This is a genomic window from Bacillus sp. PK6-026 (genome assembly GCF_054161455.1).
The window spans coordinates 40001-97500 of the sequence record NZ_CP096418.1 but is presented as its reverse complement, the minus strand read 5'-3'; the positions used below and the strand labels follow the sequence as shown (position 1 = coordinate 97500).

55 protein-coding genes, 2 tRNA genes, 2 rRNA genes and 3 pseudogenes (1 of these 62 cut by a window edge) are annotated in these 57500 nt (G+C 45.2%); 1 reads left to right on the top strand and 61 read right to left on the bottom strand.

Going from position 1 to position 57500, the window contains the following annotated elements:
- The 49 genes and pseudogenes from M1D59_RS00515 to metG form a co-directional block, all read right to left on the bottom strand.
- Positions 1-540, bottom strand: a 23S ribosomal RNA gene (locus tag M1D59_RS00515) (it extends 2390 nt beyond the left edge of the window).
- 171 nt (positions 541-711) lie between these two features.
- Positions 712-2261 (bottom strand): 16S ribosomal RNA (locus tag M1D59_RS00510).
- Together the 16S and 23S rRNA genes form the textbook arrangement of a ribosomal RNA operon.
- A gap of 295 nt (positions 2262-2556) precedes the next feature.
- Positions 2557-4056, bottom strand: a complete 1500-nt coding sequence (gene lysS, locus M1D59_RS00505) for a lysine--tRNA ligase (protein ID WP_023855967.1) — start codon at positions 4054-4056, stop codon at positions 2557-2559.
- 84 nt (positions 4057-4140) lie between these two features.
- Positions 4141-5142: a tRNA dihydrouridine synthase DusB gene (gene dusB / locus M1D59_RS00500; protein ID WP_020449833.1), complete on the bottom strand. Its 1002-nt coding sequence runs from the start codon at positions 5140-5142 to the stop codon at positions 4141-4143.
- A gap of 16 nt (positions 5143-5158) precedes the next feature.
- A complete protein-coding gene (locus tag M1D59_RS00495) occupies positions 5159-5368 on the bottom strand; it encodes a helix-turn-helix domain-containing protein (RefSeq protein WP_031304995.1) in 210 nt (69 codons plus the stop codon).
- Positions 5320-5820 carry a 2-amino-4-hydroxy-6-hydroxymethyldihydropteridine diphosphokinase gene (gene folK / locus M1D59_RS00490; RefSeq protein ID WP_020449832.1) on the bottom strand — a complete coding sequence of 167 codons (501 nt, stop codon included), beginning with the start codon at positions 5818-5820 and terminating at the stop codon, positions 5320-5322. Before folK ends, M1D59_RS00495 begins: the two co-directional genes overlap by 49 nt.
- The gene (folB, locus tag M1D59_RS00485; RefSeq protein WP_023855968.1) at positions 5817-6179 is read right to left on the bottom strand and encodes a dihydroneopterin aldolase; all 363 of its coding nucleotides are present in this window, start codon (positions 6177-6179) and stop codon (positions 5817-5819) included. The genes folK and folB overlap by 4 nt, the downstream gene beginning before the upstream one ends.
- Complete coding sequence (gene folP / locus M1D59_RS00480) at positions 6172-7029, bottom strand: dihydropteroate synthase (protein ID WP_020449830.1); 858 nt, start codon at positions 7027-7029, stop codon at positions 6172-6174. Before folP ends, folB begins: the two co-directional genes overlap by 8 nt.
- Before the next feature lie 5 nt (positions 7030-7034).
- Complete coding sequence (pabC, locus tag M1D59_RS00475) at positions 7035-7904, bottom strand: aminodeoxychorismate lyase (RefSeq protein WP_020449829.1); 870 nt, start codon at positions 7902-7904, stop codon at positions 7035-7037.
- Positions 7901-8485 (bottom strand): aminodeoxychorismate/anthranilate synthase component II, encoded by a 585-nt coding sequence (gene pabA / locus M1D59_RS00470; protein WP_023855970.1) that lies wholly within the window; start codon positions 8483-8485, stop codon positions 7901-7903. Before pabA ends, pabC begins: the two co-directional genes overlap by 4 nt.
- Positions 8482-9912 carry an anthranilate synthase component I family protein gene (locus M1D59_RS00465; protein WP_041817136.1) on the bottom strand — a complete coding sequence of 477 codons (1431 nt, stop codon included), beginning with the start codon at positions 9910-9912 and terminating at the stop codon, positions 8482-8484. The genes pabA and M1D59_RS00465 overlap by 4 nt, the downstream gene beginning before the upstream one ends.
- A 197-nt stretch (positions 9913-10109) precedes the next feature.
- Positions 10110-11033 (bottom strand): cysteine synthase A, encoded by a 924-nt coding sequence (cysK, locus tag M1D59_RS00460; RefSeq protein WP_020449826.1) that lies wholly within the window; start codon positions 11031-11033, stop codon positions 10110-10112.
- A 75-nt stretch (positions 11034-11108) separates the two neighbouring features.
- Positions 11109-11999 (bottom strand): peptidyl-prolyl cis-trans isomerase, encoded by an 891-nt coding sequence (locus M1D59_RS00455; RefSeq protein WP_020449825.1) that lies wholly within the window; start codon positions 11997-11999, stop codon positions 11109-11111.
- Positions 12000-12051: 52 nt separating this feature from the next.
- Positions 12052-12921 (bottom strand): Hsp33 family molecular chaperone HslO, encoded by an 870-nt coding sequence (gene hslO, locus M1D59_RS00450; RefSeq protein ID WP_020449824.1) that lies wholly within the window; start codon positions 12919-12921, stop codon positions 12052-12054.
- 11 nt (positions 12922-12932) lie between these two features.
- Complete coding sequence (locus M1D59_RS00445; protein WP_003178242.1) at positions 12933-13709, bottom strand: type III pantothenate kinase; 777 nt, start codon at positions 13707-13709, stop codon at positions 12933-12935.
- A gap of 200 nt (positions 13710-13909) precedes the next feature.
- Entirely contained in the window at positions 13910-15829 is a 1920-nt protein-coding gene (gene ftsH / locus M1D59_RS00440; RefSeq protein WP_020449823.1) for an ATP-dependent zinc metalloprotease FtsH, read from the bottom strand.
- 96 nt (positions 15830-15925) lie between these two features.
- Positions 15926-16465, bottom strand: coding sequence for a hypoxanthine phosphoribosyltransferase (gene hpt / locus M1D59_RS00435; protein WP_003178236.1), 540 nt, complete (start codon positions 16463-16465; stop codon positions 15926-15928).
- Complete coding sequence (tilS, locus tag M1D59_RS00430) at positions 16449-17879, bottom strand: tRNA lysidine(34) synthetase TilS (RefSeq protein ID WP_080131197.1); 1431 nt, start codon at positions 17877-17879, stop codon at positions 16449-16451. Before tilS ends, hpt begins: the two co-directional genes overlap by 17 nt.
- Positions 17880-17981: 102 nt before the next feature.
- A complete protein-coding gene (locus M1D59_RS00425) occupies positions 17982-19016 on the bottom strand; it encodes a protein kinase domain-containing protein (RefSeq protein WP_080131196.1) in 1035 nt (344 codons plus the stop codon).
- Positions 18985-19722, bottom strand: coding sequence for a vWA domain-containing protein (locus M1D59_RS00420; RefSeq protein WP_020449820.1), 738 nt, complete (start codon positions 19720-19722; stop codon positions 18985-18987). Before M1D59_RS00420 ends, M1D59_RS00425 begins: the two co-directional genes overlap by 32 nt.
- 76 nt (positions 19723-19798) lie before the next feature.
- Complete coding sequence (gene spoIIE / locus M1D59_RS00415) at positions 19799-22288, bottom strand: stage II sporulation protein E (protein ID WP_020449819.1); 2490 nt, start codon at positions 22286-22288, stop codon at positions 19799-19801.
- A gap of 210 nt (positions 22289-22498) precedes the next feature.
- A tRNA-Glu gene (locus M1D59_RS00410) sits at positions 22499-22570 on the bottom strand.
- 10 nt (positions 22571-22580) lie between these two features.
- Positions 22581-22654: transfer RNA gene (locus tag M1D59_RS00405), tRNA-Met, on the bottom strand.
- A 150-nt stretch (positions 22655-22804) separates the two neighbouring features.
- A complete protein-coding gene (locus tag M1D59_RS00400; protein WP_003178226.1) occupies positions 22805-23203 on the bottom strand; it encodes a S1 domain-containing RNA-binding protein in 399 nt (132 codons plus the stop codon).
- Positions 23204-23282: 79 nt separating this feature from the next.
- Positions 23283-23660: an FtsB family cell division protein gene (locus tag M1D59_RS00395; RefSeq protein ID WP_020449818.1), complete on the bottom strand. Its 378-nt coding sequence runs from the start codon at positions 23658-23660 to the stop codon at positions 23283-23285.
- A 16-nt stretch (positions 23661-23676) separates the two neighbouring features.
- A pseudogene (yabQ, locus tag M1D59_RS00390) lies at positions 23677-24304 on the bottom strand (spore cortex biosynthesis protein YabQ).
- Positions 24301-24609: a sporulation protein YabP gene (gene yabP, locus M1D59_RS00385; RefSeq protein ID WP_011197470.1), complete on the bottom strand. Its 309-nt coding sequence runs from the start codon at positions 24607-24609 to the stop codon at positions 24301-24303. The pseudogene yabQ and the gene yabP overlap by 4 nt, the downstream one beginning before the upstream one ends.
- Positions 24610-24685: 76 nt before the next feature.
- Positions 24686-24949 (bottom strand): RNA-binding S4 domain-containing protein, encoded by a 264-nt coding sequence (locus M1D59_RS00380; RefSeq protein ID WP_003178218.1) that lies wholly within the window; start codon positions 24947-24949, stop codon positions 24686-24688.
- 6 nt (positions 24950-24955) lie between these two features.
- A complete protein-coding gene (yabN, locus tag M1D59_RS00375) occupies positions 24956-26425 on the bottom strand; it encodes a bifunctional methyltransferase/pyrophosphohydrolase YabN (protein WP_026578996.1) in 1470 nt (489 codons plus the stop codon).
- A complete protein-coding gene (locus tag M1D59_RS00370; protein ID WP_458117710.1) occupies positions 26415-28007 on the bottom strand; it encodes a putative polysaccharide biosynthesis protein in 1593 nt (530 codons plus the stop codon). Before M1D59_RS00370 ends, yabN begins: the two co-directional genes overlap by 11 nt.
- A 224-nt stretch (positions 28008-28231) precedes the next feature.
- Positions 28232-28768, bottom strand: a complete 537-nt coding sequence (gene spoVT, locus M1D59_RS00365) for a stage V sporulation protein T (protein WP_020449813.1) — start codon at positions 28766-28768, stop codon at positions 28232-28234.
- 137 nt (positions 28769-28905) lie between these two features.
- Positions 28906-32439, bottom strand: a complete 3534-nt coding sequence (gene mfd / locus M1D59_RS00360) for a transcription-repair coupling factor (RefSeq protein WP_458117709.1) — start codon at positions 32437-32439, stop codon at positions 28906-28908.
- Between the two features lie 64 nt (positions 32440-32503).
- Complete coding sequence (locus M1D59_RS00355; RefSeq protein ID WP_003178210.1) at positions 32504-32734, bottom strand: anti-sigma-F factor Fin family protein; 231 nt, start codon at positions 32732-32734, stop codon at positions 32504-32506.
- 56 nt (positions 32735-32790) lie between these two features.
- The gene (gene pth, locus M1D59_RS00350; protein WP_020449811.1) at positions 32791-33357 is read right to left on the bottom strand and encodes an aminoacyl-tRNA hydrolase; all 567 of its coding nucleotides are present in this window, start codon (positions 33355-33357) and stop codon (positions 32791-32793) included.
- Between the two features lie 116 nt (positions 33358-33473).
- Positions 33474-34100 carry a 50S ribosomal protein L25/general stress protein Ctc gene (locus M1D59_RS00345; RefSeq protein WP_020449810.1) on the bottom strand — a complete coding sequence of 209 codons (627 nt, stop codon included), beginning with the start codon at positions 34098-34100 and terminating at the stop codon, positions 33474-33476.
- Between the two features lie 80 nt (positions 34101-34180).
- The gene (locus M1D59_RS00340; protein ID WP_020449809.1) at positions 34181-35131 is read right to left on the bottom strand and encodes a ribose-phosphate diphosphokinase; all 951 of its coding nucleotides are present in this window, start codon (positions 35129-35131) and stop codon (positions 34181-34183) included.
- A 20-nt stretch (positions 35132-35151) separates the two neighbouring features.
- A complete protein-coding gene (gene glmU, locus M1D59_RS00335; protein ID WP_101561975.1) occupies positions 35152-36522 on the bottom strand; it encodes a bifunctional UDP-N-acetylglucosamine diphosphorylase/glucosamine-1-phosphate N-acetyltransferase GlmU in 1371 nt (456 codons plus the stop codon).
- Between the two features lie 301 nt (positions 36523-36823).
- Complete coding sequence (gene spoVG / locus M1D59_RS00330; RefSeq protein WP_003178198.1) at positions 36824-37117, bottom strand: septation regulator SpoVG; 294 nt, start codon at positions 37115-37117, stop codon at positions 36824-36826.
- Positions 37118-37298: 181 nt separating this feature from the next.
- On the bottom strand, positions 37299-37676 hold the full coding sequence (gene ridA / locus M1D59_RS00325; RefSeq protein ID WP_020449807.1) for a 2-iminobutanoate/2-iminopropanoate deaminase: 378 nt from the start codon (positions 37674-37676) through the stop codon (positions 37299-37301).
- Positions 37674-38527, bottom strand: a pseudogene (gene purR / locus M1D59_RS00320) (pur operon repressor); the annotation flags it as partial. The gene ridA and the pseudogene purR, both read right to left, overlap by 3 nt.
- 56 nt (positions 38528-38583) lie before the next feature.
- A complete protein-coding gene (gene ispE, locus M1D59_RS00315; protein WP_025809574.1) occupies positions 38584-39453 on the bottom strand; it encodes a 4-(cytidine 5'-diphospho)-2-C-methyl-D-erythritol kinase in 870 nt (289 codons plus the stop codon).
- A 236-nt stretch (positions 39454-39689) separates the two neighbouring features.
- Positions 39690-39875: a small, acid-soluble spore protein, alpha/beta type gene (locus M1D59_RS00310; protein WP_003178189.1), complete on the bottom strand. Its 186-nt coding sequence runs from the start codon at positions 39873-39875 to the stop codon at positions 39690-39692.
- Positions 39876-40031: 156 nt separating this feature from the next.
- The gene (veg, locus tag M1D59_RS00305; RefSeq protein ID WP_003178187.1) at positions 40032-40292 is read right to left on the bottom strand and encodes a biofilm formation stimulator Veg; all 261 of its coding nucleotides are present in this window, start codon (positions 40290-40292) and stop codon (positions 40032-40034) included.
- Between the two features lie 224 nt (positions 40293-40516).
- Positions 40517-41398 carry a sporulation peptidase YabG gene (gene yabG / locus M1D59_RS00300; RefSeq protein ID WP_023855980.1) on the bottom strand — a complete coding sequence of 294 codons (882 nt, stop codon included), beginning with the start codon at positions 41396-41398 and terminating at the stop codon, positions 40517-40519.
- A 159-nt stretch (positions 41399-41557) separates the two neighbouring features.
- The gene (gene rsmA / locus M1D59_RS00295; RefSeq protein WP_020449803.1) at positions 41558-42436 is read right to left on the bottom strand and encodes a 16S rRNA (adenine(1518)-N(6)/adenine(1519)-N(6))-dimethyltransferase RsmA; all 879 of its coding nucleotides are present in this window, start codon (positions 42434-42436) and stop codon (positions 41558-41560) included.
- A complete protein-coding gene (rnmV, locus tag M1D59_RS00290) occupies positions 42429-42989 on the bottom strand; it encodes a ribonuclease M5 (protein ID WP_020449802.1) in 561 nt (186 codons plus the stop codon). The genes rsmA and rnmV overlap by 8 nt, the downstream gene beginning before the upstream one ends.
- 167 nt (positions 42990-43156) lie before the next feature.
- Positions 43157-44353 (bottom strand): G5 and 3D domain-containing protein, encoded by a 1197-nt coding sequence (locus tag M1D59_RS00285; protein ID WP_020449801.1) that lies wholly within the window; start codon positions 44351-44353, stop codon positions 43157-43159.
- Between the two features lie 244 nt (positions 44354-44597).
- Positions 44598-45365 carry a TatD family hydrolase gene (locus M1D59_RS00280; RefSeq protein ID WP_020449800.1) on the bottom strand — a complete coding sequence of 256 codons (768 nt, stop codon included), beginning with the start codon at positions 45363-45365 and terminating at the stop codon, positions 44598-44600.
- Positions 45366-45448: 83 nt separating this feature from the next.
- Positions 45449-47437 (bottom strand): methionine--tRNA ligase, encoded by a 1989-nt coding sequence (gene metG / locus M1D59_RS00275; protein ID WP_020449799.1) that lies wholly within the window; start codon positions 47435-47437, stop codon positions 45449-45451.
- A 507-nt stretch (positions 47438-47944) separates the two neighbouring features.
- Here metG and M1D59_RS00270 point away from each other — a divergent pair.
- On the top strand, positions 47945-48235 hold the full coding sequence (locus M1D59_RS00270) for an AbrB/MazE/SpoVT family DNA-binding domain-containing protein (RefSeq protein WP_085959887.1): 291 nt from the start codon (positions 47945-47947) through the stop codon (positions 48233-48235).
- 49 nt (positions 48236-48284) lie between these two features.
- Here M1D59_RS00270 and rsmI read toward each other — a convergent pair whose 3' ends face one another.
- The 12 genes and pseudogenes from rsmI to M1D59_RS00210 form a co-directional block, all read right to left on the bottom strand.
- Entirely contained in the window at positions 48285-49160 is an 876-nt protein-coding gene (gene rsmI / locus M1D59_RS00265; protein ID WP_142238597.1) for a 16S rRNA (cytidine(1402)-2'-O)-methyltransferase, read from the bottom strand.
- A complete protein-coding gene (locus tag M1D59_RS00260; RefSeq protein WP_020449797.1) occupies positions 49135-49428 on the bottom strand; it encodes a GIY-YIG nuclease family protein in 294 nt (97 codons plus the stop codon). The genes rsmI and M1D59_RS00260 overlap by 26 nt, the downstream gene beginning before the upstream one ends.
- The gene (locus tag M1D59_RS00255) at positions 49415-50158 is read right to left on the bottom strand and encodes a tRNA1(Val) (adenine(37)-N6)-methyltransferase (protein ID WP_020449796.1); all 744 of its coding nucleotides are present in this window, start codon (positions 50156-50158) and stop codon (positions 49415-49417) included. Before M1D59_RS00255 ends, M1D59_RS00260 begins: the two co-directional genes overlap by 14 nt.
- A gap of 64 nt (positions 50159-50222) precedes the next feature.
- Positions 50223-50585, bottom strand: coding sequence for a DNA replication initiation control protein YabA (yabA, locus tag M1D59_RS00250; protein ID WP_020449795.1), 363 nt, complete (start codon positions 50583-50585; stop codon positions 50223-50225).
- 14 nt (positions 50586-50599) lie between these two features.
- Positions 50600-51427 (bottom strand): PSP1 domain-containing protein, encoded by an 828-nt coding sequence (locus M1D59_RS00245; RefSeq protein WP_020449794.1) that lies wholly within the window; start codon positions 51425-51427, stop codon positions 50600-50602.
- Between the two features lie 2 nt (positions 51428-51429).
- Positions 51430-52420 (bottom strand): annotated as a pseudogene (gene holB / locus M1D59_RS00240) (DNA polymerase III subunit delta').
- Between the two features lie 11 nt (positions 52421-52431).
- Positions 52432-52872, bottom strand: a complete 441-nt coding sequence (locus M1D59_RS00235; RefSeq protein WP_020449792.1) for a YaaR family protein — start codon at positions 52870-52872, stop codon at positions 52432-52434.
- A gap of 11 nt (positions 52873-52883) precedes the next feature.
- Complete coding sequence (locus M1D59_RS00230; RefSeq protein ID WP_003178156.1) at positions 52884-53213, bottom strand: cyclic-di-AMP receptor; 330 nt, start codon at positions 53211-53213, stop codon at positions 52884-52886.
- Positions 53214-53287: 74 nt separating this feature from the next.
- Positions 53288-53926: a dTMP kinase gene (gene tmk, locus M1D59_RS00225; RefSeq protein WP_096747833.1), complete on the bottom strand. Its 639-nt coding sequence runs from the start codon at positions 53924-53926 to the stop codon at positions 53288-53290.
- The gene (locus M1D59_RS00220) at positions 53923-55365 is read right to left on the bottom strand and encodes an aminotransferase class I/II-fold pyridoxal phosphate-dependent enzyme (RefSeq protein ID WP_458117708.1); all 1443 of its coding nucleotides are present in this window, start codon (positions 55363-55365) and stop codon (positions 53923-53925) included. The genes tmk and M1D59_RS00220 overlap by 4 nt, the downstream gene beginning before the upstream one ends.
- Positions 55366-55504: 139 nt before the next feature.
- Complete coding sequence (locus M1D59_RS00215) at positions 55505-56698, bottom strand: toxic anion resistance protein (RefSeq protein WP_328031813.1); 1194 nt, start codon at positions 56696-56698, stop codon at positions 55505-55507.
- A 16-nt stretch (positions 56699-56714) separates the two neighbouring features.
- On the bottom strand, positions 56715-57332 hold the full coding sequence (locus tag M1D59_RS00210) for a 5-bromo-4-chloroindolyl phosphate hydrolysis family protein (protein ID WP_101561970.1): 618 nt from the start codon (positions 57330-57332) through the stop codon (positions 56715-56717).
- Positions 57333-57500: the final 168 nt, after the last annotated feature.

The window sequence follows — 57500 nt, the reverse complement described above, 5'->3', positions numbered from 1 at the left end:
CCTTCCGGGGTACTTTTCACCTTTCCCTCACGGTACTGGTTCACTATCGGTCACTAGGGAGTATTTAGCCTTGGGAGATGGTCCTCCCGGATTCCGACGGAATTTCACGTGTTCCGCCGTACTCAGGATCCACTCAGGAGAGAACGAAGTTTTGACTACAGGGCTGTTACCTCCTATGGCGGGCCTTTCCAGGCCTCTTCATCTACCTCGTTCTTTTGTAACTCCGTACAGAGTGTCCTACAACCCCAAGAGGCAAGCCTCTTGGTTTGGGCTGTTCCCGTTTCGCTCGCCGCTACTCAGGGAATCGCATTTGCTTTCTCTTCCTCCGGGTACTTAGATGTTTCAGTTCCCCGGGTCTGCCTTCTCATATCCTATGAATTCAGATATGGATACTGCTCCATTACGAGCAGTGGGTTTCCCCATTCGGAAATCTCCGGATCAAAGCTTGCTTACAGCTCCCCGAAGCATATCGGTGTTCGTCCCGTCCTTCATCGGCTCCTAGTGCCAAGGCATCCACCGTGCGCCCTTTCTAACTTAACCGTTAAAAAGAATCACTACGTGATATCTTGCATTACTAATTGAATGTGATGTCTACTGTTATCTAGTTTTCAAAGAACACGCTTTGAAGGAATGATCCTTCAAAACTAAACAAGATCTAAACGCACCTGTCTATAAGACCGCAAGGTCTTATATTCCGTATAATATCCTTAGAAAGGAGGTGATCCAGCCGCACCTTCCGATACGGCTACCTTGTTACGACTTCACCCCAATCATCTGTCCCACCTTCGGCGGCTGGCTCCAAAAGGTTACCTCACCGACTTCGGGTGTTACAAACTCTCGTGGTGTGACGGGCGGTGTGTACAAGGCCCGGGAACGTATTCACCGCGGCATGCTGATCCGCGATTACTAGCGATTCCAGCTTCACGCAGTCGAGTTGCAGACTGCGATCCGAACTGAGAACAGATTTGTGGGATTGGCTTAGCCTCGCGGCTTCGCTGCCCTTTGTTCTGCCCATTGTAGCACGTGTGTAGCCCAGGTCATAAGGGGCATGATGATTTGACGTCATCCCCACCTTCCTCCGGTTTGTCACCGGCAGTCACCTTAGAGTGCCCAACTGAATGCTGGCAACTAAGATCAAGGGTTGCGCTCGTTGCGGGACTTAACCCAACATCTCACGACACGAGCTGACGACAACCATGCACCACCTGTCACTCTGCCCCCGAAGGGGAAGCCCTATCTCTAGGGTTGTCAGAGGATGTCAAGACCTGGTAAGGTTCTTCGCGTTGCTTCGAATTAAACCACATGCTCCACCGCTTGTGCGGGCCCCCGTCAATTCCTTTGAGTTTCAGTCTTGCGACCGTACTCCCCAGGCGGAGTGCTTAATGCGTTTGCTGCAGCACTAAAGGGCGGAAACCCTCTAACACTTAGCACTCATCGTTTACGGCGTGGACTACCAGGGTATCTAATCCTGTTCGCTCCCCACGCTTTCGCGCCTCAGCGTCAGTTACAGACCAGAGAGTCGCCTTCGCCACTGGTGTTCCTCCACATCTCTACGCATTTCACCGCTACACGTGGAATTCCACTCTCCTCTTCTGCACTCAAGTTCCCCAGTTTCCAATGACCCTCCCCGGTTGAGCCGGGGGCTTTCACATCAGACTTAAGAAACCGCCTGCGCGCGCTTTACGCCCAATAATTCCGGACAACGCTTGCCACCTACGTATTACCGCGGCTGCTGGCACGTAGTTAGCCGTGGCTTTCTGGTTAGGTACCGTCAAGGTACCGCCCTATTCGAACGGTACTTGTTCTTCCCTAACAACAGAGTTTTACGATCCGAAAACCTTCATCACTCACGCGGCGTTGCTCCGTCAGACTTTCGTCCATTGCGGAAGATTCCCTACTGCTGCCTCCCGTAGGAGTCTGGGCCGTGTCTCAGTCCCAGTGTGGCCGATCACCCTCTCAGGTCGGCTACGCATCGTTGCCTTGGTGAGCCGTTACCTCACCAACTAGCTAATGCGCCGCGGGTCCATCTGTAAGTGGTAGCTAAAAGCCACCTTTTATAATTGAACCATGCGGTTCAATCAAGCATCCGGTATTAGCCCCGGTTTCCCGGAGTTATCCCAGTCTTACAGGCAGGTTACCCACGTGTTACTCACCCGTCCGCCGCTAACATCAGGGAGCAAGCTCCCATCTGTCCGCTCGACTTGCATGTATTAGGCACGCCGCCAGCGTTCGTCCTGAGCCAGGATCAAACTCTCCATGAAGTTTGATAATGACTACGCACATTCGCATGTACGATTTATTTAATGAATTAACAGGTACGTTTGTCTTGTTTAGTTTTCAAAGATCATTATTAAAGCGACTTTTATATTATATCCAATCTCGGATATTAAGTCAAGAACTTTTTTTAAGTTCTTTTTTTCTTTCGCCGCCGTTTTGCGGCAACGAATAATAATATACCACCGTATTTATGATTGTGCAATACTTTTTTGAGAAAAAATTTAATTTGTTTTAAATGCGCAGCAGCCGCTTGTTACACGGCTGCTGCCCAAACGTCATTTAACGATGTCTCATTTGCGGGAATAGTAAAACGTCCCTGATTGAAGGAGAATTCGTCAAAAGCATAATCAGTCTGTCAATGCCGATTCCAAGACCGCCGGTAGGAGGCATTCCGTACTCCAGTGCTTCGACAAAGTCTTCATCCATCATATGCGCTTCATCGTTTCCTTCTTCACGTTCTTTTAATTGAGCTTCAAAGCGTTCTTTTTGGTCGATAGGATCATTTAATTCAGTAAATGCATTCGCGTGTTCACGGCCGACGATAAACAGCTCAAAACGGTCTGTAAATCGAGGGTCTTCAGGGTTTTTCTTAGCAAGCGGAGAAATCTCCACAGGGTGTCCGTATATAAAAGTAGGCTGAATCAACGTTTCTTCAACTTTTTGCTCGAAGAACTCATTAATGATATGTCCTACTGACATGCTTTCAGAAATTTCAATTCCGTGTTCTTTCGCGAATGTTCTTGCTTCTTCTACCGATACTTCTTTCCAGAAGTCTACACCGGTGGCTTCTTTAACAGCATCGACCATATGAAGTCTCTTCCATTCAGGCTTGAGGTCAACTTCATAATCTCCGTATTGAACGGTTGTAGTGCCAAGCACTTCTTGTGCAATATGAGCGATAAGGTTTTCCGTCAAGCTCATAATATCTTTATAGTCAGCATAAGCTTCGTAAAGTTCAATCATTGTAAATTCAGGATTGTGCCGTGTGGAAACTCCTTCATTTCTGAATACACGTCCGATTTCATAGACTTTTTCCAATCCGCCGACAATCAGCCTTTTCAAATGGAGCTCGATAGCGATCCTCATGTAAAGCGGCATATCAAGCGCATTATGATGCGTAATGAACGGACGGGCAGACGCTCCGCCCGGAATCGCGTGCATCGTAGGCGTCTCAACTTCTAAGTATCCGTGGTCATCTAAGTATCTTCTCATCGATTGAATGATTTTGCTGCGCGTAATAAACGTATTTTTGCTTTCCGGGTTTACGATCAAGTCCAAATAACGCTGACGGTAGCGCTGTTCGATGTCTTTTAATCCGTGATATTTGTCCGGAAGCGGACGAAGTGCTTTTGTTAATAAATCAAAGGATGTAGCTTTGACAGACAATTCGCCAACATTCGTTTTAAACATGACGCCTGTAACGCCGACAATGTCCCCGAGGTCAGAGCTTTTAAACCATTCGTACTGCTCTTCACCGACACTGTCTTTCCTGACATAGATCTGAATCTGGCCCTTTAAATCCTGAATGTGCGCGAATCCCGCTTTTCCTTTTCCACGCTTTGTCATCATCCGGCCGGCAATCGTCACTTCAATTGCTTTTTCCTCTAATTCTTCTTTTGAGAATTCATTATATGATTCAATGAGATCAGTTGATTGATGGGTGCGGTCAAAACGCTGCCCGAAAGGATCTTTCCCGTTTTCTCTCAATTGATTCATTTTATCGCGTCTGACTTGCAGCTGGTCGTTTAATTCTTCATGGTTATGCTCTTCATGACTCATCATATATCACTCCGTTACTTTTAGTCTTTCAGGAAAAAAGCAGAAAAACTGCCAGTGAAAACTGGCAGTGAGCAGAGGTCGGATTTATCCTACTTTTGCATCCTGAAGCTCTTTTGCCTCGGCTTCAATCGTAAACGCGTCTAAAAGCTGAACGAGCTCATCCCTCGTTTCGCAATGATTAATTTCATTCCGGACCTTTGCGTTTCCTCTTATGCCTTTTAAATACCAGGCTGCGTGCTTTCTCATTTCGCGAACCGCAACATTTTCGCCTTTCAGTCCGATTAATCGGTCAAGGTGAAGTTTGCAGACAGACATTTTCTCACGCACTTTCGGCTCATCTTTCAATTCGCCTGTTTCTAAATAGTGAACCGTACGGTAAATCATCCACGGGTTACCCAGCGCTGCACGGCCGATCATGACACCGTCAACCCCTGTTTCATCAAGCATGCGTTTTGCATCTTGCGGAGTTTTGACATCACCGTTTCCGATTACCGGTATTGAAACGGACTGCTTCACTTCTTTGATAATATCCCAATTTGCCGTTCCTTCGTACATTTGCACGCGGGTCCGCCCGTGAAGAGCGACCGCTTTTCCGCCTGCGCGCTCTACAGCTTTCGCATTCTCAACGGCAAAGATATGGTCTTCATCCCAGCCCATTCTCATTTTTACGGTCACCGGCTTGTCAACAGCCTCCACTACTGCAGAAACCATTTCATAAATTTTATTCGGATCAAGCAGCCATTTGGCTCCTGCATCACATTTTGTAATCTTTGGCACCGGACATCCCATGTTTATATCAATAATATCCGCAGTTGTGTTTTGGTCAACAAACCTCGCCGCTTCGACAAGCGTTTCTTTTTCGCCGCCGAAGATCTGCAGGCTGAGCGGTTTTTCACGTTCATCGATATAAAGCATTCCCATTGTTTTTGCATTATTGTAAAGGATCGCTTTATCGCTGACCATTTCGGCGCAGACCAAACCCGCTCCGAATTCCTTAACCGTCAAGCGGAAGGCGGAGTTGCAGACACCGGCCATCGGCGCAAGCACAACCCTGTTTTTTAATTCTATATCACCGATTTTAAACATTTTTAGTCCTCCTTTCTTATTCTTCTGATGGAGATAATTCCTCCACTGTTATATTTAAAGTATTGGCTACATCCCTGAGCATGCTCTCCGACGGCATACGATTCCCGCGTTCTACTTCACCAAGCACAGAAACGGATATACCCAATGCTTTTGCAAACCCTTCTTGAGTATAACCCTTCAGCTTTCGATATGCACGAATTCGTCTACCCCAGATTTCTGCTTCCATACTCTTACACCTTCTTGATTTTTCGCATGATTGACAGCTCCCTCAAGCTCGGGATAAATCTCCAGCAGCGGGATGAGCACAAACAAACGTTCATGCATTCTAGGATGAGGAACGATAAGTTGCTCTGTCTCAATATTTTCACGATTATACAACAAAATGTCAAGGTCTGCAGTTCTCGGCCCCCATCTGATGTCGCGTTTGCGGCCGAGTTCTTTTTCAATACGCTGAGTCAAATCAAGCAATTCAAACGGTGAAAGAGATGTTTTAACAGCTGCAGCCATGTTTAAAAATAGATCTTGGTCTGTATACCCGACAGGATCTGTTTCATAAATCGACGAGATGTCTGTCACCTGTACAGACGGATGTTGATGGAGGAGAGAGACAGCTTTTTTTAAATATTCTTCCCGCTGGCCGATATTCGAGCCGAGCGCTATATATGCCGAATTGTTCATTGTCGTTTCCTCGTCATCTCGATGGCCACCGATTTATAGTGTCCCGGTATAGGCGGGTCAGGCTTGACGACTTTGACCGTGCATTCCTGAACCGCTTCAAAATGCTTCAGCACTTTTGCGGCAATCGTTTCTGCGAGGGTCTCCACAAGGTTGACCGGCTCTCCCTCCACAACCTCTTTGCACAGCTTATACAAATCAGCATAATTAATGGTGGCATCAATACGATCCGTTTTTCCGGCTTCGCTTAAGTCTAGAAATGCTGTCAGATCAACGCGGAATCTTTGGCCAAGTTTGTTTTCTTCTTTGAAAACACCGTGATATCCGTAAAACTCCATGCCCTCTACATACACTTTATCGATGATAAACGCCTCCTTTATCAATCATGGCATCCATCATTTTTGCCATCCTGGAAATTTGCTTGACGTCATGCACCCTGACGATATCGCACCCTTTTTGAATACCGAGGCATACCGTCGCGCCCGTGCCTTCCGCCCTCTCCTCAGGCGGCAGATCCAGAACACGGCCGATAAATTTTTTGCGTGACGTCCCCAATAAAACCGGGTATCCGAGTTCGCTGAATTTCTCAAGCTGGTTCATGACCGCCAGATTGTCATGATACGTTTTGGCAAAGCCGATACCCGGATCAAGTACGATGTGATGATCTTGAACGCCTGCTGATTTTGCAATGCTCACACATTCCATCAAATCAGACAGCATGTCCGGGATCAAGTCCTTATAATTCCGTTCCTCGCGGTTATGCATCAAGATAATCGGCACATTATGAGCGGCCGCAACCCGGGCCATGTCATGGTCTGCTTTTGCTCCCCAGACATCATTGATAATCGCTGCACCGGCCTTAAGGGCTTCATCCGCCACTTTTGCTTTATAAGTGTCAACAGAAATCGGCACGTCGATTTCCTGAACAAGTTTTTCAATTACAGGTATGACCCTTGACAGCTCCTCATCAAGAGAAACCTTTTCCGCCCCCGGCCTCGTTGATTCTCCTCCGATATCAAGGATATGGGCGCCGTCTTCGATCATTTGCTTTGCATGAATAACGGCGCGGTCGATGCTGTTATATTTTCCGCCGTCTGAAAAAGAATCGGGCGTCACATTTAAAATCCCCATGATCAATGTTTTATCTTCATAAGACAATGTGTATTGCTTTGCGGTCAACTTCTTTGAACGCACCGCTGTTTGAAGCGCCATATCCTTCACCCTTTAATTGAAATATAGTCTTTTGCTGCTTTTCTATCGTTAGTGTATGCCTCTTGCAGACGTTTCGACAAATTTCCATCCTTTCCCGGAAATTGAGTGCTGCCGATTCTCCGGAATGGAACGATTTCCTGAACGGAATTGGTCATCCATGCTTCGTCCGCAAAGAGAAGCTCCTTTAAAGGGTATACCCCCTGCATAACTTCGATTCCCATATCTGCAAGGCGCTCGATGACATAACGCCGGGTGACGCCGCCTAATATGCCGGTATCAAGAGAAGGTGTATACACACAACCGTCTTTTTCCCAAAAAATGTTGGAAATGATCCCTTCGGCTACAGCTCCGCCTTCGGTAAGAAAAATCCCTTCTTTGGCAGCGTCTGGTCCGAGCTCTCTTTTTCCGAACAGATTATTTAAAAAGTGATGTGATTTCAAGCGGAACGGACCTTCTGGCGTATTGCGTCGGACCTGTAAAATGACACCCTCCTTTTCAACCGGAACCGATTCAGGATGAAAAGGATTCATCATCACCATAACACCGGGTTTTTTGTATGAATCAGGAAAAAGACCTGAGTCACCGGGACCGGCAGATATATTTAACCGGACCTTGGCATCCAGATTTGGGGGCTGATTCAACTGAAGCAGCCTGTCAAGAATGGCAAGCACTTCGCTTTTTGTCAGCTCAAGCTCAATTCTCAGCTGTTCCAAAGCGTTGTTCAGTCTGTCCATATGCCAGTCTAAAAGGAAGGGCTCCCCTTCATAAAGGCGGAACGTTTCAAATACCCCGATTCCGTATAAAAAACCATGGTCAAAAGGAGAAAGTCTTGCTTCCTCCTCCTTCACATATTGACCGTTCAGGTAAATGATCATGTGTTCACTTTCTTTCGGTAAGTCTCAATAAAATTCTTCAGCATTTCTTTTCCGGAGGCAGTCATAATCGACTCCGGATGGAACTGAACGCCTTCAATAGGCAGTTCTTTATGCCTGATGGCCATAATCTCCCCTTCTTCCGTCCAAGCCGATGTCACAAAACAACCGGGCAGCGTATCCGGTTTGACGATCAACGAATGATACCTCGTGGCCGTGAGCGGATGTTCCAAGTCTTTAAAGACCGTCAACCCGTCGTGCAAGATCTCGGAAGTTTTCCCATGCATTAACCGTTCCGCCCTGACGACATCGCCTCCGAAAACCTGGGCGATCGACTGATGTCCGAGACAGACCCCGAAAATCGGTATCTTCCCGGCAAAATGGCGGATCGCTTCAAGGCTGATCCCGGCCTCATCCGGACTGCAAGGACCGGGAGATATCATCAAAAAGTCAGGCGACATATCCTCTATTTCCTGAAGCGTGATCTCATCGTTCCGCTTGACGACTAACTCCTCGCCAAGCTCACCTAAATACTGAACCAAATTGTACGTAAATGAATCGTAATTGTCGATCATTAGAATCATATCTCAGCTCTCCTCTGCTCTTTTTTCTCTTCTTCACTCAACTGCAGCGCCTTTTTCATCGCCAGGGCCTTTTTAATTGACTCTTTATATTCATGCTTAGGGTTGGAATCGATGACGATTCCAGCTCCGGACTGCATGAACGCCTGGCCCGCTTTCACATATATCGTTCGGATAACGATATTAAAGTGCATATCCTGATTATATCCGAACCATCCTATAGAACCAGTATAAAGCCCCCGTCTCGTCGGCTCAAGCTCCTCTATAATTTCCATCGTTCTAACTTTCGGCGCTCCTGTAATCGTACCGCCGGGAAACACGGCATGGATGACATCCACGGCATCGCATTCGTCCCTTAGTTCCCCGCACACATTAGAGACGATATGCATGACATGGGAATACTTCTCAATCACCATGAATTCATCGACCCTGACCGAACCGTACTTGGAGACCCTGCCGAGGTCATTACGCTCTAAATCAACGAGCATCACATGTTCGGCGCGCTCTTTTTCATTCATGATCAGTTCGTTCGCGAGCGCTTCATCCTCCGCTTCATCCGCCCCGCGGGATCTCGTCCCGGCAATCGGTCTTGTCTCAAGCCTGGTGCCCTTTTTCTTAATGAGCAGTTCGGGCGACCCGCAGATGATTTGAAAATCCGGGGTTTCCAAGTAGGACATGTACGGCGAAGGGTTGATTTCTCTTAACATTTTGTATACCTCATAAGGAGGCGCAGACAGGCGCTCCGACTGGCGAACAGAAAGGTTCACCTGAAATACGTCGCCGCTTGCAATGTATTGCTTCACCTTCTCAACGGCCTGAGAAAAGCCGGCTTCTGTAAATGAAGCTGCGAATGACGGGCTTTTATTATCATTTGTTTGATGACCGCCAGCGGTCTTCGGATGTTCCGTCTTCCACATTTGCTCAAGCCTGTCCAGTTTCTCTTCCGAAGCGGCCGGCGATTCTTCAACGGTGTGGGTAATCACCCAAAGCTGCTGCTGCTTATGATCATAGACGGCTATATCATCAAATACGAGAAAGAATAAATCCGGCGTTTGCAGATCATCGATAGACAGGATTTTGAATTTCTCAATATATCGGGCATAGTCATAGCTTAGAAAACCGACAGCCCCGCCCTGAAAGTCGGGAAAATCTGCAACCGTCTCCGTTTTCAGCGTTTCAAACCACTGAGAAAACTGCTGAAACGGATCCCCCTCTTTGAATATGATGTCCCCTTTGTATTGAATCGTCGTGATGCCGTCTTTCCCTTTTGCTATTGCGACAGGGTCGAGCCCGGCTATGCTGTATTCTCCGCCTCTCGCACTTTCGAGCAGAACGCGGTATTGCTTTCCTTTCGACAGGCTTTCAAATTGCTCTAAAAACCGTTGATTGGAAAATGGGAACGCTCTGGCTACAGGCCTTCGTTGTCTCATCATATCATTCCTCTGCCGTTAGTCTAATGTCCTTATTGTAATGCATATCTTTTTTCTAGGAAAAGAGAATTTCATTTCCAATATAGAAAAAAGTCCTTGAGCATGTTCACTCAAGGACACCGAGCTTTTAAAAGGCTTCGCCCGCGAAAAACAAAAGGCCGCCGACATTGTCGGCAGCCTTCTGTTTCAACTGGAGCCTATTCAAATTGATAAAGAGGCGTGCTTAAGTATCTCTCTCCGTTACTAGGAAGAACAGCGAGAACTTTTTTGCCTTTCCCAAGCTTTTTAGCGACTTGAAGAGCAGCACAGATCGCAGCACCCGAAGAAATTCCTCCGAGAATTCCTTCTTCTCTCGCCGCTTTACGGGCAAATTCAAAGGCTTCTTCGTTTTTCACTGTGATGATTTCATCGTAAATTTCCGTATTCAAGATTTTCGGAACGAATCCCGCTCCGATTCCCTGAATTTTGTGCGGACCTGGTTTTCCTCCGGAAAGAACAGGAGAATCAGTCGGTTCCACCGCGAAAATCTTGATGGACGGATTTTTTTCTTTCAGGACTTCTCCGGCACCTGTTATCGTTCCGCCGGTTCCGATACCTGCAATGAATGCATCTAAACCGTCTCCGAATTGTTCGGCGATTTCTTTTCCCGTTGTGCGGCGGTGAACTTCTGAGTTCGCAGGGTTGTTAAATTGCTGAGGCATAAAATAGCCGTGCTCCTCAGCCAGTTCTTCCGCTTTTTTAATCGCGCCTTTCATTCCTTCAGCACCCGGAGTCAGCACAAGCTCAGCTCCATATGCACGCAGAAGGTTGCGGCGCTCAGAACTCATTGTATCAGGCATAACAAGAATCGCTTTGATGCCCTTCGCTGCAGCGACCATGGCAAGTCCGATTCCCGTATTTCCGCTGGTCGGTTCAATCAGTGTATCTCCTTCTTTCAGAAGGCCTTTCTCTTCAGCATCTTCTATCATGGCAAGCGCAATCCGGTCTTTTACGCTGCTTCCAGGGTTCATATACTCCAGTTTCACATATACTTCAGCACTGTCTTCATCAACTAGTCGATTTAATTTAACGACAGGTGTATTTCCGATTAAGTCATAAACAGAGTTTGCAACGCGAACCATTTGAACACCTCAATTTCCGAGTAATTTTATTGGGATTATATCTAATTTATCAATATCAAAATATTTTGTCAATCTTTATTTTTTATCGTCATAAAACCAAGATACTTTCGCATCTTTCCAAAGTGTCTTCACCGAAGCTTTGTCGCCTAATTGATCCATCGCGATCTGCCTTCTGATTTGATTTTTCACTTCGCTGTAAGTGAAAGCTTGCCCCGGGAGCTTTTCTTTGAGCTGGATGATTGCATAGCCTTGGCTCGTTTTAATCGGTTCATCCACCCATTGATTTTCCTTTAGCTGCTCAGCTTTCTCTAAATATTCGGCCGGAATGTTTTCGTGCTGATCATTGACGAACCCGAGGTCGCCGCCGTAAGGAGACGTATACCGGTCAATCGAATGTTCAGCCGCGGCCGCTTCAAAGCTGGATCCTTCCTTCAGCTCTTTAAGAACTTGTTCTGCTTCGTCTTTATCTTTGACAACGATATGCTTGAGGCGATAAGAATCATCGAATTTATATAAGTCCTTATTTTTGTTATAGAATGACTTCAATTCGCTGTCAGAAATGACAATATCTTTTGTCAGGAGCTCTTCTAGAAGAATATTATGCTTGATCTGCTCTTTCCATTCTTTTTCTGTTGTGGCTTCGTCTTCGTAGAAGGAATTGTATACAGCTTTAATCAGCAGAAATTCTCTTTCAATGTCTTCATCAGACACTTTGATCTTATTTTTTTCGGCCATTTGGGTAACAACGCGGTCGTTGATCATATCTTCAAGCGTTGATTTTCCATAGCGCTCTTCCATTTCGCTCAGCCATTCTTCACGCGTGATGCCGTTTTTTCCGATATGTGCAATGACTTCTTGAGCGGACGGTGAAGAAGCAGTCTGCGATTTCGTCAAAACATACGCGATCACGATACAGTTGACAAAGATCGCACCTAAAATAATCGGCCAAAGTGTTCTTGATTTCAATATGGTGTCTCCCCTTTCCCCATTGTAAAAGACCCGCTACTGCATAGCGGGCTTATATTTCATCTCGAAGCGCTTCAAGCTCTTCCTTTGTAAACAGATACTTTTCATTGCAAAAATGGCATTGAGCCTCAGCTTGGCCATCTTCATCAATCATCTGTTGAATTTCATCTTTGCCAAGACCGATGATGCCTCCTGAGAAACGCTCTTTTGAACAATTGCATGTAAACCGGACAGGAACGGTTTCCAGTATTTCCGGTTCTTCTCCCAATACCGCAGCCAGCACTTCCTCAGGTGTCAAACCTTTCTGAATCAGCTTTGAAATGGGCTCCACTTGAGAAAGGTTTGTTTCAAGCTTCGTGATTGTTTCATCGTCCGTGCCCGGCAGCAGCTGAAGGATAAATCCGCCTGCAGCTAAAATCGTATTGTCGGGGTTGACGAGCACCCCTACCCCCACCGAAGAAGGAACCTGTTCAGAAGATACGAGATAATATGTAAAATCCTCGCCGATTTCTCCGGAAACGATCTCAACCTGGCCTGTAAATAAATCGCGGAGACCGAGATCTTTTACTACGCTTAGTGTGCCGGACGTACCGACGGCTCTTCTGACGTCCAGTTTGCCGTGTTCATTTAAGTCAAAATGAACGTGCGGATTGGACACGTAGCCCCTGACATCTCCTTTTGCATTTCCGTCAGCGACAATCGCGCCGATAGGTCCGCCTCCTTCAATCTTGACGGTAAGCTTGTCTTCGCCTTTCAGCATGGCACCGAGCATGACAGCCGCCGTCATCGTTCTTCCTAAAGCGGCGGAAGCGGTAGGCCATGTGTTATGCCTTCTTTGGGCTTCATGAATCGTTTCTGTTGTATTCGCTGCATATGCTCTCACTTTGCCGTCATATGCGATGGCTTTCACTAAATAATCCATACCTCATCCTCCTATACACTTTCAACACGATTCCGTTCATAAATAAGCTCTAGTCCCTTCAATGTAAGGAACGGGTCAACGATATCGATGCAGTCCGATTCGTCTGCTATCAAGGAAGCAAGACCTCCCGTCGCAATGACTTTCGGATTTTTCTTGGACTGCCATTTCATCCGTTTGACAATGCCTTCAACCTGTCCGACGTAGCCGTAAAGGATTCCGGACTGCATCGCGCTGACCGTACTTTTGCCGACAATATGATCGGGCCGTGCAATTTCAATTCTGGGAAGCTTGGCAGCTCTCGAATAAAGCGCTTCAGTTGAAATCGTGATGCCCGGCGCGATCGCACCGCCCATGTACTCCTTGCGCTCGTTAATATAACAGTACGTCGTAGCGGTTCCAAAATCAACGACAATCAGGGGGCTCCCATAGAGATGAATAGCCGCCACTGCATTTACAATGCGGTCTGCTCCGACTTCTTTCGGATTATCGTATTTTATGTTTAATCCTGTTTTCATTCCCGGACCGACAATCTGAGGCTCGATCTGAAAATATTTAATACACATTCTTTCGAGGGAGAACATGATCGGAGGTACAACTGATGAAATAATAATTCCTTCGATCTGGTCAAACATCAGTCCGACATAATCAAATAAAGAACGAAGAAGCATGCCGAATTCATCTTCCGTTTTATGGCGGCTTGTCTCAATCCGCCAATGATATTCGAGCTCTCCTTCGTGGTAGATGCCAAGGACGGTGTTTGTATTTCCCACATCTATAACAAGCAACATTCTGATCACCACTTTTGACTAGTTTCTCTTACTTGGGCATAAAACATTCTACCATCATACAATACACGATGCCGATTCTGTTTGTAAACGAATCAAATCGTAGTGAACAAAGATTTTCCAAAGAGGTTTTTTAACCATAAAAAAAGAAAACTGCCAAAAGCAGAGCTTGGCAGTTTTCCTGAAGAGGCGGAAATAAGTCGTTATTCTTTCTCATCCTCGTTTTTTTCTTCGTCATCTCGTTTATTGATGTTGACTTTCACATCGTCTGTCTTTTCCTGATCATCCGAATATGTGCGATCAGGAAGTCTTCCGTGCTCAGACAAATGTTTGATTTGCTCAGCGTCGAGCGTTTCAACTTCCAACAATGTTTGAGCGATCAGCTCAAGTTTGTCGCGATTTTCAGTAAGGATTGTTTTTGCACGTTCATAACATTCCTTAATGAAGCGCTGAATTTCTTTATCGATTTCATACGCAATCGCGTCGCTGTAGTTTTGGTCATTGTTGAAATCGCGTCCCAAGAACACTTGCCCGCCTTGCGATTGTCCGAATTGAAGAGGACCGAGCTTTTCAGACATACCGAATTCAGTTACCATTCGTCTGGCAATGCCTGTAGCGCGCTGGAAGTCGTTATGGGCACCCGTGCTGACCTCACCGAAGATGATCTCTTCAGCTACACGGCCTCCAAGCAAGCCGACGATCTTATCGAGAAGTTCGGGTTTGGTTTGGAAATAACGGTCTTCCTTAGGAAGCATAACGGCGTATCCGCCCGCTTGGCCGCGCGGTACGATCGTTACTTTATGCACCATATCCGCTTCATCCAAGACAAGTCCGATTACAGTGTGTCCCGCCTCGTGATAAGCCACGATATTGCGTTCTTTTTTCGAAATGACCCTGCTTTTCTTTGCAGGTCCGGCGATGACGCGGTCTGTCGCTTCATCGATGTCTCGCATATCGATCTTTTTCTTATCTTGACGCGCTGCTACGAGAGCCGCTTCATTTAAAAGGTTTTCAAGATCTGCACCTGAGAATCCAGGCGTCCGCATCGCGATCGCTTTTAAGTTTACGGATTCATCAAGCGGCTTGTTTCTTGCGTGTACTTGAAGTACAGCTTCACGGCCTTTAACATCTGGGCGGTCAACTGTAATTTGACGGTCAAAACGTCCCGGACGCAGCAATGCAGGGTCTAAAATATCGGCGCGGTTTGTCGCAGCGATAATGATGATTCCTTCATTGGCGCTGAATCCGTCCATTTCAACAAGAAGCTGGTTGAGCGTCTGTTCACGTTCATCGTGCCCTCCACCAAGACCTGCTCCCCGCTGGCGTCCGACAGCATCAATTTCATCGATGAAAATCAGACACGGTGCATTTTTCTTAGCGTTTTCGAATAAGTCGCGAACACGTGATGCACCAACCCCGACGAACATTTCAACGAAGTCAGAACCGCTGATGCTGAAGAAAGGCACCCCTGCTTCTCCGGCACAAGCTTTCGCCAGCAATGTTTTACCGGTACCCGGAGGTCCGACCAAAAGCACGCCTTTCGGAATCCTTGCTCCGAGTTCAGCGAACTTGCGGGGATCCTTGAGGAAATCAACGACTTCCACAAGCTCTTGTTTTTCTTCATCCGCTCCTGCCACATCTTTGAATTTGACGCGTTTCTTTTCTTCTGTATAGAGCTTCGCCTTGCTTTTTCCAAAGTTCATAACACGGCTTCCGCCGCCTTGAGCCTGATTAAGCAGGAAGAAGAAAAGAATGAAGATAATAACAAAAGGGATGATGGTGGTAAAGAACGTCATCCATCCATTTGCTTCCTGTGCAGGTTCTACTTGTATCTTCGTTTTTTTCACTTGATCAATGATTTGATCTGCCCCTTTTCCTTCAGGAACATGGGTCAGGAAATATTGATCTTTCTCATAGGTCGTCAGCTGTCCCCGAACCTCGTACACGCCCCTGACAGGCTGGATGGAGACATTTTCAACCTTCCCTTTATCTAGGTTTGAAACAAAGTCACTATACGTCATATTTTCTGTTTTCGGATTTGCGGTTTGGAAGTAGCTCACAACTCCGATCACAACTAATAAAATAAGTAAATAAAAAATGGTATTACGGAAGACCCGATTCATTCCTTACCTCCTCCCACAGTAAGCACAACTATGTTCAATAGTATCATAGAAAATCGTTCCAATACAACAGATATCCCTTTCGCTAACAAGCCCGAATCAGCTCTCATAAACCGCAGGTTTCAGCACTCCGATGTACGGAAGGTTACGATAGCGTTCAGCATAATCGAGACCATATCCGACAACGAATGCATCGGGAACTTCAAAGCCGACGTAATCCGCTTTGATATCCGCTTTTCGTCCGCTTGGTTTATCAAGAAGGGTTACGATCTTAATCGATTTTGCTTTGCGGTATCGGAAAAGCTCTACAAGATAACTCAAGGTCAGCCCACTGTCGATGATATCCTCAATAATTAAGATGTCACGGCCCTCTACAGATGTGTCCAAATCTTTAATGATTTTTACCTCTCCGGAAGAAACCGTTGAACTGCCGTAGCTTGATACATCCATGAAATCCATTTCCAAATATGTATCAATATGCTTCAAAAGATCAGCCATAAACGGCATGGCTCCCTTTAACACACCGATTGCCAGCGGAAACTTGCCGCTGTACTCTTCTGTCAGAGTTGCGCCCAGCTCCTTGACTTTCTTTTGGATCTCTTCTTCTGAGATCAAGATATTTTCAATATCCTGTTTCATTCTTTGCTAGCCCCCTACACTTTTCATGCTGTCTATATTGTAATACAATGCGATCATTGTTTGTAACATCAAGTTCCTCAAAAATGGTTTTTTTCAGACCAGGTATCCAAATAATGTTTCCAACCGCGTCTGTTACAATGGGCCAGCTGTCTCTTTTCGCAAGAGGCACTTTTTCATCAATAAATATATCTTTAACCTTTTTTGAGCCGTTCATCCCTTTAAGTTTGATTCGGTCTCCGTTTTGCCTTGTCCGTACATAAAGGGGGAATTGAACCTGCTTGGGACTTGTTGCAAAAACATCGTTTCCTTGCGGTTTCCGGGTTGAACCGGGTCCGCTCACATGAAGGGAGGAGCCGTCGGGAAGCTTCAGTTCTTCTTCGTCTGCCCCGCTTATTTCATAATGATAGGAAACATTTTCACATTGTAAACGCTGAAATGTAAACAAACATGTATGATAAGATTTTGCAACTTTTAGCCCATTCGGAAAATCAAGGGAACCGGATGGTCCACCTTGTGAAATCCAATCCAGAAACACTTGAATATGATGGGCTGAAAACGCTGATGGAACGTTTTCATAAAGATAGTTTAATATTAGATGAACTCCCCTTCTTTGTAAAGGCATAGGGAGCGCAAGAAGCCGATCGATGCTGATTTCGACACCGGAACTTGACTTGCTTGTGATTACTGTATTCATTTTGTCTTTCGTTAATGCCTGTAAGTATAATTCGTCTTCTGTCAGGAATTCACTGACGGATTGAAACCTTTTATGGACATCTTCCGACTCTTTCTTCAGAAAAGGGAGAACATGGTGCCTGAACCGGTTCCTTGTGTAATCATCCTCACTGTTGCTCGGATCGGTTCTATACGGTATTCGATTCTCTTTGCAGTAAGCCAAAAGATCATCCTTTGACAGCCTTAGAAACGGCCTAAGCAGCCAGCCGCTGTCAAAACGGCGCTTTGGCTGAATTCCAGCAAGCCCGAGCCCGACAGTGCCTTTTGCCATCTTCATCAGCATCGTTTCCACCTGATCATCGCCATGATGAGCCAGAACCAGGTATTCAGCCCGGCGCCTTTTCATTAATTCTTGAAAAAACGCATACCGGCATTCTCTCGCAGCAGCCTGTTTATTCAGATTGTTTTCCGCGGCAAATGTCTGGACATCGATTTGCACCGCCTCGCATTGTATGCCTTCCGCCTCGCAGTAGTCCTGAACGAACCGCATATCATGCTCAGACTCTTCGCCTCTGAACATATGATCGACGTGTGCGGCAATCAGCGTCGCCGAGGCAGGAACCGTACGTTGCAGAGCATGCAGCAGCGCCATCGAATCAGGCCCGCCGGAGACGCCTGCAACCAGTGTCGCTCCATCAAATGACAGTTCGTATTTTCTCATGAAATCTTCAATACTTTTCACAATGTCCTCCCACTAAGAGCAGGGTGTATTTCAAAAGATATAAATATCCTAACACTTTCAATCGGTCCCTGCAAAGAAGAGCTATCCGCCAGCAAAGCAGAGCTAAATAAAAAAGAGAACGATATACGCAAAGTAAAGGGCAAGAACGCTTACGACGATCAGCAGCGTTTCAAAAACACCGCCGGATTTAGAACTGATTCTTTGCTTTCTGCGCCCGCTTCTTAACATTTGCTGCTGAGGCGTCCCCCGCTTATGCCGCGGGCCTTGAGACGGGGCGGATGCCGATGAAGAGCGGGCGGTTCTCGACTGGCGGCTGCTTTGCATTCTGGCCGGCCGTCCGATTGCCAGGAGGTCTCCCTTCATTTCATCAGCTGTTCGATAGCTTCCTTTTAAAGCAGAAGCAAGAACCGGCTTATACCGCTTTAAAAACGGCTGTCCGTCGATGACTGACATAAGCTGTTCCTGAGGTCTTGCTGTCTTTTTAAATTCTTTTTTCACCGCACAGTTCACCATAATCATGGCGACTGAAAACAGATCATACGAAGGCTCAGCCTTACGGGTTCCAAATTCCCAATAGCCTCTGTCAAAAAACTCTGTATATTCCTTGATTGCCCGGCCTTCTTTTGTCGTCCCGCCCACATCAATGCAGCGGATTTGCGGCGGCGGGCCCGTCACGATTAAATTCTCGGGCTTTAAATCTCCAAACACCCATCCTTCGCGATGAATGGCCGACAAACTTGAGAGAAGCTGGCTGATTAGCACCGGTATCCATTCCTCGCCTTTTTCGTTTACATATCTTAAAAGAAGCGGACCTTCAATATATTCCATGACATAAAATGAAAGTTTTTTGCCCGCACCCGCAACCATCATGTCATCCACATCAAAAAAAGAAGGCCCCATTGCTTTTGCCTGGGCCTTTGAGAAAGATTTCAGAACATTCACTTCCGAGGTAATGGACAGGCTGTCATCGCTCACTTTTAATGCAACGCGGCCCTTTCCCGAATCGGCCAGATATACAACGCCATTCGCCCCTTTTCCAAGCTGTCTGATGATCTTGTAGGAATGATTGTTCCACTTTCCAACAACGGCTGCACCCGGCTTTAGACTAGCCGCCAAACTCGTCGAAGTGTTTTTCATCGTCTTCTAACATTCTCCTTCTTGAGCCGATTTTGTTAAAATGCTGAATCGCCTCTCGTATTGCGGGTCCTGTCGGCGTAATGCCGCCGGCTGAAAGCTTGGAAAATATTGAAGAAAGAGATTCAAACTTCGGGGTCCAATCAAGCACAAGCTCGACCTCTTGTTTTTTCCCGGGAAATATAAGCATCGCAAATTCATTTTCGCCGATTCTTGAATTGAGACTGATGGAAAGGTCTATCAATGCTTCTTTAACAGTCGGCAGCTTCGGATTCATGCTCGCGCTTGTATCGACAAGAACCAATACATGAAGATGTACGGTCTCACCGAGCTCATCTACGACTTCCATAACTTCACCGCGTTTATCAGGAGGCAGTTCATCCATTTCGGTATGCTTGCCGAGAATTTGTTTGAGCTCACTATTGACAACGCCTTGAAGGGTTTGCGTCATCGCCTTTTTTGTCACCATTTGAACAGTCTGCGACAGCTGCGACGCGTAAACAACCTGGTGAACTCCCCCGCCTGCGAGGGCGATCCCTTCAACTTCTTTCATCGCCTCCTGATCCATTTCATGCTCGTCCATAATCCCAATAACATTCACGGTAATTCCCTGCTCCTTCGCAAAGGCGGCCATGGCCTGCGGGTCTTCGCCGCGGTTTGAACAGCCGTCCGTCAAAAGCAGGATTTGATTCAAGTGCCCCTTTTTCATCGTTTTTATTCCTCCTGGACAAAGATATCTTGATTTAGTTCCATCATCGCCAGAAGAAATTTGATTTATACGAAGGCTAAGAAATCTCTTGATTCTTTTGGAAAAAAGACGGCGCCGGAATGGAGGCCCACTTTGGCGTATTATGGTCCAGCTTGATAACAATCACCGTCATATCGTCCTCAATCAGACCCGACCTTGTCCGAATCACTTCTTCCATGATCAAGTCGGCGATTTCCTGCGGCTCCTCGGTTTTCAGAGATTTCAATTTACGCTTCATCCACAGATCATGATTTTCAACATGTCTAGGCCCTTCAAAGATTCCGTCGCTCATCATAATCAAAAGGTCTCCCGCTTTTAATTGCTCGCTGACTACATCAACATCGAATTCTGTAATGATGCCGATCGGCAGATTGCTGGCCTGCACTTTGATAATCTGATCGCCTCTTTTAATAAAGCTCGGGGTGGAGCCGATTTTCAAAAACTTGCAGCTCGCATCCTGAAGATCGATGACCGATAAATCCAATGTCGAATATATTTCATCTGTCGTCCTTAATGAAAGAATGCTGTTGATCGTTTTAATCGCCACTTTTTCGTCGATGCCCGACTGAAGAATCTTTTCCAACAGCTTGATCGTCTCATTGCTTTCAAAATGGGCCCTTGCGCCATTTCCCATACCATCGCTGATGGCGGCCGCATATTTGCCGGTGCCGAGCTCCATCATATTGTAGCTGTCGCCGGAGACAAGCCCTCCTCCTTTTGCTGCATGTGCGGCTCCCGTCACCACCCTGTATGACTTCGCCGAACCGAAAGCAACATGACAATATCCATTCGGATGGCCGGCGCACTGTTCCGCTTTGACGATAATTTGTTCTTCCAAAATATCGGACAGCATCGGAGCGATGATTTTTTCACACTCCCCGTGGCCGTTGCAATACGGGATACTCATTTCGATATCGATATTTCCCTGCTCTAGGCTGTAAATTTCGACTTGTTGAATTTCAATGCCGAAATGCTGCAGCGCATCCCGAATTTGTTCTTCTTGAATAAAATGCTGCTCCCTCTCCCTTTTTATTTCCCGAGAAAAGTCCGCCATGACCTGAGAAACCCCGAGCAGCTGCTCTGCGACGAGACGCCTGCTGTCATGCACCTTTTGTTTTAATGTCTGGTTTGCCCTAAAATGAGACAGCTCGTCTTCCATCAGCGCTTCTACTTGCTTTGATTTGGAGCAGTGCTGATGAAACTCCTTTTTCAGCTTGCGGTTTTTAAAATATTGCTTTTCTTCTGTTTCCTGCATAACTCGTTTCATCAAGTCATATGTTTTATCAAAGTTCTGAACCCAGCACTTGTTTTTTTTATAACAGGACTGGCAGGAGTGTTCTGTTACAGTGCTCAAAAACAGATCGATCTCTTTTTCTTTTCCTTCATCATCCGGAACCGAATGATAAAAGGTAGCGAAGCTTTCGGATAATGCGTGAAAAACACTCGAAAACTGATCGACCTTCTGCGCGGTGACATCGCGGATTTTTCTTGCATATTGCTGCTGTTCCTGAGCGTGTTCAGTCGTTCCCGGTATATACTTAGCCACTTTTTTCGTAATCGACTGAGGGGTTAAAAGGAACAGACCGATTGCAATCAGTGATTCATAAAGCGTCGGCACAAGTTCAGCTGAACCTTCTCCGTACAGAGAAATCAATAGAGATCCGATCAATAAGCCGACCGCAGCACCGAACTTTTTTCCTTCTTTTAACAAACCGCCGAGAAGGCCTGAAAAAGCCAGCAGGCTCATCTGATATAAATTGCCGATATTTGAAAGGCTGAGGATCAGCCCGGTCACAACACCGACTGTACAGCCGATACTCGCGCCCCCGATGAACGCGAAAGCGAGCACGACATAACGGGCCAATATCAGTTCAGCCTGCATGCCTTGAAAAGAAACGCCTGTCAAACCTGTGAGAACAGAAGCGATTAAAATCATAAAACAAATGATCTCTTCAATTTTCAGCGACTGTTTCGCCCGCTTTGATGTAACAATCGGCAGGCTTTGTAAAAAAATCAGTGTGAGGATAAACGATAACCCGGCTTCAACAAAAGCCATAATATAGTGATAACCCGAAACCGTTCCGTATTCGGCATATACGAATCCGCATCTTGTCACAGCCATCGCTAAAAAGACGACGACAGGCAGCGTTCTGACGCGATCTTTTATAATAAGAGACGTCATTTTGGAACATATCGCAAATGCAAACAGAGCCGCAAGCACGAACAGCGAATGCTGAGGCGATATGCTCAGAGCCCCGGCAAGAAGTGCCAGGCATGCAAGAAAAGCTTTATCTTTTTTAATTAAAAGCATCGCTCCGAAAAATGGAAGAGCAAAGGGAATGACCTCTGACAGAATGAAGGCTCGTCCCAATAAAAAACCGATGATCATATAGATCAGCCCTTTATAAAAAAAGAGGGAATATAAATGCTGCATTACAAGCTTCGTCGTGCTGCCAATCCATGAATACAATTTTTGAACAACAGGTCCAGCTATTGGGCTGTTCACTCTTCTTTCCGCTTTTTCCATGCTCTCATCTCCCACTCGTTTATTCGTTGCTTGCCATTATAACGAAAGATGAAATAGGATTTTGTCAAAAGAAGGTAATGAATTCAAAGAACTGTTCGACGCTTTTTGTAGCATGCTTCAATCACTCTTGATAAGTCGAGTCCATTCCCGTTATTTTGCGTATTTTTATGCAGCAAAAAAACCGGCTTCAGAAGAAGCCGGTTTCCGGAATGACCCGTACGGGATTCGAACCCGTGTTACCGCCGTGAAAGGGCGGTGTCTTAACCACTTGACCAACGGGCCTTCATATAAGTAGCGGCGGAGGGGATCGAACCCCCGACCTCACGGGTATGAACCGTACGCTCTAGCCAGCTGAGCTACACCGCCATGTTGTTGATTTCTTTTAACGCACAAGTTCTATAATACAAAGGATTGTCCTATCCGTCAATAGAAATTTTAATAAAAATTTTATAAGACAATAAAAAGGCATCCGTTGGGATAAGACGAATGCCTTTCGTATATATAGAAAGCAGCAAGTTAACCTCTTCTTGCTCCGCGCCCTCCACGTTTTGATTCCGTGTTGCGTTTTAGAGACGATAAGCGATCTTCACTGTCTTTTAAAAACTTATTCATTTTCTGTTCAAACGTTTCTTTAGAGCGGAAATCATTTTTAGGTCTCGCAGGTCTTGATGATTGAGGACGGTCTACAGCCTTTTTGATCGACAAGCCGATTTTCCCATCTTTCTCAACATTGATGACTTTAACTTCTACTTGATCACCAACCTTCAGATGATCATTAATGTCCTTCACGTAGTTATCGGCTACTTCGCTAATATGAACAAGACCTGTTGATCCTCCAGGCAGTTCAACAAACGCTCCGAAATTTGTAATACCTGTTACTTTCCCTTGCAACTTGCTGCCAACTTCAATCGACATAAAAAAAGTGCTCCTCCTTAGACTTAAAAAAGATCATTTGTTTAATTATACATAAAGAAAAAAATAAGTGTCAACAAGGCTACTTGCTCTTATCTTCAAACTTGAAGATGATTTCGCCATCTTTTGAGAGGTAATAATCCTTTCTGGCAAGCTCTGCAACGTAGTCCTCATCCTTTAATTTCACAATCTCATCTTTCAAATCCGATTTTTTTGCTTCCAGTTGTTCCAATTGTTTCAAAAGGTCTTCTTTCTTCTCTTGCTTCGCGCTGATATCCGAAGTCTGCGACCAAAGAGAACTGACAATCACAATCGCCGACAGCAGCACAACGGCGCCGAAAACCATCAACCGTCTGTATAGACCGCGTCTTTTTCTTTTCAGCTGCTGCTGTTTTCGCTCCATCTGCTCTTTGTATTCGTTCTGTATTTGCGATATGTTGCGTCTCATGGGATCATTCATTCCAGACGGCCTCCCCTCATTTTTTTAAAAGTTTTGCCTTAATTGTTATGAATAGTTTCTTCCCCTTTTCGAAAAATCCTGCTCCTTTTTGCAAAAAGCGTCTCAACAATCCCCGAACCGGGGCGGGAAGAAGCCTGCAGCATTGATATAGTATAAAATAAATCGGATATCCTGCAAATTTTAATATCTTATATAAACATACCGCAAAAAAAACGAAAAAGAACATAGATATTTCTCATTGTAAAGAGAATGATGGCAAAAATAGCTTGAAACGTCCATACAACAGGCCGAAACACCATCATCTGCATCATCTTTGAGACCAGCCTGGAGATGAATATGAAAAAGGAAATCATCCATTCCAAAAGCTTGATATAGATCTGCTTAAAAAGGCTTTGATAAGCGGCAAATCCAAGCATGACCGCCAGAAAGATATAAATTCGGAATTCCCCTTCATTCACGCTCAGCAAAACATAGAAAAAAAGGAGACCTTGTACCACCCAAAACAAAAAGTCATGGAGAAACAACAGCCACCTTGCTGTTTTCGAGCGGACAACGAAACGGGTGTAGGTGTCAAGGGAAGCGCCAAGCCATGCCCCCATTCCGGCCATGGCCAGCATCGTATAGAACTGAGTGGTCAGCGTCATTTAAACAACTTGCTAAAAAATCCTTTAGCTTTCTCCCCCTGCTGCTCATCCAAATAGACGAGATCAAGCACTCTTCCCTTGATGGAGACAACGCCTTTTTCCACATCGAGATTCTTCATCTGCAGGTTTTCGCCTCTGACTGCCAGCATGCCCATGACCGTCTCAAGTAAGAATTCCTCATTGTCAAAGCTCTCGACCTGTTTGACACCGGATATATCCAGCAGCTTGCGGCCCTTCATCGTCACATTATGTTCAGGACCAGATGCCCCGCCGGAAGGGTTGTGCTGATCATAATATACATTCATCGATTCATCCCCCATATCCTCATACTAAAGATTCGATACTGCATTGTATGAGACGGGGGATTTTTTTAGAACAAGCCTATTCTCCTCCCAGCTTCTCTTCTTTGAGAACGGTATACATATCAGCGGCTTCTTCTTTTTTTGTCGTATCCTTCAATTCATTGACTTTGACGGTTACAAGCTTTTGGCCAAAACGCACCGCAAGCTCGTCTCCCGCTTTGACAACAGAGCTTGCTTTCGCCTGCTGGCCATTGATCGAAATTCTTCCCTGGTCAGCCACTTCTTTTGCAAGCGTCCGTCTTTTAATCAGCCTTGATACTTTGAGAAATTTGTCGAGTCTCATCACTTGTCAGCTCCTTTCAATGTCTTTCGCTTCATTCCACAATTCGTCCATTTCTTCAAGCGTCATACTTTCCAGATCCTTGCCCATGCGCTTTGCAGATTGTTCAATATGCGTGAACCTTCTGTAAAACTTGGCATTTGTCATCGCCAGGGCTTCTTCCGGTTCAATTTTATAAAACCGGCCGATGTTGACGAGAGCGAATAAAAGGTCGCCGAACTCTTCTTTCATTTTTTTGCTGGACTGTTCGGCTTCGGAAATTTCTGAAGAAAATTCTTTCATTTCCTCGTGAACTTTATCCCAAATATCCTGGACATTCGACCAGTCGAATCCGGTCTTTGCCGCCTTTTTCTGAAGCTTGTTCGCTTTTGACAAAGCAGGCAGCGGCTTTGGAATGTCGTCGAGAAGGGATGGATCGTCCGCTTGTTTCTCCTGTTTCTTGATCTCTTCCCAGTTTACCATGACGTCGGCCTCATCACGAACAGATACTTCTCCGAAGACATGCGGATGCCTTCTGATCATTTTTGCCGTAATGCCGCGAATCACATCGTCAATTGTAAAAAGACCGTCATCCTCGCCGATCTGCGCATGCAGCAGAACTTGGAGCATCACATCGCCGAGCTCCTCAACAAGGTGGTCGGGATCTTCTTCATCAATCGCCTCGAGCACCTCATAGCATTCTTCAATTAAGTATTTTTTGAGCGATTCATGGGTTTGTTTCCGATCCCACGGGCAGCCGTCCGGTCCGCGCAGCTTCCTGATGACGCTGCGGAACATCGAAAATTCCTTGTACAGAACCTCCTCGTCTTTGACCGGCGGAACGTAGACGCTCGTTAAATTATTGATACCGACACTTCTGTCCAATTCGTAAAGAGGCACTGTCCGAATGTCTTGCATACTGCTTCCGGCCGCTGTGACAATGACGACTTCATAGTCATCAGGGAGCTTTTCCATCAACGTCAGTTTGACCTCTGATGCCGTCATTTGATCATATACCTGGCAAATAATCAAATGATGACGGAGCTCGACTTCGTCAGCGGAAAACCGGACGGCGTCGACAAACTGAAACCCGTCAATCGGATCGATCTGCAAAGCATTTAATGTCGCATCAATAAAGCTGTGGCCTCCCTCGACAACGACATCGGCCTGATGAGCGCCCCGCCTCTCAAGCAAAAGCTGAACCGTTTTTTCAGCGACGAACGGATGGCCCGGAACGGCATAGAGCACATCGCGCTGCTTCGCCTCCTCAAACAGCCGCTCTACGATCTCCTCGTAAACATCTTCGAATTGATCATGCTTTTCATAAACCTCATCAAAAAAATGAATCTCAGCTATTTCTTTTTTCAGGTCTTCTATTAACGGATGGTCTTTCGTCCTGACATAAAGAACCTCCGCTTGTGTGAGCCGTTTATATACACCGAGGGTTAATTGATTCATATCGCCTGCCCCCAGGCCGACTACCGTGATTTTACCGGCCATGCCTGCCGCCCCTTTCTCGTTTTAATGTCAGGAGCTTGCTGCCAAAAGGTACAAGCTCAAGTTCTTTTTCTGAAAACACGCGTAATGTGAAGATACCGGACAAAAAGACAATGCCGCCTACGAATACGGCGCTAAGACTTTCCGCAGTCGCGATCCATCTGTTTTCATGAGGTATGGCCGCTTCAAAAGCAAAAAGCCACACCGCCAGAGCGGCCGACATGATCACAGCCGACAGCAAAACTCCCGCTATCCTGTATTCCGGCAGCTTGATCCAGCCTTTCCTTTTCAGCTGAAAAAAATTGAGTCCAGCGACAGTAGCGAATGACATCATAGTCGCAAAAGCGGCGCCGGAAATGCCGAAACCGGGGATCAGGAGCTCGTTCAATACGGCTTTCACAAAAAAGCCGCAGCAGACGGAAACAGCTGGAAGACATGTATTGCCGAGTCCTTGCAAAACAGCAGTCATCGTGATCGCCAACGATGCAAACAGAATCGACACGCTGAAAATCTGCAGCGCAGCCGTTCCATCGCTGTTCTTAAACAGCATGACATTCACCGGCTCCAAAATGCATATCAGACCGGCGGCTGCTCCAGTGCCGATGACGAAGCTCATTTTTAGCGAATAACGGATCTTTTCCTCCAGAACCGCCGTTTCTCCATTTTTCTTCGCTTTTGTAAGGGACGGGACAAGAGCTGTCGCAATGCTCGCAGCAAAAACGGTTCCAAGCTGCAAAAGCGGCTGTCCTCTGTCATACACCCCTTTTGTATGTTTCGCCTGAAGTTCGTCCATTCCTTGTCCGGCCAGCAATGAATACAAGTTCATTGCGTCGACGAGCTGGATGAGAATCAGCATGAGGCCGGCCGTGCAAATCGTAACCGAATGCAGACACAGCTGTTTCAAAATATCGCCTGTACCGGCCTCTATCCCGGCGGCAGCGGGTTGCTTTTCACGCTTGGCCCAAAACACGACGAGAATGAAAAACGCCGCAAGGCCGCCGACAAGGGAGCCAAAGGCAGCCCCTGCCCCGGCGTCATATAAGGAAAAGCCGTTTTTGACGAGCCACCACGTCAAAATGAGGATCGCCCCGACCCGGAGTGTCTGCTCTCCAATTTGAGAAAGTGCCGTCGGAAGCATCCGTTCGCCTCCTTGAAAATAGCCTCTAAGCAAAGACACGAGCGGCAGCAGCAAATAAGAAAACGACACGGCGCGGATCACCCCGGCAAGGGCGGGATCACCCATAAACCCTGCGATGGCTTCGGCTCCGGCAAACAAGAGAAGAAAAAAGCCAAGGCCCACGACCGACAAAAAAAACATAGACACCCGGAGAATTTTTGCCCGGTTTGCCGTCCCGTAATCATTCAACAACTTTGAAATGATGACCGGGAACCCGGAGGTGGCAAGCATCACAGATATTCCGATCATCGGATACACCTGCTGAAAAATATAAAAACCGACATCTCCAACTATATTTTGAAAAGGCACTCTATATACAGCGCTTAATATCTTTGATAATATCCCCGCCAATGATAAAACAAAGGCGCCTTGCCAAATCCATTGTCTTTGGCCTTTTAAAAACCCCATTCCTTTAAGCTCCTTCCAATGCGCTTTCTCTCAGCTTTCTAAAAAGCGCACGAAACGTGCTTATTATACCATATTCAAGACTCATACCCCGCCTGCAACTGTGAACTAAAAAAGAACAGCCCAAAAGGTGCTGTTCCAACTGCTGATGCTGATTCAAGCTGAGAAAAACGCTTTCGGCATTCCAGCTCGTTCGAGCAGGAATGTCAAAATAAAAGGAATGAGACCTATTGTTCCATTTGACGGGCCAAAAAACCAGCGGCGGTTTCAACCGCTTTATGTTCCACTTCGCCGATTGACTGGTCTTTCGAAAAAATGACAACCGCTCCGATCGGATCGCCGTTTGCAACAATCGGACCGACGGTATAAGAAGCAACCTCTTCGTCAATACCATCAATAAGCTGAATTGTCTTGGCGTCTCCTTCCAAAACAGAATTTCGCTGATCCATCGCCTTTTCGACCATGTCGCTGATCGATTTGTTTAAATAGTCTTTTTTAGACCCCCCGGATACTGCGATATACACATCCCGGTCGCAAATCAGCACGGAATGGCCCATGCTGTCATAAAGCGCATCAGCATACTCCTTTGCAAAGTCGCCGAGCTCGCTGATCGGAGAATATTTTTTTAAAATAACCTCCCCATCCCGGTCCACAAATATTTCCAAAGGGTCTCCTTCACGAATGCGCAAAGTTCTGCGGATTTCCTTCGGGATCACGACCCGGCCTAAATCATCAATTCGACGTACGATACCAGTTGCTTTCATCTCTGCTGCCTCTCTTTCATTTGATGATATATCTGGTGGATATAAACAGAGCTGTGTACTTATGTAACACTCTCCACTCTTGATTGGTTTTAGTATCCTTCACATCAAATGTAATATACGCGAGAAACAACAAATTTTTATGATGAAGCGATCGTTTGCTTTTTAACGTTTTGAAGGCCTTTCAATATTTCGAGAAGCGTTTCCATCCACTCTTCCGGATTTCGGTTTTTCACTTGAATCGAAATTTTCAATTTCTTTCCTTCCATCCCGAGGCCGATCTGTCTGCCGTACTTACTGCCGAGTTCAAACAGTTTTTGGCCGTCTATTTCGGCACTAGCTTTTTCGTCAATCGTCAGTCTGACGGCGTCTTTATCCTGCTTGATCAGCTCGACGCGTTCGGTGATGGCATATACCTTCGCCTCTGCGATGGCGAATAAATATTCGACTTCTTTCGGGTATTCGCCGAAGCGGTCGATCATCTCGTCTTGAAGCTCGCTCTTTTCTTCAATGGTTGAAATCGCTCTGAACCGTTTATACATATCTATTTTTTGCTTGCCGTCTGTCACATAAGTCTGCGGAATATATGCGTCAAGCTCCAAATCGATTTCCGGTTCAAATTTTTCAGCTTGCGGTACATCTCCCTTGCGAGCTTCTATTGCTTCCTTGAGCATTTGCGAATATAAATCAAAACCGACAGAATCAATGAACCCGTGCTGCTGCGCACCTAAAAGGTTTCCGGCGCCGCGGATCGTTAAATCGCGCATCGCGATTTTAAATCCTGACCCGAGTTCTGTAAATTCTTTAATCGCCTGAAGCCTTTTTTCGGCCACTTCCGTAAGGACTTTGTCCTTCCGGTACGTAAAGTAAGCGTAAGCTACACGGTTTGAGCGCCCGACACGGCCCCTCAGCTGGTACAGCTGGGAAAGCCCCATCTTATCTGCGTCAAATACAATTAGGGTATTGACGTTTGGAATATCAACGCCCGTTTCAATAATCGTTGTGCTGACGAGCACATCCGATTCTCCCTCTAAGAAATTCAGCATGACCGATTCGAGTTCGTTTTCTGTCATCTTCCCATGGGCATACGTCACCTTGGCATCAGGCACAAGCATCGAGATTTCTTCCGCTTTTCTTTCAATATCCTCCACCCGGTTGTACAAGAAGTAAACCTGACCGCCCCTGGCCAGCTCGCGTTCTATCGCTTCTCTGACTAGGGCCCCGTTGTATTCGACAACGTACGTCTGTACAGGGAAGCGGTTTTCCGGAGGCGTTTCAATGACTGACAAATCTCTGACACCGAGCATGGACATATGAAGGGTTCGAGGTATCGGAGTTGCCGTTAACGTCAAAACGTCGACATTCGCTTTAATGCGTTTAATTTTTTCCTTGTGCGTGACACCAAACCTTTGTTCTTCATCGATGATAAGCAGTCCAAGATCTTTGTACACGACATCCTTGGACAACAGCCTGTGAGTGCCGATTACGATGTCAATCGTTCCGTTTTTTAAGCCCTTGATCGTTTCATTTGCTTCTTTTCTCGTCCGGAACCGGCTGAGCAAACCGATATTAATCGGGTAGTCCTGGAAACGTTCCAATATCGTTTCATAGTGCTGCTGTGCGAGGATCGTAGTCGGCACGAGGATCGCGACCTGTTTTCCGTCTGCAATCGCTTTAAAGGCGGCGCGGATCGCCACTTCCGTTTTGCCGTAGCCCACATCGCCGCAAAGGAGCCGATCCATCGGTCTTTCTTTTTCCATGTCTCTTTTAATCTCATGGATCGATCTCAGCTGGTCCTCTGTCTCCTGATAAGGAAATGCGGCTTCAAACTCACGCTGCATTTCATGGTCGGGAGAAAACGCGTAACCTTTGCTTGCTTCCCTTTCGGCATAAAGCTTGATCAAGTCATCGGCGATATCCTGGACAGAGCTTTCAACCTTTTTCTTAACCCGTTTCCATTCGCTTCCCCCGAGTTTATAAAGCTTCGGCTCTTTGCCTTCGGAACCGACGTATTTTTGCACCTGATCAATTTGGTCAACCGGTACGTAAAGCTTGTCGCTTCCCTGGTAGTGAATATTCAGGTAATCCTTATGAATGCCGTTGATCTCCAGCGTTTCAATCCCTAAATACTTTCCGATACCGTGGTTCACATGGACGACATAATCGCCGATCTGAAGCTCCGAGTAGCTTTTGATCCGTTCGGCATTGGTCAGTTTTTGTTTGCGCGCCTGCTTTTTGACACGCTTTTTAAACAGTTCTTCTTCGGTAATGACGGCCAGCTTGATCATCGGAAGTTCAAAGCCGGATTGAAGACCGCCTTCCATAATGTAAATCTGGCCTTGGGCAAGCGCTGCATCCTGGTCGGCCTGGGCGGCTTCGATCTCATAATCGGACAATACAGACGCAAGTTTTTCGACGCGTTCTTTGCTGTCCCCTAGAAAAACCGTTGTATATTTCGATTTCTTAAACCGTTCAATCTCATTTTTGAGCACATTCATTTGTCCGTGAAAGCTCTGCATTTGCTTGCTTGAAACATTGACGATGTTTTGCGGACTGGTGTGCTGCACATGCCTTAAAAACAGCGAGTAATACAAAATCGGGCGGGACTGTTTTGAAATGAGGCTGTGAAAAGGAAATGACATTGCTGTATCATGAAGGATTTTCCCTTCTTCCAGCAGGCTCGTAATCCATTCTGCCTCTTCCTTTTGAAGCTGGTCTTCCATTTCATGAATACGGCTGATCTCATCTAGTATCAGCAAAGTATTTTTCGGGAAATAATCTAGTAAACTAGCAGGCCTCTCATAGAAATAAGAAAGGTATTTAACCATTTCCTGGCCGATATGACCTTCCTTGAGCCGCTCTTTATCTTCCGCGATATTTTGATCGAGAATTTCCTTTTGTTTATCAAGCTTCAGCTTTTTAAGACTGTTGGCAAGACCTTTATCGATTTGTTCAAGCGCTCTTTGCCGATCTTCATCCCGCACGATCAGTTCCTTCGCAGGGCCGATCGTTACTTCATCGCGCGTTTCCAGTGAGCGCTGATCATCCGTATTGAATATACGAATCGAGTCAACTTCTGTATCAAACAATTCAATCCGGACAGGGTTTTCTTCGGTCAATGAATAGACATCGATAATCCCCCCGCGAATACTGAATTCGCCTGGAGCCGCCACCATATCCGTACGCTCATACCCCATTTGAACAAGCTTCTGAAGCAGCTGTTCCGGGTCGATGTCGCGCCCCGTCTCAATGCGAATCTGACTGTTTTGCCATACTTCGACAGGGGGCAGCATTCTTCTGACGGCTGCTGCCGGAGCAATAACGATAGGCGTTTCACCGCTTGCAAGCCGATTTAAGACATCAAGCCTTTGCGAGCGCAGCTCAGGGCTTGCCACCGCAATTTCAGAAGAAATCAATTCGTTGACAGGATATAATAGGACAGGCTGATCTTTTATCAGCCCTGTCAAGTCATCTGTAATTTTTTGAGCCTGATAAAGGTTATGCGTAATTAAAAATACCGGCCGTCTCGTTTCTTTTGTAAGAGCGGCTGTAAATAACGACCGGGCAGATCCGGAGAGCCCCGCAAGCAGCTGTTCCTTCAGCCCTTCGTTCAAGCCGTTGACGATGGATTTAAAATCATCGCTTTTTGTGATATAGGATTGAATATTGTTCAAATGAGCCCCTCCTCTCTTCCTCAAATAGAAAAATGCTTTGGTCTAGTCTCTACACCAAAGCTATTTATTGAATAAACGAATGATATTGGTGATAATCCGGGTTTCGCTCAAGCGCTTCTTGACAATCTTCACATATCGTCTTCACGTGTAAATCCCCATTATCCATATAAGAAATCATATCGTTTCTTTCATCGTTTGTTAAGTGGTTAAAGCCTAACTGTTCACTGTTTACATAAGAATGATCAAGACTTCCGACTTTAACGCCGCAATGCCGGCAATAATAATGTAAAGCCATAAAGGAACCTCCATACCGAGTCTTTTTAAAACTAGTATGTTCCGTTCCCTTCTGCCTTATACCTTAGCATTAAATTCATTCATGACTTCTAAAAAAGGTTTTTCCAGAGAAGCTTCACAGGCCTTGGCCGATTGTCTGACGGCCTCTTGTATCACCGGCTCTTCTTCATCTGTAAAAGCGCCAAGCACATAATCGACGATTTTCATGCCGTTGACCGGACGGCCGATTCCGATTCTGATCCGGTTAAACTCAGTTGTTCCCAGATGCTGAATCATCGATTTGATGCCGTTATGGCCTCCTGCGCTTCCTTTCGTCCTCAGACGGATTCTTCCGGTCGGAAGATCCAAGTCATCGTAAATCACTTTCAAATTGTCAACAGGGATCTCATAATAGTCCAAAAGCGGCCTCAAACATTCTCCCGATAAATTCATATATGTAAGCGGCTTAACAAGTAGAACCTTTTTGCCGGAAACAAATCCGATTCCGTATTGACCGTTGAACTTTGTTTTATCAAGCGGAATGTTCCACTCTTTTGAAAGCTCATCGATCGTCATAAATCCTACATTATGTCTCGTATTTTCATATGTTTTACCCGGATTGCCCAATCCTGCAAACACAAGCATTATTCTATATCCTCCCTTAAGCAAAACCCTGCCTCAGCATACTGAGGGGGAGCATCCTAATTTCCCCTCATTCTAGCACAAAAGACGTAACCGCGGGAGGATTACGTCTTACGTACTTATTCTTCTTTTTCCTCTTCAGTGCCTTTTTCTGGTTCCTCAACGTCTTGAGCGGCTGATTCGGCTTCCGTTTCTTCCTGCTTTTGAGGAGGAAGAATGGATGCAACAACTTCATCAGGCTCATGGTTGTATGAATAATCGCCTTTAGACGGAATATCGCCGACGGTTAGAACATCGTTGACTTCGAGACTGGAAATATCGACCTCGATCGTTTGCGGAATGTTCTTCGGCTTCGCTGTGACAGACAGCTCGTAAAGCGGCTGCTGAAGAACACCGCCCTGTTTAATCCCCTCTGCTTCACCCGTAAGGTTTACAGGAACCGTCGCCTCCATTTCCGCTTCCATATCAACCACTTTAAAATCGGCATGTACAATTGAATCTTTTAATGGATCCGTCTGCAGCTCAGTCACCATAACAGAGTGCTGGTCTCCGTTTATATCCAAGTTGATAATCGTATTTTTGCCCTCAGCTCGCAAAATTTTTAAAAGCTCAATACTGTCTAACGCAACGGATTTGTTTTCCAGGTTTCTTCCGTAAATGACACCCGGCACATACCCGGATTGCCGGATCTTTCTTAAAGAAGACCGTCTGGAATCCGTTCTTTCTTCCGCTTTTAAAATTGCCATGTTCAGCACCATCCTATCGTTAGATTGGTCTTTCTAAAACCATACCCATAACGACAAAACTTTAAACCAGAATCAGCAAATTAATCGAACAGGAAGCTGACAGATTGTTTTTCATGCACACGAATAATCGCTTCTGCCAGAAGCGGTGCAACAGAAAGCTGCTTGAACTTCGCGATTTTCTTTTCTTCAGGAAGCTCAATGCTGTTGGTCACAACGAGCTCTTTAATTTTCGAATTGTCGATTCTTTCGATCGCCGGACCGGAAAGAACCGGATGTGTACAGCATGCATACACTTCCTCTGCGCCGCTTTCGACGAGCGCATTAGCCGCAAGCGTAATCGTTCCTGCCGTATCAATAATATCATCAATTAAAATGGCTGTTTTCCCTTCAATATGTCCGATGATATTCATAACCTCGGCTACATTCGGCTTAGGTCGGCGTTTATCGATAATCGCAATCGGCGCTTTCAAGCGGTCCGCCAATTTGCGGGCACGCGTCACACCGCCGTGGTCAGGGGACACGATCACGACATCCTTGAAATTTTTCTCTTCAAAATAATTACCTAAAATCGGAACACCCATTAAATGATCGATCGGTATATCAAAGAAACCTTGGATTTGCGGCGCGTGAAGATCAAGTGCAATCACACGGGTAGCTCCGGCGGTTTCCAGCAGGTTTGCCACCAGTTTGGCTGTGATCGGCTCACGGGAACGGGCTTTACGGTCCTGACGGGCATAGCCGTAGTAAGGCATCACGATATTAATCGTTTTCGCCGATGCGCGTTTCAGCGCATCCACCATAATCAAAAGCTCCATAATATGCTCGTTCACCGGTGCGCTTGTCGATTGGATGACATAGCAGTCGCAGCCGCGGATGCTTTCTTCAATATTAATTTGAACCTCACCGTCGCTAAAGCGTTTAACAGAACTCTTCCCCAGCTCAACTCCGACGATATCTGCGATTTCCTTCGCAAGACCCGGATTTGAGTTTAAAGAAAAAATCTTCAAATTGTCGTCTTCATATTTAGACATGGTAAACCTCCGATTTAGGATTATTTTTTGTGTATGTTCTCAGCGTAGTCTTCTTTGTTGACTTGTCTTGCTCTGGCAATAGACAAAGCCCTGCCTGGTACATCGTCGGTAATCGTTGAACCCGCAGCTACGTATGCGCCTTCGCCAATTGTCACCGGAGCGACCAAATTGGAGTTACAGCCGATAAATGCCCCATTTTCAATCTTCGTTTTGAACTTATGTTTCCCATCATAATTTACGGTAATCGACCCGCAGCCGAGATTGACATCCGTTCCGATTTCCGCGTCCCCTATGTAGCTTAAATGAGATGCTTTGCTGCGATCACCAAATTCCGATTTTTTCACTTCGACGAAATTCCCGATCCTTACCTCATTGCCGATCTTTGAATCGGGTCTGATATGAGCAAACGGTCCAATTGTAACATCGTCACCGACTTCACTGTTCACGACAACGGACTGCTTAATAACCGTTCTGCTGCCGATCGTACTGTTTTCGAGTTCGCTGTTCTGTCCGATGACCGCGTCCTCACCGATGACAACCCGCCCTTTAATAACGGTGCCGGGATAAATCACGGTATCTCTGCCGATGACGGCTTCCGGTGAAATATATGTGTTGTCAGGGTCGATTAAGCTTACGCCGTTTCGCATGTGGCGTTTATTGATCCGCTGCTTCATATAAATTTCCGCTTGTGAAAGGGCGACTCTGTCATTGACTCCGAGCGTTTCCTGGAAGTTGCCAGTCTGATAAGCGGCTACAGTTTCACCTTGATTTTTCAAGATCTCAATGACATCCGGAAGATAATATTCCCCTTGTACGTTGTCATTGGAAACCTGCTCGATCGTTTGAAAAAGAGCTTCGTTGTCAAAACAATAAGTTCCTGTGTTAATTTCTTTGACAAGTCTTTCCTCGTCTGTTGCATCTTTATGTTCGACAATTTTTGCAACATCGCCGTTTTCATTGCGAATAATGCGTCCGTAGCCTGTCGGATCCTCCGCTACAGCGGTTAAAATCGTCACTTTTGCTGCTTTTTTCTGGTGCTCATTGAGCATGGCTTCCATCGTTTCGGCAGTTAAAAGCGGTGTATCTCCGCAAATGACGATAGTCGTTCCTTTTTCGCTTCCAAGAATCGACTTGGCCTGCTTAACGGCATGGGCTGTTCCGAGCTGTTCAGCCTGCAGGGCATATTCGCTTTTTTCCCCGAGGTGTTTTTTGACATCTTCGGCTCCATGTCCAACTATTGTGACAAGTTTTTCTAATGATAGCTTGCGAGCTTCGTCGACAACATGCTCGACCATAGGTTTTCCGCAAACCGGATGAAGAACTTTATAAAGCTTTGATTTCATTCTTGTTCCTTGACCAGCTGCTAACACAACTGCAAACCGCTTATCCATGTATTGGCCTCCATTATCCCTATTATCCATAGAAAAATATATCCTAAATATGAGTTGATTTCAAGCAAGCCAAAATGAGAAATCAGAAAATCAAGACAGCATATTTTGGATATTCAGAGTATATTTAGGATTCACTGATCAGGGAGACAAATTGATTCCTTCGGGATGGGATTCTCAAACCGCCATATGTTTTACCTCCTGTTTCTGTTATACGCAATCACAAACCATATATTGTCATTTTATTATGATAAGATTATTTTTTTTCAAAACAAAAAGGGCTTATCCATAAGCCCTTCTTTTTTTAAGAAGCTCCAGCTTCTTCATATTCTATTTCCTCAACGTCACCCAAACGATGATATTCATTTAACACCGCGTCCTGAATTTTTCCGCGGGTGCTTGAGTTGATTGGATGAGCGATATCACGAAATTCTCCATCAGGTGTACGCTTACTTGGCATCGCAACGAAAAGACCATTGTTTCCATCAATTACACGAATATCATGCACTACAAATTCGTGATCCAGCGTGATGGATGCAATCGCTCTCATGCGACCATCGGTATTCACGCGGCGTAATCTTACGTCGGTAACTTCCACAGTAGTTCACCACCTTTTCCCAATATAAAAACATTAGTGTAACTATTCAACGGTTTTTTTTTGTTTTCCTGCATAATTAAAAATATTTTTGTAATATTGGGATAAAAAAACACTGAATTGACAAATTTTCCAAACAAAAAAGATGATTTTGGAGACCAAAACCATCTTTTCGGAGTTTTTTCTATTTTACTAATGCGACGACTTCTATTTCAACGAGCGCGTCTTTCGGCAGCCTTGCCACCTCAACACATGATCTCGCCGGTTTGTGGGTATCGAAGTACTGTCCGTAAACTTCATTCACCTCTGCGAACTGATTCATATCCGCCAAAAACACAGTTGCTTTGACGACAGTCTCCAGAGAGGCGTTCGCTTCTTTCAGCACGGCTTTTAAATTGCGGAAAACTTGATGCGTCTGTTCTGTGATGTCTCCAGTCACCATTTCACCCGACGGGGTCAGTGGAATTTGCCCTGAACTGTAAAACATGTTATTGACAACAATTCCTTGTGAATACGGTCCGATCGCCGCCGGTGCTTCTTTTGTCTGAACAACCTTTGTCATCTCAAACTCCCCATTTCCTATTCATTGTCTGCAAAAAAACGCTGAAAGTTTCCGTTTTGGATTTCCACCTTTTTTTCCTTCATATCAATTTCAGAAAGAGTCAAAAGGGACATGTACTCATCGACCAGCCGCTCCTTGACTCCCTGAGCCTCCACAAGAACACCGATGCCTGCTACATGGGCATTGAATTCCTCGAGAAGATTGATCATACCGTTGATCGTTCCTCCCGCTTTCATAAAGTCGTCTATAATCAAAACGCGCGAGCCCGTCTGCAAGTTGCGTTTTGCAAGAGACATCGTCTGAATGCGGTTGGAAGATCCAGACACATAGTTAATGCTGACCGTTGAACCTTCAGTTACCTTATTGTCTTTTCTGACGACCACTGTCGGCACATCAAGGTAGCTGGCTACCGCATATGCCAGAGGAATTCCTTTTGTCGCCACCGTCATCACGACATCGATCTCCCTGTCTGAAAAAGCTGAAGCAAAAATCTTGCCGGCCTTCGTTAATACAGAGGGCTTGCCAAGGATATCGGTTAAATACAAATATCCGCCGGGCAATATCCGTTCCGAATCGATCAATGACTCACCGAGCGACTTTACAAATTCCTCCGCTTCATCGCGTTTTACCTTTGGAATGTATTTAACGCCGCCTGCTGCTCCCGGCACGGTCTGAAGCGTCCCGATCCCCTGCTGCTCGAAGGTCTGCTTAATAATGGTTAAATCTTCACTAATGGATGATTTAGCAGATTGATACCGTTCTGAAAAGAAGGTTAATGGCACTAAGACATGCGGATGGGTCAACAAATAATTTGTCAGATCCACCAATCTGCCGCTTCGACGAAACTTCATGCACTTACCTCCAAAATCCGAATATTTTTAAAAATAATATAACTTAACATACGGATTTAATCAAGTTCATTTTGTTCTCCGATCATCCGCACCGCATAAACCTGATCGCAAAACCCTCTTAATCCGTTATAGATTCTTTGTACTTTTGATTCGTATTGAACCAATCCGAACACAGTGGGGCCGCTCCCGCTCATCAGCACAGCATCGGCGCCAAACCGCTTCATTTGATTTTTGATCATCGCGACTTCGGGATGCATATTCAATGTAACAGATTCGAGAACATTGCCGAGTTTGTCACACATTTTTTGAAAATTCTTCTCTTCGATCGCAGAAATCATACCTTGAACATCCGGATGTTCAATCTCATCGACTTTCAGCTGCTTGTACACTTCTGCAGTTGATACGCCGATCGTCGGCTTTGCCAGCACAACCCAGCAGTGCGGCGGAGTCTCGATATGACGGATTTTCTCTCCTCTTCCCGTTGCAAGAGCCGTTCCTCCATGTACGCAAAAGGAGACATCAGATCCGATCTCAGCGCCAAGCTCAGCCAGTTCATTCATCGAAAGCTTCAAATCCCACAGCCGGTTCAGCCCTCTGAAGACGGCAGCCGCATCGCTGCTTCCTCCCGCAAGCCCCGCAGCAACGGGAATCACTTTCGTAATAAATATAGAAACACCTTTTTTAATGCCGTATCGTTCTTTCATGAGCATTGCAGCCTGATAAGCAAGGTTTCGCTGATCGTCGGGAACAAAGCGGTTATGCGAGGAAACCGTTACTTTATCTTCTGCCAGCTCGGTTAATTCAATCCGATCCGCCAAATCAATTGTCGTCATGACCATCTCTACTTCATGATACCCATCTGGACGTTTGCGGCGAACGTCGAGCGACAAATTAATTTTAGCCGGCGCCTTCTCTAAAATACGCAATCCATTCACCTACTTCTCCATCTAAACATAAGTATCCACATTGTAACATATTTTGAAGTACAGGACGTACAAATGCATGCGCACGTGCAGGACACCGCGCTCTTAGCATGCGGTCATTCCCGCAGATCGCGATTGCCCCCTTCAGCGAATCCTCAAGGCGTTTGCAGCACCTGATCGGCTGAATGCAGATCAATGAAAAAAACGGAGGACAGAAGCGCCCTCCGTATGTCACTGTTTTAATGATTTTGCTGGTTTTGAGCCATATGCTGTTCGGCTAATTCAATGGCCCTCTTCACCATGTTACCTGCGTCTCTGGCCCGAATTCCGCCCCAGCCCTCGGTTTTTACCGTGTCGTAAAATCCAAGATCCTTAGCCAATTCATTTTTGAATTCCTCTGACATGATGCTTCGACGTCTGCCCATGCGAAACAGCCCCTTTCAAGTATCATACCATCCGTCTGACTCATCATAAAACAAGTGACATGTATTAGCTTTGCTCGATTTGGGCAGAACTTCCCCGAAAAATTCTGGATAAAAAAAGGCAAAACAAAAAGCAGCAAACATAAAGTCCGCTGCTTATTAAAGGGCTACTGAGCTGGTTTTATCATCAGAAAATCTCAATTCAACCGTCTCAGTAAGAATATCCGCATAACTGTATGAAACTCTTTCAAACGAATTCTCGTCTTGGTCTAGTTGTATCACAAAAACAGAAGGGTACGTCTCAGCTAAAATGCCCGAACGCTCAATCGTTTTTCGGCGGCCACCGTTTGCTTTTAACGTCAGCCTTTTTCCCAAATGTCCATCAAGCGATCTTTTAATATCGGACAACGTTTTCGCCATTGCATCCACCTCACTATATTCAGTATACACCAGAAGCCCATTTTTGTCAAATAAAATTTAAATTATATCAACGTTCATAAGCCTCTGTCAATAAAATATTTGTGACAAATTATACGCCGACTTTCCCTTATTTTCCTCATTTTTCGTTTCATTATGTATGTTTTTTTAAAAAAAGGTAAAAACATTCGGCTGTATGGCAAAAACCCGCCATCCGGCGGGCTCGTTTAATCGTTTTCTTTTGTTTTATATGGCATTCCGATTCTCAACACGCCTCGCGTCTCAATGCCTCCGAGTCCCTTTTCCCTCGTCAGGGTGTTTCTGAGCACTTCCCAGACGTTAATGCGGTCCATAAACGGAGTGAAGCTGATTTTTGCGACTATATAGACCGGATCAAGCGCATGGATGTTGACTCTTGACGGAGAGCTTGCAAAATTTGCACCGGCTCTGATCAGTGATTCAAAATGGGACTGGCATGCGCCGGCAAAAATGACAAGCTGATCAAGATGGGGAATTTTTTTTCTCGCTTTTTGAACGGTTTCGATAAAATCTTTTGAATGCCTGTAGGCATCCAGATTGTTAATATCACCCTTCTGCTTAGAATAGGCATCGTGTCCGGTGATGACGAGAAGATCCGGGCGGTACTCATCGATCAGTTCCTCGATGACCGATGACATTTTCTTTTCATAACAATGAATGCCGTATACAGGAACCCCGATCTTTTCATAGAGCGCCAGACATTTTTTTAAATAAGCCGAATCCCCGTCTAAATGAAGGACTCTTCCAGGCATATGAAAGTACTGCTGTTGATTGTTATATTGGTTTGTGGCGCGGTACTCATGTTTATTGTGAAGGAGTTTGTAATCCTGGCGGAGAAGATCGAGGGATTCTTTCATTCTCGATTCTTCTTCCCGCTTTCTCATCTGCCGCTCAGCCTCGCGGACCATTTCCAGGTCCGTTAAATATGCGTCAGCGATTAATCTGACCTCATCTCCGTGCAAAACGGCCACAGGTTCTCCATTTGCCGATTGATCAATTCGTATAATTCGAAATAAGATATCTCTTCGATAAGATTTTCTGACGACCATATCGCCTATTTTAAATTGCATGCTTTTCACTCCACACATAGACTAAGCCCCATCCTGATGAATATAAAGCAATGAAAAGTAAAGGTGCTTCTTTAGCCTATGTGCCCGCCCTTCAAGTGGTGAACGGATGACAAGCCTGATCAGGCTTAAAGCCCGGCTTCAAATAAAAAAAGCCCTCCATTAAAGAAGGACTGCTCTCAAGCGGTCAGATAAGACGGCGAACTCTTCAATGCTCAGCGATTCTCCGCGTCGTTTTCCGTCGATTTGTGAATCCTGAAGCGCTCTTTCAATTTTTGATTTATTCTCTTTGCCATTCGGCAGGTTGTTAACGAGGTTGTTGAAAAGCGTTTTTCGGCGCTGTGCAAAGCTGGATTTTACGACTTGAAAGAAAAAGGCTTCATCTTGAACCGCGACAGCCGGTTCTCCCCTCAGCGTCAGCCTGATGACCGCGGAATCCACGTTAGGCTGAGGGACAAATACAGTCTTTGGCACATTCATGACCGTTTTGGCTTCGGTATAAAACTGAACCGCGATGGAAAGGGACCCGTATTCCTTTGTAGAAGGTTTCGCAGCCATTCGGTCCGCCACCTCTTTTTGAAGCATGACGACGATCCCTTTCAGCGGCAGATTTTCTTCTAAAAGCTTCATGATGATCGGAGTCGTGACGTAATACGGGAGGTTGGCGACAACCATCACCTCATCGCAGTCTTGAAACTGCTCGTCCATTACCGCCCGGACATCGGCTTTCAGGACATCCTGGTGAATGACAGTCACATTATCATACGGAGAAAGCGTATCTTTTAAAATCGGCAGGAGCCTTTGGTCGATTTCGAAGGCCGTCACTTTCTTCGCACGCTTTGCCAGCTGCTCGGTCAATGCCCCGATCCCCGGACCGATTTCAATCACGCCGGTACGCTCCGTCACTCCCGCATGGTCGACAATTCTGTCCAATATGTTCGTATCAATCAAGAAGTTCTGCCCCAGGCTTTTTTTGAATGAAAATCCGTATTTATTGAGAATTTCCTTAGTTCTAATTGGGGTGGCGATATCTTTATTCATGCTCTTCCTCCCGCAGCACAACATCCAGTGCGCTTAAATAATCACTCTTTTTGATCTGAAACATTTGCAGCCGCTTTTGAAGCTGTTTCCCATTTGTATAGCCGATATTCAATATCTCGCCGAGCCGCTCCCGCCTTTGTTTTGCCAGAGGGCCCCCGATCAGGCCGGCTTCGATTAAATCCCGAGCCTCAATCTCAGGTTCCGTCGCCTCCATTTCCTCCTGAACGGTTTTTAAGCATTCGCGGATTGCCTCAAGCGAAGCATGTTCAACACCGATTCCGCGCTTATTTTTAGGCTTTGCCAAATGCTTGGGTAAAAATGCATGCTTGCAGCCGGGGACTTTTTCTGCAATCGTTTTTCTGATTTTTTCCCCCGGGAAATCAGGATCGGTTAAAATAATGACCCCGCGCGTTTCCTGGGCAAGCCGAATCCGTTTGATGACGTCTTCCCCTATGGCAGATCCGTTCGTTTCAATCGTATCAGCATCAACAGCCGATTTGATTTTTGCTGTGTCATCACGGCCTTCGACAACAATGATTTCTTTAATCTTCATTTCTTCCTCCGTATAGTGAAAAACCTTTTATTACATTTTTAAAATTATTGAAACCTTTTTGTAATAAAACCGTCTAATTAATTAGAAAACAAGATGGATCTATTATAACCAAAAAAACAGAGGGCGCAAAATCCCTCTGCTTATATAAGAAGCGTAATAAATGATATTTAGTTCAACACCTTGATTTTAACTCTTTTGTTACCCCAGCGGTAAGCTGTAGACTTACTCGGAAAGAATACATCGATTTTACGGCCTTTGATGGCTGAGCCTGTATCGGCTGCAACCGCGTAGCCATATCCTTCTACATGTACTTTAGAACCCAGCGGAATGACGCTCGGATCGACAGCGATCACTTTAGCACCCGGATTATTTTTCAAGTTAACGCCGGTCGCAGTGTGGCCAGAGCATCCGTTGCAGCTTGCCGTATAAGCTGTAGAGGATACATAAAATTCTTTTCCTGAGGATTGATTTCCGCGCGATACATTCGCGCTGACTGTAGCCACTGCGGCTTGCTTTGTACCGACAGCAATGATTTTGGCTTTGCTTTCAGCGGCTGTTTCCTCTTTAACCAGTTCTCTGGAAACTTCCTTGCCGTTTTTCATCACAACGGCATAGTGCTTTTTAAGCTTGCCATGTTTACCGTCCCGTACAACTTTTTCTTTCCCCTTTTCAAGTGAATCGTCCTCTTTTTTGCGGACTTCAAAAGGGATGTTCTCTTCCACTACATCGGTGACTTTTTTGATACGAGTAATGTGAATCGCCTGATCTTTTGTCAGCTTTTTATCAAGCGCAGGCTTAACTTCATCATCGCCTTTTATGCTGATCTTATGATGTTTTAAAAAGTCAGCGACCGTAGTCGAAGTCGTCCATATATCTTTATCTTTACCGGCATCCTTTACGGTTACTTTAAAAGCCCTTTGCAAAGTCAGCTTCATGTCTTTCGTTATTTCTTTATCAACTGAGGGTTCAATTTGATCGTGTTCCGCCAACTCTAGATTTAAATCTTTCAGCAGTTTGCCGACAGTACCCGCTGTTGTCCAGATTTCTTTTTCCTGTCCGTCGACCGCGAAATGAACAGGTTTTGCGGCAACATACTCAACATTCGTGTTCGCCGTTAATTTTGTATCTTCAGCGGGAGAGATGTGATCTTCTTTCCTCGTCTCGATGTCTAAGCTTTTCAGCAGTTCACCTACGGTTTCCGCATTCGTGCGAACATCCTGCTTTTTCCCGTTTATCGAAATGGTGACTTGCTGTTTAGCGAGCTCATGTGCTCCGTAAGCAGTTCCGCTTCCTGCGACAAGCAGTCCAGCAGCAATCAGTATCCATCTGCTTTTGCTAAGCTTTACGGAAAACAGCTTTTTCATTTTTTGTATGATGAAAAACGCCTCCTTCTCCTCGGGGAGATTATATAGAGTATCTACAAGCCTGTCAACCCTCCTCTCTATTTCTCCGCAAGCCCGCCATCTCTTTTATTATGGGAAAACCACCTCATAAAAGAAAGAAAGACTTGTCGACAAAGATATCCTATGAGTGCAAACAGACATGTAGAACTTTTTAGAACCGTCCCCCGAAGAGACAAGCTTGAACAAGGCTCGATATCAAATCGTGTCAGCTGATGCCGAAAAGTTTTTTTGCATTTTCTGTGGTGATGGCCGCTATTTCTTCATAAGTCATCCCTTTCAATTCAGCAATCTGTTCGGCGACAAGCTTCACATAGCTTGGTTCATTCCGCTTTCCTCTGTATGGATGCGGCGTTAAATACGGGCAGTCCGTCTCAATTAAAAGTCGGTCATTTGGTATTTGTTTGACCACTTCCTTCGGCTTTTTGGCATTTTTAAATGTGACGGGACCGCCGAAAGATAGGTAGAAATTCATATTTATGCACTCTTGTGCAATTTCGGCGCTTCCGGTATAACAGTGCATGATCCCGCCGACTTCCTCGGCCCCTTCTTCCCGCAAAATAGAAACGACATCCTCTGTTGCATCACGGTTGTGAATCACGATTGGCAAGCCGACTTCTTTTGCCAAAGCAATCTGTTTTCTGAACACCTCTTTTTGAACGTCCTTCGGCGACTTATCCCAATGATAATCAAGTCCCATTTCACCGATCGCCACAACTTTTTCATGGGCAGAGAGGTCTTTGATCCAAGCCAAATCTTCATCGGTCATATCAATTGCATCAACCGGATGCCACCCGATGGCAGCATAAATAAAATCGTATGCTTCAATCAATTCCATTGCGCGCTTAATCGTCGGACGATCGAATCCCACAACAACAATGTGCTCCACTTTTTCTTCCTTTGCCCGAGCAATGACTTCTTCCAAATCCTCATTAAATTGCTCGGCATTTAAATGTGCATGTGTATCAAATAACATCAAAATGCCACCTTTTTTAGATATTGTCGAAAAACAAAAGGTGTTCGACGAAATGTTACACGTGGAACACCCTTTGCCAACATTTATTTGATTCGCGTTCCGTTTGATAATGAACTGTCTACCGCTGCAAGCGACAGAACGCCGTTGTCTTCTCCAGCCAATATCATGCCTTGAGAAAGTTCTCCTCTTAGTTTGACCGGTTTTAAGTTTGTTACACAAATGACTTTCCGGCCGACAAGCTCTTCAGGTTTGTAGTGCTTGGCAATTCCTGAAACGACCTGGCGTTTTTCAAAGCCCAAATCAAGCTGAAGCTTTAACAGACGGTCCGCTTTTTTGACGGGTTCGGCATGGATGACTTCAGCCACTCTCAGCTCCGTGCTCATAAAATCGTCTATCGTGATTTCCGGAAGCCTTTCAGTTGCTTTTTCCTCTTGTTTCGGTTCTTCTTTTGGAGCCGTTCCCTGCATTTTTGATTTGATATAAGCGACTTCATCTTCCGCTTCAAGACGCGGGAACAACGGTTCTCCTTTTTGAACTTTGACCGATTTCAGCTGGCCGAAGCTTTTAATGCTGTCCCAGGTTTTCAATGACGCATCCGTAACACCGAGCTGTGCAAAAATCTTTTCAGGCGTCTGCGTTAAGAACGGCTGCAGCAATACAGCAGTGATGCGCAACGACTCTGCCAAATGGTACATGACCGATTGAAGATCTTTTTCTTTGTCCTTATCTTTTGCCAGTACCCATGGGGCTGTCTCGTCAATGTATTTATTCGTTCTGCTGACAAACTGCCACAATGAAGAAAGCGCTACAGAAAACTCCATATTTTCGATCGCCTGTTCGTACGCTTCAATTGTCTTTTGTGAGAATGATGACAACTGTTCGTCAAAAGCGGTAACCGGGCCTTCGTATGACTGAACCCGGCCGTCAAAGTATTTGTTGACCATGGCGACCGTTCTGTTTAACAGGTTGCCTAAATCATTCGCTAAATCATAGTTAATCCGCTCGACAAATCCTTCCGGTGTAAATACGCCGTCAGAACCGAACGGCACTTCGCGGAGAAGATAATAACGCAATGCATCAAGTCCGTATTTGTCGATTAATGTGACTGGATCGACCACATTTCCTTTTGATTTAGACATTTTTCCGTCTTTCATCAGCAGCCATCCGTGGGCAAAAACTTTTTTCGGCAGCGGAAGGTCCAATGCCATCAGCATAATCGGCCAGTAAATGGTATGGAAACGGACGATCTCTTTACCGACAAGATGAACGTCTGCCGGCCAATATTTTTGATAATTTTCATCGTTTGCCGTATTAAAGCCAAGTGCCGTAATGTAATTAAACAGCGCGTCTATCCAAACATAGATGACATGCTTCGGGTTGCCGGGCACTTTTATTCCCCAGTCGAACGTCGTCCGGGAAACAGCCAAATCCTCAAGACCCGGTTTAATAAAGTTGTTGATCATTTCATTTTTGCGGGATTCAGGCTGAATGAATTCAGGATTTTCTTCATAGAAAGCGAGCAGCCGGTCCGCATATTTTCCCATGCGGAAGAAGTAAGATTCCTCTTTGATTAACTCAACGGGATGGCCGCTGTCAGGACTTTTTCCTCCGATTACCTCGCCTTTTTCGTTTCGCTCAACATCAACGAGCTGGGTTTCGGTGTAAAACGTTTCGTCAGGTATGCTGTACCAGCCTTCATATTCATCAAGATATATATCACCATTGTCAAGCAGCTTCTGAAAAACCTTTTCGATCACGTTTTTATGACGTTCCTCTGTCGTCCGTATGAAATCGTCATTGGATATGTCGAGCTTTTTCCAAAGCTGCTGAATGTCTTCTGCCGCACGATCGACCAATTCCTGCGGAGTAATATTTTCCTTCTCCGCCGTTTGCTGGATTTTTTGTCCGTGCTCATCTGTACCTGTTAAGTACCTGACATCAAAGCCTCTCAGTCTTTTATACCGAGCCATCGCATCACCGGCAACGGTTGTGTAGGCATGTCCAATATGTAGCTTTCCACTTGGGTAATAAATGGGTGTAGTGATGTAAAACGTATTTTTTTCTTGCGGCATGATGGAACCTCCCAATTAAAATGTCAAAAAACTCCCGCCCAAAGGACGAGAGCGGCATGTGTATTCATTCAGTATATACTCAATATATAATCCCTCTTTATATGATACCATCTTAGCCTTCAAGTTCAAGAAAATATACATTGTCGATCCATCATGAATACGGTCGATTACAAATTTTTTAACAGAAAGAAATATTATACTTCGACAAAAAAATGCTTTCATTGTCGAATAATGTCGTATATAATCGATATGAGGAAAAACCTTAGTTCGAAAGTCTTGATTTAAGGGCTTTTTTTTGATTGATCCTACTGTTTTATCATCTTCATTTCCCTTGTTACATCAGTTCTTCCAAGGTCTTTTGACTATATGATCTAATTTTTACAAACAATAGAAAAGAAAATGATTGACGTTTATTGGAAACCTTGTTATGCTAGGACTGTAAGGATTTTGTCGAATAATGACGAAGATAATAAACACCTATAAAAATAACAATCTTTCGGGAGGAGAATGAATATGAAATCTACAGGTATTGTACGTAAAGTTGATGAGCTAGGACGCGTGGTGATTCCGATCGAACTTCGCCGTACGCTTGGAATCGCGGAAAAAGACGCTCTTGAAATCTATGTAGATGACGAAAAAATCATCTTGAAAAAATATAAACCAAACATGACTTGCCAAGTTACAGGTGAAGTTTCTGATGACAACCTTAAACTTGCAGGCGGTAAATTGGTTCTTAGCCCTGAAGGCGCTGAGCAAATCATTAACGAAATTCAAGCACAACTTCAATCTCAAAAATAATTATTTTGATTATACAAAAACCGCTCTTGCCGAAGCAAGGGCGGTTTTTTTAGTTTTGAATATGATAAGCGTCATAAATTTTCCGTTTCGGAACGCCGCGGTCTACCGCGGTTTTTTTAATGGCTTCTTTTGAATGATATCCTTCGCTGATATAATGCTCGACATGTTCTTTTTCTGAAAGGTGCTCCCACCAGAACGACTCTTCGATCGTTTCTTCACGGCTTCCCTCGATCACAAGGCAAAACTCTCCGCGCACCTGTTCCTGTTCAGCCCATGTGAGTGCTTCTTCGATCGAACCTCTGATAAACTCTTCAAATTTTTTCGTGAGTTCCCTTGTCAATGCGATTTGCCGGTTGCCGAATACCTCTCTGATGGCTGACAAGGTTTCTTTCAGCCGATGCGGGGACTCGTAAAAAATCATCGTCTCCTGTCTGTTTTTCAAAGCCTCGAGCTGTTTTTTCCTTTCCCGTTTGTTACGGTCCAAAAAACCGAAAAAGAAAAACGGCTGCGGCGCAATGCCTGAGGCTATCAGTGCGGTCAAAGCGGCATTTGCACCGGGCAAAGGCACGACATAACCGCCCATTTCGATAAAATCGCGGACGATTTCAGCCCCGGGGTCAGATATTGTCGGCATTCCGGCGTCACTGACCAGCGCGACATTTTTACCTTCTTTCAGCCATTCCAAAATTTTGTGTCCGCTGCTTTCTTTATTGTGTTCATGGTAGCTGACAAGCTGTGTCTCGATTTCGTATACATGGCACAATTTCTTCGTCTGCCTCGTATCCTCCGCAGCGATAATGTCCGCCTCTTTCAACACAGAAACCGCTCGAAATGTCATATCCTCCAAATTGCCGATGGGTGTCGGAACGAGATATAACATGCCCATGTCTGATTTTTGGTCAAAGCTCTTTTGCCGGTTGATAATCAACACCCTCCCGTCTTTTTTCTTCTATATAACGTTCTTTGTTCTTTCTCGATAATTTTTTAAAATAGTATTCGGCCTGCATCGCCTCTCGCTTTGTTGAAAAGCACTCTGCATAATGGAGTTTTACCGGCAGCCTTGCCCTCGTATACTTCGCGCCTTTCCCGTCATTATGGGTTTTCAGGCGCTTCTCGATATTGTTTGTATAGCCGGCGTACAAGCTACCGTCCCGGCACGAAAGCACGTAAAAATAATGGCTACTCGTCTCCATATAAAATCTTCCTTATTTCAGGTGTATATTGATCTTGTTCATCATATACGAATAAAGGAGGCAGAATTTTCAGGTCAGGCCGGCCGTCTTTTATTCCTTCCACTAAAATGGTGTTGGCCTCTTTACTTTTTTTCGGGTAAACAAACTGGACGCGCTTCGGCTCGATTTGGAAGGCCTTCATCAATTCAAAGATTTCGAGCAGCCTCCCCGGCCGGTGAACGAGAGCGAGTTTGCCGCCCTGCTTTAACAGCTTGCTGCTGACGCGAACGACGTCTTCAAGCGTGCAGTAAATTTCATGTCTGGCAATGGCCAGATGTTCATTTAAGTTTTGCTCCGTTTTTTGCGGCGTCTTGAAATAAGGAGGATTGCATGTGACGACATCAGCTTTATTATATCCGAGCACCTGCGGCATATTGTTCAAGTCGTCCCTGATGAGATGAATCTGTTTTTGTAGGTTGTTGTATTCCACGCTGCGGAGAGCCATGTCATACAGCCTTTCCTGAATTTCCACCCCGGTGATGGCGGCTTTTGTGCGGGTGCTGAGAAGCAGCGGAACAATCCCGTTCCCTGTGCACAGATCAATGATGTTTCCTTTTTGTATCGGAACATATGCAAATTTCGACAGCAGAACGGCGTCTAAGGAAAACGCAAAAACTGTCGGGCTTTGCACGATTTTCATATCTTCTGCAAGTAAATAATCCAGTCGTTCATCGTCTTTTAATTGAATCATGTCTTTTCCCTTTCCTAAACACATTGTACCGTTAAAAAGGCTTCCGTTCCGCCGGAAGCCTTTCTTATTTTTTATTTAAGAACGAGAGGCAGAACAGGCAGTCTCCTTCTTTGCGAACACTTCCGTAATGGATGTTGCAAATATGGAAACCCTCCTGATACAGGCGCGCCAAATTATCATGGCCTTCTCCAATATCAGCATGCCCTGTCTTTTCTGCTTTTATCTCTTTTTCATCGGATTTTGCGTTTTTTAGCCTTTGATCCGTTTCTTCCAGCCTCTTGCGCAAATGCTCGTTTTCAAGCTGTAAATGATTGTTTTCTTCAATCATTTCCCCGATATGCTGCTTGAGATCTCCAAGCTGGCGGTAAAGGGACCCGATTTGTTCTTCTAAACTTATCACTGTATCAAACAATTCTTTTTTATCCAAGGTTTCACACCTCGTTAATCTGTGGTTTGTGCAGATACGACACCTTCTTGCAACAGCTCATCCCACGTATATTCAACGACTTTGTCACAGTCTGTCAGTTCAACTTGGAGAATGCGTTCAAGAATATTCAAGCCGACGACTTTTGCCGGGCCGTTGGACGTGGCGATCACTTCCCCAATATCCGGAAGCTGTTCTTTTGCTGTTTCGTATTCATCGTTTTCATATTTCAGACAGCACATCAGCCGTCCGCATAGTCCGGAAATCTTCGTCGGATTCAGCGACAGATTTTGATCCTTTGCCATTTTAATAGACACGGGCTCAAAATCACCTAAAAATGTGGAACAGCAAAGCATTCTTCCGCACGGTCCGATGCCGCCCAGCATCTTCGCTTCATCCCTGACGCCGATTTGCCTCAGTTCGATTCTCGTTTTAAAGATTGACGCCAAATCTTTGACGAGTTCTCTAAAATCGACTCTTCCGTCAGCCGTAAAATAAAAAATGACTTTGTTGCGGTCAAAAGTGAATTCCACATCGACCAGCTTCATCTCAAGGCCGTGCTCGTTAACCTTTTTCTGGCAGACATCAAAGGCGGACAGCGCAGCTTCTTGATTCTCTTCAACGATCAGGCGGTCGCGCTCATCCGCAACTCTGATCACTTTTCTTAAAGGCAGCACGACATCGTTCTCGTCTACTTTCTTGTTGGCGATGACAACCTGCCCGTATTCAACACCGCGAACCGTTTCGACGATCACACAGCTGTCTTTATCTATCTGAAATCCGTTCGGATCGAAATAATATATTTTGCCCGCTTTTTTAAAACGGACACCAATAACGTTGTACAAGCTTATCCCTCCTGCAGCATTAAAACCAAGTGCTCCATTAATCCTTGAGCATTCACATTGGAATAAAGCCGTTTTTTTTGCTTCTAAAACAGCAAGTATCTGGTTTGTCACTCTTTGTTGTGTTGTTTGCAGCGCATGCTGTTTTAATGATTGGAATAAGTCCTGAAATAGTATTTTATCTTCATGTCCCAACTGAATGGACAACACGTCGCGATATATAAATAAAAGCATATCAAGACCCATTTCTTGGTGGTCTTTCTCCTTGAAAAAGGGCATCCACTGATCTTGAATATAGAAAAAAGCATGTCCTTTTCGCTGGTGTAAGACTTCATACAATTTTATCACTTTCGCTCGCGACTCTGCAAACTGATCATTTCGACTCAATTCGAGCGCTTCCGATAAATTGTTTGTCATATTCGACAAAAGGGCAGCAATATTCGGTGAGACCTCTTGTTTGATCAGTTCCTTTTCAATTGATTCGGGCTGCAACGACTGAAAGGATAAAACTTGGCATCTCGATATGATCGTATCGAGCAATTTTTGCGGCTGTTCCGTTAAAAGAACAGCGATTGTATCGCTGCTCGGCTCCTCTAAAAACTTCAGAAGGCTGTTCGCCGCATTGACCGTCATTTGATCGGCATGGGAGATAATGTACAGCTTTTTATGCGATTCCAAACCGGTCTTTGAAAACTCTTCCTGAAGCGCCTGAATTTGTCCCTTTTTAATCGAAAGTCCGTCCGGATGCACGACGTGAACGTCCGGATGGTTTCCTGATTCAATCCGCTGGCAGTTCCGGCACGACTCACATGGCTCCGCTCCGTCTTCAAGGCAAAAAAAGCTTTTTGCCAGAAGGGTTGCCGCGTCTAATTTGCCCGTCCCTTTGCGCCCTTCAAATAAATAGGCATGGGCAAGCCGGTTTCTTTCTATACTATTTTGCAAAAGCTTCATGACCCGTGGCTGAAGCTTCTGCATTTCTGTCCAGGTTGTAGCCATACCATCACTCTCTATGTGTAAAGGTTTATCAGTAAACCCTTGATTTCGCCAATCTGTTCTAAAAGTTCGATAGAAGATTTTTCTTGGTCCATCAGGTCCTCTGTTAATTGCACAAGCTTTTCGTCCAGTTCTTTTACAATGCTCAATGTCCGGCTGTTTCCGTACAGATCGAAGCTTCTTGAATTCTCCACCGTCAGCCCGTTTTCAACGGTCTCTTTTACAAATCGTTTGATCAAGCCTTTGAATCTGGCCAAATCCTTGAAGTTCCTCGACTTTGATAAGCGTTTTCCGAACGCTTCAATATCTGTTAAAAGCATTGTCAACTGTTCAACTCGTAGCTTGCCGCTTTGTATATTCATCTTCTCTTTAAATGAAGCAGAAACGTTTTCTCCTCTTGCAGGCGGAGTCTGCTGTTTCTCTATCATTGTACGCAGTTCTTGACTTATTTTCATATCCTCAACCCTTAAAATTGATGGAATTGCTCGATCGGCAGTACAAAAACGGTTGCTCCGCCCACTTCAACTTCAACGGGATAAGGAACATATGAATCGGCATTTCCGCCCATTGGAGAAACAGGGGCAATCAGCTGATCGCGCTTGCTTCCGTTTTCTTTTATCAAGCTTAAAGCTTTGTCTACTCGAATATCATCTACACCCAACATGAAGGTTGTGTTTCCCGATTTCAAAAAGCCGCCGGTTGACGCCAGTTTAGTCACGCGAAAATTGTGATCGGTTAAAGCCTTTAAAAGCCTATTGCTGTCTTGGTCTTGAACAACAGCGATAATTAACTTCATATGAAAAGCCCCCTTTTGGATGGAAACACTTAAGGATACTCTTGCTACCATTATAACAATGAATGGTAAACAGGTCACAACTGATTTTCTTTTAATACTTCCTTAATGATGTTATTTACCCTTTTTAACACATGTTCAACATTCTGACTGGCATCCACGATCCGAAATCGGCCGGGAAACCGGTTCATAACTTCTTTATAGCCTTTTTGAACAAGCTGATGAAAATGGAGTTTTTCCAGATCAAGCCGGTTCTTCTCTCTGGCATGATTTATATTGATCCGCTTCATTCCCTCTTCCGGGTCGATGTCGAAATAAATCGTCATATTAGGCATCATATTGCCGATCGCAAATTGATTAACAGAAAATACTTCATCAATGCCGAGTCCCCTGGCATACCCCTGATAAGCAAGTGAACTGTCGATGAACCGGTCGCATAAGACGATTTTTCCTTCTTCAAGCGCCGGTTTTACTTTTTCGACAAGGTGCTGCCTTCTTGCGGCTGCATATAATAAGGCTTCGGTTTTTGGATCCATAGCCGTATGACTTGGATTTAAAATAACCTCGCGAATTCGTTCAGATATTTCAATGCCGCCCGGTTCTCTTGTCGCGAGAACAGAATAGCCGTTTTTCGTCAATTGGTCTGCCGCAGCCTGAAGGATTGTCGTTTTCCCCGCACCTTCAGGCCCTTCAAAAGTAATAAATAATCCGTTCATGATTTCTCCTCTTCTATATATACAGTTAATTGCTTTTGTTTGAGCTGATTGCTGCCCTGAATGTGTACATTCAGATCGACGAGCCGCGTCAGCCGGCTGATCGTCCCTTTTGTTATTCTCTCACCCGCCATAATCAACGGTATACCCGGAGGGTACGGTATGACCGGTTCCGCGCTTATTCTGCCCGCGGCTTCCGTAAAAGGAACCGATTCTTTTTTGAAGGCTGACAACTTGCTTTTCCGGTAAGGCAAAGCTGTGACTTTTTCAGAAGGGATTCCGATTCCGGCAGGATAATCGTGTTGAACAGCTGTATCTCTGATTTCTTTGCTGATTGTGCTGATCAGTTCCGGCGCAGGCTTGTTTTTTCCTTCAAGCGGCAGGATCAACAGGACTTGCCTTTCATCTGCCAATTCAGGATGGATGCCGTTTGCTTCAAATATGGATTTCAGTTCAAAACCGGAGTGGCCATACGCTGATCTGACAGACAGCTTAAGCGGATCTTGCTGGATACCGGCATCAGCCGGCTCGACGATCTCGGCTCCGTTTATTTGAGAAAAGGCTTCTCTCATGTTGAGGAGCTCTTTCTCAATATCGGCTGTTCGATTTGTTTTCAAGATATCTTCGGCGTATGCCCTGGCTATATCCAAAGATGCCATGATTGGATAAGAAGGACTGCTGCTTTGAAGTACAGAGAGATAGTATGCCAGTCTGTCCCTGTTCATCCTGCGGCTGTTAATATGCAGATAAGATCCCATTGTCATCGCCGGGAGCGTTTTGTGCGCAGACTGAACGACAACATCGGCGCCCGCTTTCAGCGACGACTGGGGAAATGGATGGCCCAGCACAAAATGGGGGCCGTGAGCCTCGTCGACTAGAACGGGAATGTCGTGTTGATGGGCCTCTTCTATGATCGGCTTCAGATCAACAGCATGTCCGTAGTAATTGGGATATGTCAGCACGATTCCTTTAGCGTGCGGATATTGTGAAATTGCATCTTTTGCCGTTTCGTACAATATATGTGTGGGAACGGCCATCGCCTCATCAATTTCCGGCGTCAAAAAAACCGGATGGGCGCCTGAAAGTTCAATCGCATGAAATACAGACTTATGGCAGTTCCGCTGAACAAGTATCGTGTCACCCGGCTGACAAACAGCCATGATCATCGCCAGATTCCCGACGGTCGAACCATTGACGAGAAAAAAACTTTCTTCCGCGCCATAAAGCCGCGAAACTAAATCCTGCGCTTCTTTGATGACGCCTGATGGCTCATGCAAATCATCCAGACCCGTCAGTTCAGTTAGATCAACTTTGAGAATCGTTTCGAAAAAGGTTTTCGCTTCATCAAAAAAGACATCTCCATTGTGATGTCCCGGAACGTGAAAAGAATAATGATGTCCTTCAGCATGGTTCACCAATGCTGTATATAAAGGTGTCTTCATATAACCGATCCTTTAGTCATCTTCTCTATTTTCTTCGTCACCCTCGTGCTCCCGGGTGACGGTATGACATTCTGCATTTATTATACCCTTCAAGGCGGATTACATAAAGGGCGGACGTTTTGGTAAATGTTTATCTTGCTTATGATAAACGGTTTTGGTTTTCTTTCATGTCCAGCAGCTTAGCCTTGAGACCATCTTCCATTGCCCTTATTTCTTCTTCTGCCTGAAGGCGCTTTGAACGGCCATCTTCTTGAATTTTAAGCGTCTCCTCAAGCGTTCCGATCAGATTGTCCTGCACTTGTTTCAATGTTTCGATATCGATAAAGCCGCGCTCATTTTCCTTGGCAGTTTCGATCGTGTTGGCCTTCAGCATCTCGGCATTTTTCAAGAGCAGTTCGTTTGTTGTGGCTGACACCTTTTTTTGAGCTTCTACGGCTCGGCGCTGCCTCAACAGAGTAAGCGCAATAGCAACCTGATTTTTCCAAAGAGGAATTGCTGTCATAATCGATGATTGGATCTTTTCCGCCAGCACTTGATTTGTGTGTTGGATTAAACGGATTTGCGGGGCGCTCTGCAGTGTAATTTGTCTGCTCAATGTTAAATCATAAACCCGCTTTTCCAGCCGGTCGGCAAACTGAATCATATCATTTACATCCTGAACGGCCATATGATGATGTTCTGTTTTCGATTTCTCTTTTAATTCGGGTATGGTTTGATGTTTTAATTCTTCAAGCTTCAGCTGACCGGCTGCAATATAGACATTCAGCGCTTCATAATATTCTTTATTTTTTTCATACAGCCGTTCGAGCATCTTATTATCATTGATCAGCGCGCTTTTGGAATGCTCAAGTTTTACGCTGATTCTGTCTATTTGGGCGCCGGTTTTTTGATACCTTGATAAGACTTCTTGAACAGAATGGGATACTCTTCCGAAAAAACGGGAAAAAAAGTTCCTTTTTTCAGTTTTCAATTCATCAGGGCTGACCTGTTCAAGCTTTTTCATTAGGTCGCTTAAGACCTGCCCAATTTCACCAATATCTTTTTTTTGGACGTGCTCAAGCATCTCGTGTGAAAAATTCAAGAGTTTGGATTGAGCTTGCGTTCCATACAGAGTCATGCTGTCATGTTGTTTTGGATCGATCTGTTCGGCCAGTTGGAATGCCTGCCGGCGTTTTTCTTCGGATAACGTATCAACCAGATTTACTTGCTGCCCGCGGTGTTCTTCCTCCATGCCGGAAACAGACTTTTCTCCTTGTCCAAAAGGATCGGAAAGCAAATCATCAATTTTAAGCTGTGCGCCAGTTTTGTGTAACGATGGTTTATATTCGCTCATTTTCAGCTTTCCTCCGTCAGCCTTTTTTCATTGAATGCTTTGCGACGTCCAGTTCAAACTCCAAGTGGTCAATGTCTGTTTTCAGCAAGTCATAAAGGTCGTCTTCCAATTGCTTGGCAAGCTTATCGATCATCATGCGTGTTTCGCTTAAAGAAACTTCAAGCTTCGCATTACGTTTTGGCTGTGACGCCAAAAACGCATGCTTTTCCGTCAGTTCAACAATTGAATCAAGGCTTTGATAATAAAAGCGTTCAACCTGGTAAAAACGCTTTGGTTCGTTCTTTGTGATGCTGTAAATTTTTCTGACGATACGGAGAATTTCTATATTTTGTTTAATCGTTTGAATGTTTTTGACTGCGAATAAGGCTTTCCTTAACCGGGCGATTTTCAGCTTAGCTTCCCGCAGATTTTGCTTTATATAGGTATATTCCTGCCGTGTAAGCTGGTTTTCTTTTAAAAACAAATAGGTTCCGTACCATTTCCCGCCAAGATAAACGGCAACCCAGGTTCCGGCTGCATAAGCGGAAGACAGCAGAAACGTCTGGTTAAGCGCGAAGAAGCTGGTGAACCAAAGGAGCACGGACAATGCACTTGCAGCAGTTGCACGAAGCATAAAATGAAGAATCGGTTTCATTACACCACTACTCCTAATATATAAATTTCTTTTTTTATGATTTCTTTATACTACTTTCTAATACGGATATCGGCTAAACAAAGTTTCAGCTCGAAAATCATGGTGTATAGCAAAAAAGACACCTTAACCGTGTCTTCATCACTTTCATTATACCTTTGATCCATACAG

Excerpts from the sequence above, each read along its gene's own strand:
- lysS (WP_023855967.1), bottom strand. The coding sequence starts at position 4,056 with ATGAGTCATGAAGAGCATAACCATGAAGAATTAAACGACCAGCTGCAA.
- M1D59_RS00495 (WP_031304995.1), bottom strand. The coding sequence starts at position 5,368 with ATGGAAGCAGAAATCTGGGGTAGACGAATTCGTGCATATCGAAAGCTG.
- folP (WP_020449830.1), bottom strand. The coding sequence starts at position 7,029 with ATGGCGCTTCAAACAGCGGTGCGTTCAAAGAAGTTGACCGCAAAGCAA.
- M1D59_RS00255 (WP_020449796.1), bottom strand. The coding sequence starts at position 50,158 with ATGATTCAATTAAAAGACGATGAACGACTGGATTATTTACTTGCAGAA.
- M1D59_RS00230 (WP_003178156.1), bottom strand. The coding sequence starts at position 53,213 with ATGAAGTTAATTATCGCTGTTGTTCAAGACCAAGACAGCAATAGGCTT.
- yabG (WP_023855980.1), bottom strand. The coding sequence starts at position 41,398 with ATGCAATTTAAAATAGGCGATATGGTCGTCAGAAAATCTTATCGAAGA.
- spoVT (WP_020449813.1), bottom strand. The coding sequence starts at position 28,768 with ATGAAAGCAACTGGTATCGTACGTCGAATTGATGATTTAGGCCGGGTC.
- glmU (WP_101561975.1), bottom strand. The coding sequence starts at position 36,522 with ATGGATAAGCGGTTTGCAGTTGTGTTAGCAGCTGGTCAAGGAACAAGA.
- rnmV (WP_020449802.1), bottom strand. The coding sequence starts at position 42,989 with ATGAAGATTAAAGAAATCATTGTTGTCGAAGGCCGTGATGACACAGCA.
- M1D59_RS00395 (WP_020449818.1), bottom strand. The coding sequence starts at position 23,660 with ATGAATGATCCCATGAGACGCAACATATCGCAAATACAGAACGAATAC.
- M1D59_RS00465 (WP_041817136.1), bottom strand. The coding sequence starts at position 9,912 with ATGAGACAACGAAGGCCTGTAGCCAGAGCGTTCCCATTTTCCAATCAA.
- folK (WP_020449832.1), bottom strand. The coding sequence starts at position 5,820 with ATGAACAATTCGGCATATATAGCGCTCGGCTCGAATATCGGCCAGCGG.
- M1D59_RS00420 (WP_020449820.1), bottom strand. The coding sequence starts at position 19,722 with ATGAAAAAGGGGCACTTGAATCAAATCCTGCTTTTGACGGACGGCTGT.
- pabA (WP_023855970.1), bottom strand. The coding sequence starts at position 8,485 with ATGATTCTAATGATCGACAATTACGATTCATTTACGTACAATTTGGTT.
- tmk (WP_096747833.1), bottom strand. The coding sequence starts at position 53,926 with ATGAACGGATTATTTATTACTTTTGAAGGGCCTGAAGGTGCGGGGAAA.
- M1D59_RS00340 (WP_020449809.1), bottom strand. The coding sequence starts at position 35,131 with ATGTCTAAATATGAAGACGACAATTTGAAGATTTTTTCTTTAAACTCA.
- M1D59_RS00215 (WP_328031813.1), bottom strand. The coding sequence starts at position 56,698 with ATGAGCGAATATAAACCATCGTTACACAAAACTGGCGCACAGCTTAAA.
- ftsH (WP_020449823.1), bottom strand. The coding sequence starts at position 15,829 with ATGAATCGGGTCTTCCGTAATACCATTTTTTATTTACTTATTTTATTA.
- M1D59_RS00345 (WP_020449810.1), bottom strand. The coding sequence starts at position 34,100 with ATGGCAATTTTAAAAGCGGAAGAAAGAACGGATTCCAGACGGTCTTCT.
- spoIIE (WP_020449819.1), bottom strand. The coding sequence starts at position 22,288 with ATGGAAAAAGCGGAAAGAAGAGTGAACAGCCCAATAGCTGGACCTGTT.
- hslO (WP_020449824.1), bottom strand. The coding sequence starts at position 12,921 with ATGGATTATTTAGTGAAAGCCATCGCATATGACGGCAAAGTGAGAGCA.
- M1D59_RS00260 (WP_020449797.1), bottom strand. The coding sequence starts at position 49,428 with ATGGAGACGAGTAGCCATTATTTTTACGTGCTTTCGTGCCGGGACGGT.
- M1D59_RS00425 (WP_080131196.1), bottom strand. The coding sequence starts at position 19,016 with ATGAAAAACACTTCGACGAGTTTGGCGGCTAGTCTAAAGCCGGGTGCA.
- pabC (WP_020449829.1), bottom strand. The coding sequence starts at position 7,904 with ATGATCATTTACCTGAACGGTCAATATGTGAAGGAGGAGGAAGCAAGA.
- hpt (WP_003178236.1), bottom strand. The coding sequence starts at position 16,465 with ATGAAACAGGATATTGAAAATATCTTGATCTCAGAAGAAGAGATCCAA.
- M1D59_RS00235 (WP_020449792.1), bottom strand. The coding sequence starts at position 52,872 with ATGAAAATAAGTCAAGAACTGCGTACAATGATAGAGAAACAGCAGACT.
- ridA (WP_020449807.1), bottom strand. The coding sequence starts at position 37,676 with ATGACAAAGGTTGTTCAGACAAAAGAAGCACCGGCGGCGATCGGACCG.
- M1D59_RS00445 (WP_003178242.1), bottom strand. The coding sequence starts at position 13,709 with ATGTTGCTTGTTATAGATGTGGGAAATACAAACACCGTCCTTGGCATC.
- M1D59_RS00380 (WP_003178218.1), bottom strand. The coding sequence starts at position 24,949 with ATGAGACTCGACAAATTTCTCAAAGTATCAAGGCTGATTAAAAGACGG.
- pth (WP_020449811.1), bottom strand. The coding sequence starts at position 33,357 with ATGCTTGTGTTTGCAGGATTGGGCAATCCGGGTAAAACATATGAAAAT.
- dusB (WP_020449833.1), bottom strand. The coding sequence starts at position 5,142 with ATGTTTAAAATCGGTGATATAGAATTAAAAAACAGGGTTGTGCTTGCG.
- M1D59_RS00285 (WP_020449801.1), bottom strand. The coding sequence starts at position 44,353 with ATGAAAAAGCTGTTTTCCGTAAAGCTTAGCAAAAGCAGATGGATACTG.
- M1D59_RS00400 (WP_003178226.1), bottom strand. The coding sequence starts at position 23,203 with ATGTCGATTGAAGTTGGCAGCAAGTTGCAAGGGAAAGTAACAGGTATT.
- veg (WP_003178187.1), bottom strand. The coding sequence starts at position 40,292 with ATGGCGAAAACGTTGTCCGATATTAAAAGATCGCTTGATGGACATTTG.
- cysK (WP_020449826.1), bottom strand. The coding sequence starts at position 11,033 with ATGGTTCGCGTTGCAAACTCTGTTTATGACTTAATCGGAAATACACCT.
- yabN (WP_026578996.1), bottom strand. The coding sequence starts at position 26,425 with ATGGCCGGTAAAATCACGGTAGTCGGCCTGGGGGCAGGCGATATGAAT.
- M1D59_RS00220 (WP_458117708.1), bottom strand. The coding sequence starts at position 55,365 with ATGAAGACACCTTTATATACAGCATTGGTGAACCATGCTGAAGGACAT.
- M1D59_RS00270 (WP_085959887.1), top strand. The coding sequence starts at position 47,945 with ATGAATATGAAATCTACAGGTATTGTACGTAAAGTTGATGAGCTAGGA.
- M1D59_RS00370 (WP_458117710.1), bottom strand. The coding sequence starts at position 28,007 with ATGGGGTTTTTAAAAGGCCAAAGACAATGGATTTGGCAAGGCGCCTTT.
- M1D59_RS00310 (WP_003178189.1), bottom strand. The coding sequence starts at position 39,875 with ATGGGCAGACGTCGAAGCATCATGTCAGAGGAATTCAAAAATGAATTG.
- M1D59_RS00355 (WP_003178210.1), bottom strand. The coding sequence starts at position 32,734 with ATGGCTTTACATTATTATTGCCGGCATTGCGGCGTTAAAGTCGGAAGT.
- yabP (WP_011197470.1), bottom strand. The coding sequence starts at position 24,609 with ATGAATGTATATTATGATCAGCACAACCCTTCCGGCGGGGCATCTGGT.
- rsmA (WP_020449803.1), bottom strand. The coding sequence starts at position 42,436 with ATGAATAAAGATATCGCCACCCCAATTAGAACTAAGGAAATTCTCAAT.
- M1D59_RS00280 (WP_020449800.1), bottom strand. The coding sequence starts at position 45,365 with ATGTTATTTGATACACATGCACATTTAAATGCCGAGCAATTTAATGAG.
- metG (WP_020449799.1), bottom strand. The coding sequence starts at position 47,437 with ATGCCGCAAGAAAAAAATACGTTTTACATCACTACACCCATTTATTAC.
- M1D59_RS00210 (WP_101561970.1), bottom strand. The coding sequence starts at position 57,332 with ATGAAACCGATTCTTCATTTTATGCTTCGTGCAACTGCTGCAAGTGCA.